49 protein-coding genes and 1 riboswitch (2 of these 50 only partly in view) are annotated in these 57,671 nt (G+C 37.0%); of the genes, 19 read left to right on the top strand and 30 right to left on the bottom strand.

What is annotated here, in order from left to right; translation table 11 throughout:
* Nucleotides 1–571, bottom strand: partial view of a FecCD family ABC transporter permease gene (locus AC4D4A_RS06495; protein ID WP_490995123.1) — the 5' portion only. It extends 434 nt beyond the left edge of the window; only the first 571 of its 1,005 coding nucleotides appear in the window; it begins with the start codon at nt 569–571; the stop codon falls past the left edge of the window.
* Entirely contained in the window at nt 568–1,596 is a 1,029-nt protein-coding gene (locus tag AC4D4A_RS06500; protein ID WP_490995124.1) for a FecCD family ABC transporter permease, read from the bottom strand. The genes AC4D4A_RS06495 and AC4D4A_RS06500 overlap by 4 nt, the downstream gene beginning before the upstream one ends.
* A 162-nt stretch (nt 1,597–1,758) precedes the next feature.
* Between AC4D4A_RS06500 and AC4D4A_RS06505 the strand changes: the two genes are divergently transcribed.
* Nucleotides 1,759–2,700, top strand: a complete 942-nt coding sequence (locus AC4D4A_RS06505) for an ABC transporter substrate-binding protein (protein ID WP_490995125.1) — start codon at nt 1,759–1,761, stop codon at nt 2,698–2,700.
* Nucleotides 2,701–2,753: 53 nt separating this feature from the next.
* Here AC4D4A_RS06505 and AC4D4A_RS06510 read toward each other — a convergent pair whose 3' ends face one another.
* The 6 genes from AC4D4A_RS06510 to AC4D4A_RS06535 all read right to left on the bottom strand — a co-directional run bounded on the left by AC4D4A_RS06510 (nt 2,754) and on the right by AC4D4A_RS06535 (nt 8,727).
* Nucleotides 2,754–3,584, bottom strand: coding sequence for a carbon-nitrogen family hydrolase (locus AC4D4A_RS06510; RefSeq protein WP_490995208.1), 831 nt, complete (start codon nt 3,582–3,584; stop codon nt 2,754–2,756).
* 95 nt (nt 3,585–3,679) lie between these two features.
* Entirely contained in the window at nt 3,680–4,708 is a 1,029-nt protein-coding gene (gene galE / locus AC4D4A_RS06515) for a UDP-glucose 4-epimerase GalE (RefSeq protein ID WP_490995126.1), read from the bottom strand.
* Nucleotides 4,709–4,884: 176 nt separating this feature from the next.
* Nucleotides 4,885–6,093: a M20 family metallopeptidase gene (locus AC4D4A_RS06520; protein WP_490995127.1), complete on the bottom strand. Its 1,209-nt coding sequence runs from the start codon at nt 6,091–6,093 to the stop codon at nt 4,885–4,887.
* A gap of 56 nt (nt 6,094–6,149) precedes the next feature.
* A complete protein-coding gene (locus AC4D4A_RS06525) occupies nt 6,150–7,019 on the bottom strand; it encodes a MetQ/NlpA family ABC transporter substrate-binding protein (protein WP_490995128.1) in 870 nt (289 codons plus the stop codon).
* 20 nt (nt 7,020–7,039) lie between these two features.
* Nucleotides 7,040–7,690 (bottom strand): methionine ABC transporter permease, encoded by a 651-nt coding sequence (locus AC4D4A_RS06530; protein WP_490995209.1) that lies wholly within the window; start codon nt 7,688–7,690, stop codon nt 7,040–7,042.
* Between the two features lie 17 nt (nt 7,691–7,707).
* A complete protein-coding gene (locus AC4D4A_RS06535) occupies nt 7,708–8,727 on the bottom strand; it encodes a methionine ABC transporter ATP-binding protein (protein ID WP_490995129.1) in 1,020 nt (339 codons plus the stop codon).
* 122 nt (nt 8,728–8,849) lie between these two features.
* Nucleotides 8,850–8,961, bottom strand: a riboswitch (SAM riboswitch).
* Between the two features lie 229 nt (nt 8,962–9,190).
* On the opposite strand from AC4D4A_RS06535, the gene AC4D4A_RS06540 reads away from it, so the two are divergent.
* The 3 genes from AC4D4A_RS06540 (at nt 9,191) to AC4D4A_RS06550 (ending at nt 13,729) form a co-directional block, all read left to right on the top strand.
* Nucleotides 9,191–10,873 carry a YrzE family protein gene (locus AC4D4A_RS06540; protein ID WP_490995130.1) on the top strand — a complete coding sequence of 561 codons (1,683 nt, stop codon included), beginning with the start codon at nt 9,191–9,193 and terminating at the stop codon, nt 10,871–10,873.
* A 695-nt stretch (nt 10,874–11,568) separates the two neighbouring features.
* Complete coding sequence (locus AC4D4A_RS06545; protein ID WP_490995131.1) at nt 11,569–13,014, top strand: amino acid ABC transporter substrate-binding protein/permease; 1,446 nt, start codon at nt 11,569–11,571, stop codon at nt 13,012–13,014.
* On the top strand, nt 13,001–13,729 hold the full coding sequence (locus tag AC4D4A_RS06550) for an amino acid ABC transporter ATP-binding protein (RefSeq protein WP_490995132.1): 729 nt from the start codon (nt 13,001–13,003) through the stop codon (nt 13,727–13,729). The genes AC4D4A_RS06545 and AC4D4A_RS06550 overlap by 14 nt, the downstream gene beginning before the upstream one ends.
* Nucleotides 13,730–14,332: 603 nt before the next feature.
* On the opposite strand, the gene AC4D4A_RS06555 is transcribed toward AC4D4A_RS06550, so the two are convergent.
* Nucleotides 14,333–16,507: a bifunctional glycosyltransferase/CDP-glycerol:glycerophosphate glycerophosphotransferase gene (locus AC4D4A_RS06555; protein ID WP_490995133.1), complete on the bottom strand. Its 2,175-nt coding sequence runs from the start codon at nt 16,505–16,507 to the stop codon at nt 14,333–14,335.
* Between the two features lie 386 nt (nt 16,508–16,893).
* On the opposite strand from AC4D4A_RS06555, the gene AC4D4A_RS06560 reads away from it, so the two are divergent.
* The 5 genes from AC4D4A_RS06560 to AC4D4A_RS06580 all read left to right on the top strand — a co-directional run bounded on the left by AC4D4A_RS06560 (nt 16,894) and on the right by AC4D4A_RS06580 (nt 22,404).
* On the top strand, nt 16,894–17,718 hold the full coding sequence (locus AC4D4A_RS06560; RefSeq protein WP_490995134.1) for an undecaprenyl-diphosphate phosphatase: 825 nt from the start codon (nt 16,894–16,896) through the stop codon (nt 17,716–17,718).
* A 192-nt stretch (nt 17,719–17,910) separates the two neighbouring features.
* Complete coding sequence (locus tag AC4D4A_RS06565) at nt 17,911–18,603, top strand: response regulator transcription factor (protein ID WP_490995135.1); 693 nt, start codon at nt 17,911–17,913, stop codon at nt 18,601–18,603.
* Nucleotides 18,600–19,607 carry a sensor histidine kinase gene (locus AC4D4A_RS06570; protein WP_490995136.1) on the top strand — a complete coding sequence of 336 codons (1,008 nt, stop codon included), beginning with the start codon at nt 18,600–18,602 and terminating at the stop codon, nt 19,605–19,607. The genes AC4D4A_RS06565 and AC4D4A_RS06570 overlap by 4 nt, the downstream gene beginning before the upstream one ends.
* Nucleotides 19,608–19,709: 102 nt before the next feature.
* Complete coding sequence (locus AC4D4A_RS06575; protein ID WP_490995137.1) at nt 19,710–20,471, top strand: ABC transporter ATP-binding protein; 762 nt, start codon at nt 19,710–19,712, stop codon at nt 20,469–20,471.
* The gene (locus AC4D4A_RS06580) at nt 20,461–22,404 is read left to right on the top strand and encodes an ABC transporter permease (RefSeq protein ID WP_490995138.1); all 1,944 of its coding nucleotides are present in this window, start codon (nt 20,461–20,463) and stop codon (nt 22,402–22,404) included. The genes AC4D4A_RS06575 and AC4D4A_RS06580 overlap by 11 nt, the downstream gene beginning before the upstream one ends.
* 1,050 nt (nt 22,405–23,454) lie before the next feature.
* Here the strand turns inward: AC4D4A_RS06580 and AC4D4A_RS06585 are convergent.
* Nucleotides 23,455–24,468, bottom strand: coding sequence for a CdaR family transcriptional regulator (locus tag AC4D4A_RS06585; protein ID WP_490995139.1), 1,014 nt, complete (start codon nt 24,466–24,468; stop codon nt 23,455–23,457).
* Between the two features lie 202 nt (nt 24,469–24,670).
* Here AC4D4A_RS06585 and AC4D4A_RS06590 point away from each other — a divergent pair, with 202 nt between their 5' ends.
* The 3 genes from AC4D4A_RS06590 to AC4D4A_RS06600 all read left to right on the top strand — a co-directional run bounded on the left by AC4D4A_RS06590 (nt 24,671) and on the right by AC4D4A_RS06600 (nt 31,703).
* The gene (locus AC4D4A_RS06590; RefSeq protein ID WP_490995140.1) at nt 24,671–25,966 is read left to right on the top strand and encodes a GntP family permease; all 1,296 of its coding nucleotides are present in this window, start codon (nt 24,671–24,673) and stop codon (nt 25,964–25,966) included.
* A 14-nt stretch (nt 25,967–25,980) separates the two neighbouring features.
* Entirely contained in the window at nt 25,981–27,135 is a 1,155-nt protein-coding gene (locus tag AC4D4A_RS06595; protein WP_490995141.1) for a glycerate kinase, read from the top strand.
* 1,052 nt (nt 27,136–28,187) lie between these two features.
* Complete coding sequence (locus AC4D4A_RS06600) at nt 28,188–31,703, top strand: bifunctional 2',3'-cyclic-nucleotide 2'-phosphodiesterase/3'-nucleotidase (protein WP_490995142.1); 3,516 nt, start codon at nt 28,188–28,190, stop codon at nt 31,701–31,703.
* Between the two features lie 47 nt (nt 31,704–31,750).
* On the opposite strand, the gene msrA is transcribed toward AC4D4A_RS06600, so the two are convergent.
* The 3 genes from msrA to AC4D4A_RS06615 all read right to left on the bottom strand — a co-directional run bounded on the left by msrA (nt 31,751) and on the right by AC4D4A_RS06615 (nt 34,290).
* Nucleotides 31,751–32,713, bottom strand: a complete 963-nt coding sequence (gene msrA, locus AC4D4A_RS06605; RefSeq protein WP_490995143.1) for a peptide-methionine (S)-S-oxide reductase MsrA — start codon at nt 32,711–32,713, stop codon at nt 31,751–31,753.
* Between the two features lie 242 nt (nt 32,714–32,955).
* Nucleotides 32,956–33,426: a PaaI family thioesterase gene (locus tag AC4D4A_RS06610; RefSeq protein WP_490995210.1), complete on the bottom strand. Its 471-nt coding sequence runs from the start codon at nt 33,424–33,426 to the stop codon at nt 32,956–32,958.
* Nucleotides 33,427–33,555: 129 nt separating this feature from the next.
* Entirely contained in the window at nt 33,556–34,290 is a 735-nt protein-coding gene (locus AC4D4A_RS06615) for a DUF2238 domain-containing protein (protein ID WP_490995144.1), read from the bottom strand.
* Between the two features lie 204 nt (nt 34,291–34,494).
* Between AC4D4A_RS06615 and AC4D4A_RS06620 the strand changes: the two genes are divergently transcribed.
* Entirely contained in the window at nt 34,495–34,968 is a 474-nt protein-coding gene (locus AC4D4A_RS06620; protein WP_490995145.1) for a hypothetical protein, read from the top strand.
* A gap of 64 nt (nt 34,969–35,032) precedes the next feature.
* On the opposite strand, the gene AC4D4A_RS06625 is transcribed toward AC4D4A_RS06620, so the two are convergent.
* The 13 genes from AC4D4A_RS06625 to AC4D4A_RS06685 all read right to left on the bottom strand — a co-directional run bounded on the left by AC4D4A_RS06625 (nt 35,033) and on the right by AC4D4A_RS06685 (nt 47,823).
* Complete coding sequence (locus AC4D4A_RS06625) at nt 35,033–36,253, bottom strand: glutathionylspermidine synthase family protein (RefSeq protein WP_490995211.1); 1,221 nt, start codon at nt 36,251–36,253, stop codon at nt 35,033–35,035.
* Nucleotides 36,246–36,707: an RNA helicase gene (locus AC4D4A_RS06630; RefSeq protein WP_490995146.1), complete on the bottom strand. Its 462-nt coding sequence runs from the start codon at nt 36,705–36,707 to the stop codon at nt 36,246–36,248. The genes AC4D4A_RS06625 and AC4D4A_RS06630 overlap by 8 nt, the downstream gene beginning before the upstream one ends.
* A gap of 18 nt (nt 36,708–36,725) precedes the next feature.
* Nucleotides 36,726–37,124 (bottom strand): DUF350 domain-containing protein, encoded by a 399-nt coding sequence (locus tag AC4D4A_RS06635; protein WP_490995147.1) that lies wholly within the window; start codon nt 37,122–37,124, stop codon nt 36,726–36,728.
* Between the two features lie 23 nt (nt 37,125–37,147).
* Nucleotides 37,148–37,483 carry an aminotransferase yhxA gene (locus AC4D4A_RS06640; protein ID WP_490995148.1) on the bottom strand — a complete coding sequence of 112 codons (336 nt, stop codon included), beginning with the start codon at nt 37,481–37,483 and terminating at the stop codon, nt 37,148–37,150.
* A 217-nt stretch (nt 37,484–37,700) separates the two neighbouring features.
* Nucleotides 37,701–38,696 (bottom strand): hypothetical protein, encoded by a 996-nt coding sequence (locus AC4D4A_RS06645; protein ID WP_490995149.1) that lies wholly within the window; start codon nt 38,694–38,696, stop codon nt 37,701–37,703.
* A 114-nt stretch (nt 38,697–38,810) separates the two neighbouring features.
* Nucleotides 38,811–39,179, bottom strand: a complete 369-nt coding sequence (locus AC4D4A_RS06650) for a hypothetical protein (protein WP_490995150.1) — start codon at nt 39,177–39,179, stop codon at nt 38,811–38,813.
* Between the two features lie 221 nt (nt 39,180–39,400).
* Entirely contained in the window at nt 39,401–40,351 is a 951-nt protein-coding gene (locus AC4D4A_RS06655; protein WP_490995151.1) for a hypothetical protein, read from the bottom strand.
* 663 nt (nt 40,352–41,014) lie between these two features.
* Nucleotides 41,015–42,016, bottom strand: a complete 1,002-nt coding sequence (locus AC4D4A_RS06660; protein WP_490995152.1) for a hypothetical protein — start codon at nt 42,014–42,016, stop codon at nt 41,015–41,017.
* Between the two features lie 514 nt (nt 42,017–42,530).
* Nucleotides 42,531–43,340 carry a hypothetical protein gene (locus AC4D4A_RS06665; RefSeq protein ID WP_490995153.1) on the bottom strand — a complete coding sequence of 270 codons (810 nt, stop codon included), beginning with the start codon at nt 43,338–43,340 and terminating at the stop codon, nt 42,531–42,533.
* A gap of 18 nt (nt 43,341–43,358) precedes the next feature.
* A complete protein-coding gene (locus AC4D4A_RS06670; protein WP_490995154.1) occupies nt 43,359–44,996 on the bottom strand; it encodes a T7SS effector LXG polymorphic toxin in 1,638 nt (545 codons plus the stop codon).
* Nucleotides 44,997–45,014: 18 nt separating this feature from the next.
* Nucleotides 45,015–45,284 carry a DUF5344 family protein gene (locus tag AC4D4A_RS06675; protein WP_490995155.1) on the bottom strand — a complete coding sequence of 90 codons (270 nt, stop codon included), beginning with the start codon at nt 45,282–45,284 and terminating at the stop codon, nt 45,015–45,017.
* A 15-nt stretch (nt 45,285–45,299) separates the two neighbouring features.
* Nucleotides 45,300–45,686, bottom strand: a complete 387-nt coding sequence (locus tag AC4D4A_RS06680) for a YwqH-like family protein (RefSeq protein WP_490995156.1) — start codon at nt 45,684–45,686, stop codon at nt 45,300–45,302.
* Between the two features lie 388 nt (nt 45,687–46,074).
* Nucleotides 46,075–47,823 carry a solute:sodium symporter family transporter gene (locus AC4D4A_RS06685; protein WP_490995157.1) on the bottom strand — a complete coding sequence of 583 codons (1,749 nt, stop codon included), beginning with the start codon at nt 47,821–47,823 and terminating at the stop codon, nt 46,075–46,077.
* Nucleotides 47,824–48,132: 309 nt separating this feature from the next.
* Between AC4D4A_RS06685 and AC4D4A_RS06690 the strand changes: the two genes are divergently transcribed.
* From AC4D4A_RS06690 to galT, 4 genes are all read left to right on the top strand, one after another.
* Nucleotides 48,133–49,122, top strand: a complete 990-nt coding sequence (locus AC4D4A_RS06690; RefSeq protein WP_490995158.1) for a LacI family DNA-binding transcriptional regulator — start codon at nt 48,133–48,135, stop codon at nt 49,120–49,122.
* Between the two features lie 206 nt (nt 49,123–49,328).
* Nucleotides 49,329–50,519, top strand: a complete 1,191-nt coding sequence (locus tag AC4D4A_RS06695) for a galactokinase (RefSeq protein ID WP_490995159.1) — start codon at nt 49,329–49,331, stop codon at nt 50,517–50,519.
* Nucleotides 50,516–51,508 (top strand): UDP-glucose 4-epimerase GalE, encoded by a 993-nt coding sequence (gene galE / locus AC4D4A_RS06700; RefSeq protein WP_490995160.1) that lies wholly within the window; start codon nt 50,516–50,518, stop codon nt 51,506–51,508. The genes AC4D4A_RS06695 and galE (AC4D4A_RS06700) overlap by 4 nt, the downstream gene beginning before the upstream one ends.
* A gap of 27 nt (nt 51,509–51,535) precedes the next feature.
* The gene (gene galT, locus AC4D4A_RS06705; protein ID WP_490995161.1) at nt 51,536–53,023 is read left to right on the top strand and encodes a UDP-glucose--hexose-1-phosphate uridylyltransferase; all 1,488 of its coding nucleotides are present in this window, start codon (nt 51,536–51,538) and stop codon (nt 53,021–53,023) included.
* Between the two features lie 88 nt (nt 53,024–53,111).
* Here the strand turns inward: galT and AC4D4A_RS06710 are convergent, their stop codons facing one another.
* Nucleotides 53,112–53,837, bottom strand: a complete 726-nt coding sequence (locus AC4D4A_RS06710; protein ID WP_490995162.1) for a 3-ketoacyl-ACP reductase — start codon at nt 53,835–53,837, stop codon at nt 53,112–53,114.
* A 292-nt stretch (nt 53,838–54,129) separates the two neighbouring features.
* Between AC4D4A_RS06710 and AC4D4A_RS06715 the strand changes: the two genes are divergently transcribed.
* Together AC4D4A_RS06715 and gdhA are read left to right on the top strand one after the other, a co-directional pair.
* Nucleotides 54,130–54,609 (top strand): hypothetical protein, encoded by a 480-nt coding sequence (locus AC4D4A_RS06715; RefSeq protein ID WP_490995212.1) that lies wholly within the window; start codon nt 54,130–54,132, stop codon nt 54,607–54,609.
* Between the two features lie 385 nt (nt 54,610–54,994).
* Nucleotides 54,995–56,377, top strand: a complete 1,383-nt coding sequence (gdhA, locus tag AC4D4A_RS06720; RefSeq protein ID WP_490995163.1) for an NADP-specific glutamate dehydrogenase — start codon at nt 54,995–54,997, stop codon at nt 56,375–56,377.
* Here gdhA and AC4D4A_RS06725 read toward each other — a convergent pair.
* The 3 genes from AC4D4A_RS06725 to rlmH all read right to left on the bottom strand — a co-directional run.
* The gene (locus tag AC4D4A_RS06725; RefSeq protein ID WP_490995164.1) at nt 56,374–56,583 is read right to left on the bottom strand and encodes a hypothetical protein; all 210 of its coding nucleotides are present in this window, start codon (nt 56,581–56,583) and stop codon (nt 56,374–56,376) included. The genes gdhA and AC4D4A_RS06725 overlap by 4 nt on opposite strands.
* Nucleotides 56,584–56,619: 36 nt before the next feature.
* Nucleotides 56,620–57,252 (bottom strand): YczE/YyaS/YitT family protein, encoded by a 633-nt coding sequence (locus tag AC4D4A_RS06730; RefSeq protein ID WP_490995165.1) that lies wholly within the window; start codon nt 57,250–57,252, stop codon nt 56,620–56,622.
* Between the two features lie 245 nt (nt 57,253–57,497).
* On the bottom strand, nt 57,498–57,671 hold the 3' end of the coding sequence (gene rlmH, locus AC4D4A_RS06735) for a 23S rRNA (pseudouridine(1915)-N(3))-methyltransferase RlmH (RefSeq protein ID WP_490995166.1). 306 nt of this gene lie beyond the right edge of the window; 174 of the gene's 480 nt are visible here — the last part of the coding sequence; the start codon falls outside the window, past its right edge; the stop codon is at nt 57,498–57,500.

Genomic DNA, 57,671 nt, shown 5'->3' on the forward strand with positions numbered 1-57,671 from the left:
CTCCGGATAACCAGACCATCGCTTTCATGAAATCATGCGGATTCAATCTGAGCTGCATGGCGGTTAAGACAGCTGCAAATCCAGCATTAATGCCGATTCCAACTAAAAGAAGGCGAATCGTGTGCAGCCCTTTCTTCCAAGATAATGCTAATATCAATACGGCCGTAAGCATGGCTCCGGCAAATGCAAATAAAGGCATCATAAATGTGCCTATCTGGCTCTGTCTGCCAAGCGTAGATTGAAATACAGTGATATAAATTAATACAGCAAGACCAGCTCCGGCATTAATTCCTAAAATCCCGGGCTCCGCTAATTCATTCTGAGTAACTGTTTGCAATACCGCTCCCGATATAGCCATTCCTGCTCCTACCAAAATAGCCAGTAAGATAGCCGGCAACCGGATCTCAAATAAAACAAGCTCCTGCTTAGCTGTACCGTTTCCTAATAACGTTTGCCACACCTCTGCTGGTGAAATACTGACTTTTCCTACATTCAGGCTGATTAAACTGACCACAACAATTAGTATGAACAGAGCAATCCATACTTTTGGCAAAGTAGCGATCTTCTTCAAAACAATTGCCTCCCTTCACTGCGAACAAGGTACAGGAAGAAAGGAACTCCAATAAGTGCCGTCATAACACCAACAGGAGTTTCATATGGAGGATTAATCACTCTTGAAGCGACATCGGCCAACAATAACAAGGCACTTCCAAGAACAGCTGCGAGAGGCAATAACCTTCTATAATCAGTTCCAATCAGCATCCTGGTTATATGCGGAATAACAAGACCAATAAATCCAATCGTCCCAGAGACCGCAACCGAGCTGCCAGTCAGTAATAAAATAACGATAATTCCTAAATCTCGGACTAGCTTGATATTAACCCCAAGCCCCTTCGTTACATCCGTACCAAGCGATAATAACGTAAGCGAATGTGCAATACTAAGTAAAATAGGTAATCCTATTAAGCCAACTACTGCTATTATTTTCACCTCAACCCAATGACTATTCGCCAAGTCACCTGCATACCAGAAGCTAATATTTTTCGTGACATCAAAATATAAAGCCATGCTGGTTGTCAAAGAGCTTAAAAACATCCCGGTTGCCATACCCGCCAAAGCCAATTTAACCGGTGTTGCCCCTCCTCTGGATAAGGCAGATAAAGAAAATACCAATAAGACCGCCAATCCTGCTCCAATCATGGAGGCAATAATAGAACCCATTATGGATAATCCAGAGAAAACCGTTAATGATAAAACTAAGGCAAATGCAGCCCCATTGGATACTCCCAAAAGAGATGGTTCAGCAAGTGGATTTCTAGTCAATGCCTGCATAACAGCACCAGAAATAGCTAAGTATGCACCAACAAAACTTGCCATCAGTGCCCTAGGCAATCTGATTTCCCAAATAATCTGATGTGTCACATTATCAGGATTTCTATGAAACAAAGCCTCCCATACTGTTGAAAGGTCTAACATTTTTGTTCCAATTATTAATGAAGCAATAAAAATAACTAGTAGTAATAAAAGAGATAGCGGGAGGACTATTCGAATCCGTTCCCTGCGAGATGGAATATTCCTATCCTCGTTCTTCTGCACGTACGTTCAGTCCTTCAAAATTATAATATGTAGTCCAAAGGAATCCACATTTCTAGTGTTACCTTAAAATGAATAGGTATGAATTTCCTTTGACCCTTCAAATGAGAATGATTATCATTAATAGTAACGAATTTATTTTACATACTAAAGGAGGATATAGCAATGGTAATAAATAATAAATACACACGTCTTCTGGTATTAATGCTGTGTGCAGTATTATTGCTTGCGGCCTGTGGCTCAAATGACAATGATACTTCTAACAAGAAGCAGTCTGACAAGAAGGTTACAGATGCAATCGGTGAAATGAGCTTCCCAAAGGATCCTAAAAAAATACTGGCACCAAATTTAGAGGATTATTTAGTCACTTTGGGCATTAAACCTGCTGCTCAATGGTCAATTGGTACAACTGTTCATAATTATTTACAGGATGAACTTAAGGATGTTCCTTTGATTTCATGGGATATGCCGATTGAAGATGTAATCGAAGCGGAACCAGACTTAATTATGTTCGAATCTGAAGCTGCTATTCAGGAAGGCCAGTATGAGGAATATAAAAAAGTAGCTCCAACCTATGTATTTAAGGAAGAAGATGCGGCTGACTGGAGAACTTTACTGACAAAAATGGGCGAGTTGTTCGGTAAAGAAGATCAGGCAAAAGAAGCAATTCAAGACTATGAGGATAAGGCTGCGGAAGCTAAAACAGCAGTTAAAGAAAAAATCGGAGATGAGTCTGCCGCCCTGATTTGGGTAACAGGTGGTCAGTACTTTGTTTTCGAGGGTGATCGTTACGCTTCAAATGTACTCTATAATGATTTAGGAATTAAGATGCCAACTTATATTAGTAACCTTGGTGAAGCACAGGCAACATGGCAGGGTACTTCACTTGAGGCACTAGCAGATTTGGATGCAGACCACCTCTTTATTGCTGCAGCTAGCGGAGAACCAGGAATGGAAACATTGGAAAACAGCTCTATTTATAAGTCCATTCCGGCTGTCCAAAAAGGAAATGTTTATACATTTGAAGATTCCAGCAACTGGACAACCAATGCTAAAACGGCCAATGATAAAACAATCGATTTAGTGCTAGATTCCTTAACTAAATAATAAACAAAGGGGGCTCTTTTTAAGAAGCCTCCTTTTTATTGTATGTTTGATCCTTACTTTCCTCTATTATATAAATCCTCTCTTCGGTCCTCAAAAACGGAGATGCGCGTTCGTACCTGATCGACTTCCTGTATGTTTAAATCCGCATAAAGGATAGACTCTACTGTAGAACCAATTGCAATTGTTTCGCCCCATGGATTGATGACCATGGAAATCCCACCGAATGTATTATTAGGATCATTTCCGACTCGGTTGACAGCTATAATGAAAAGCTGGTTTTCTATGGCTCTTGCCTTCAAGAGCGTTACCCAATGATCTACTCTTGCTTCCGGCCATTCTGCCACTACGAATATAATCTTTGCTCCCGCCAAAGCATGTTTTCTTACCCATTCGGGAAAGCGGATATCGTAGCAAATCAAGCCCCCGCTCAAGTTTCCATCCATCTTAAATAAATTCTCTTTTTGTCCCGCTATAAGATATTGATGTTCATCCATTACGTTAAAGAGATGAACTTTATCATACTCAGATATGACCTCTCCAAAGCGGTTGAATACATACATTCTATTAAAATACCCTTTGAAGGTTTTCACAGATACAGAGCCGCCAACAATATTAACATTGTACTTTAAGGCCAGTGAGGAAAGCAGCTTAATCGTTTCCTTTCCTTCAAAATCAGCAAGTTCCCCCAGCTGTTGCAGTGCATAGCCTGTATTCCACATTTCAGGCAGCACAATACAATCCGCACCATTCTCAGCCGCCTCAGTGATAGACTCTGTTACATGCTTAAAATTTTCTATTGGCTTTCCATACTCGATATCCATTTGTACACAGGCGATTTTCAGGTGGCTTCCCCCTCTCTCTTCTATTAAATAGGTTATTTCAATACATGGCTGATAGCAACTTTGATGCTATCTGTTTACCAAATATGTAATAAAAACGGAATCGAGCTTTATCATCGACTCCATCATCCAATTCTCCACTAAGAATTTATAATTGTCTGTTCATAACCATTCGGATTTTGCCTTTGCCATTTCCATGAATCTGTGCACATATCCGTCAGACTCTTTTCTGCTTTCCAGACCAGTACCTTTGCGGCCTTTGCGACATCAGCATAACTAACAGCCACATCACCGGGCCTTCGTTCCACTAAATCGTAAGGGATTTTCCTTCCGCTAACACTTGCGAACGCATCCACCAGGTCCAGGACACTGTATCCTTTTCCTGTCCCAAGGTTAAATGCTTCTACTCCGGATCTACCCTGCAGATATTCCAATGCCTTCAAATGCCCCTTCACTAAATCAACTACATGGATATAGTCGCGGACACCGGTACCATCATGAGTTTCATAATCGCTGCCAAAAACGGATAATTTATCTCTTTTTCCAATGGCAACCTGTGTGATATACGGCATTAAATTATTGGGAATACCATTTGGATTCTCACCGATTCTTCCTGATTCATGAGCACCTATAGGGTTGAAGTACCTCAGCAAAGCGATACTCCATGCTGGATCGGAAACATGCAAATCACACAGGATTTCCTCTATCATTAATTTTGAACGGCCATATGGATTGGTTGCTGATAATGAAAAGGACTCATCAATCGGTACCCGATCCGGCATACCATATACAGTGGCAGAAGAGCTGAATACCAGCCTCTTTACCTGATGCTTCGCCATAACTTCGCATAGTCTGATGGTACCCGTCACATTATTTTCATAATATTTCAGAGGCATCGAAATAGACTCACCTACTGCTTTTAAACCGGCAAAATGGATAACTGAATCAATATCATATTTTGCAAACAATTGGTCAACAGCTTCCTTATCTACTAAATCTATATTATAGAATGGAAAGTTCTTACCAGCTAACTCTTTCACTCTTTCAATTGCTTCCACATGACTATTGAAGAAATTATCCAGCACTACAATATCATAACCCGCTTTTAAGAATTCAACTGCCGCATGGCTGCCTATATAACCGGCACCACCTGTAATGAGTATGGCCATCCATGATCCACTCCCCTGTTTCATCCGATTGGTAATCAGAAACATACATATGCTAATTTTACCTTATTTAGGATTATGTGGTATTTAATTTCTTTATGAATTAAAAATATCAAAAGAAGAACAGGGTAGTGGATACTCACAATTTATATTGTCGTGAGTCGATTTTTAGGCTTGTTTTAGAAATCACCTGTTTTAGCTTTAAGGAATTCATCCTTAATCTTTTGCAGTAAAAACTGATCTGTCAGAAGGCGATAACCTGTATTAGCCAAGGCTTTTGCACCAGTAATGACAGCTTGGTCTCCCAACTCTGATATAGCACATTCTCTAAACTCTTCTGTGTGGGCTATTAAATCATTCGGGCCAATTTTGATATAAGGATGAGCTGTCGGAACAACATGGCTTACATTTCCTGCATCTGTTGAACCGGATGCATTCCGCGTACCTTGCACAACATCCTCACCTAGAGCTGCCAGTTCTTCTCGTAGTACCTCATCAAGAGCCGTGTTCAGAACGAAATCATGAACTTCATTTTGAAATCTTTCTATTTTCACATTAGCTCCGGTTGCCAACGCCGCACCTTTAGCAATCTGACTAATCCTTTCCGATATTTCCTCACAACTTTTCCAGGTTGACGCTCTAATATAGAATCTTGCAGAGGCATAATCAGGAATGATATTAGGCGCATCTCCTCCATTTGGAATAATGCCATGAACCCTTATATCTGTCGGCAGCTGCTGTCTCAATGCGCCAATCCCATTAAATAATTGGATGACCGCATCAAGTGCATTAATCCCTTCCTCTGCTGCTGCAGCAGCATGCGCCGGTTTCCCATAAAAATGAAAATCAAGGGGATTAACAGCCAAGAAAGGCTGAGTTGTTCTCGTTTGACCAGAAGGATGAATGATAATAGCTGCATCCACACCGTCAAACAGTTGATGCTTTACATAACTGCCCTTCGCACTTCCATTTTGTCCCCCTTCTTCTGCCGGGGTACCGTAAACAAGTACCGTTCCCCCTATTTCCTCGAGTACTAAACCAAGCGAAATTCCAGCTGCTACACTGGTGATACCAATGATATTATGGCCGCACGCATGGCCAAGACCAGGAAGCGCATCATACTCGGCAAGAAAAGCTATCGTAGGTCCCGGCTTTGAGGATGACTTCCTCGCTATAAATCCAGTTTCATGGCCAGCAATATCCTGTGTTACCTCAAAGCCCGCATCAATTAATACCTTGGTCAGTGTTTCAGATGCAAAGAATTCCTCATTCCCTATTTCTGGATTTTCATGAATTTGGTGGCTTATATTTATATATTTGTTTTTCTGCTGATCTATATATTCATTGATAATATCTTTATGAAAAATGCGACCTTCGTTTTTAATCATTGCTCTGCCTCCAATCTCTCTAATAATCTTATACCTATGTTAGTATCCGAAGTAATTCATTGATCGACTGCCGGGCTGGTCCAGGCATCCTGATAATTAACCAATTCTTCTATTGAAACAAAAGCCGGAATGGTATTCCCTTTAAATGTTTTAAGGATAAAATCCTCCACTTCCTCGGAATGATAAATATCTGCCAGTTTTTTTAGCTCTGCGCGGTCTTTATCCCCCTTTTTTACAGCGATAATATTAATATATGGTTTGGCCGTTGCACTTTCATGGAACAAGGCATCCTTTAATGTCAATCCTGCTTCAACCGCAAAGTTATTGTTAATAATCGATGCATCTACATCTTCAAGAAAACGCGGTGTATTCCCGGCAGCCACCAGTTCGAGTTTAATATTTTTTGGATTGGATTTAATTTTTTCCAAAGAACCTATTCCATCAAAATTATCTGTCAGTGTAATAAAGCCAGCCTCCTGCAAAAGAAGCAGCGCCCGGCCAAGGTTTGTACCTTCATTAGGAACAGCAATTTTAGCCCCATCAGGCAATTCCTTTAACTCCTTATGCTTATTTGAATAGATCCCCATTGGCGCAATAACAGTAGAGCTGAGTGGCTCAAGATCTAACTTTCTCTCCTCCACTTGTTCTTCAAAATAAGAGATTGTTTGGAATGCATTAGCGTCCACTTCGCCATCATTTAGAGCTGTATTCGGCAAAATATAATCACTGAACTTTACAAGCTCTATATTGAGCCCCTTCTCCTTAGCAAGATCAGCAATATAATCCCATATTCTTGTGTCCCCGCTGCTCACTCCAACCTTAATGGTGGAGCTGCCCTCTTTTGCACTGCCTTTTGAATCGCTCCCACATGCTGCTGTTACGACAGTACATGCAATTATTAAAATAGTAAGAAATAGTTTTTTCATTTTGTCCATCCCCTTCTTTATCATCGTCTTCTTATTTTTCTAGCGAGCATATTGCCTATGGATTGTAAAAGCTGCACAATGATCACCAGTGCTGCAACAGTTACAATCATGGTGTTAGTGTCGAATCTCTGATAACCATAGGTGAGGGCGAGATCTCCAACCCCTCCAGCACCAACAGCCCCTGCCATTGCTGAGGCTCCAACCAGTCCAATAGTCGCTGTTGTAAAGGTTAAAACAAGAGAGCTAAGCCCCTCGGGTATTAAAAACCGAAAAATAATCTGCCATTCAGTCGCGCCCATTGACTGAGCTGCTTCAATAATTCCCTTATCAACTTCCAATAATGAATTTTCAACCAATCTGGCAATATAAGGACCTGCATAAAATACAAGCGGTACAATGGCGGCATTCGTTCCAATCGCCGAACCAACAACCAATCGTGTAAATGGAATCAAAGCCACCAATAAAATAATGAAGGGAACCGAGCGTAAAATATTAATGATTGGGTTCAATATATTAAACACCCACTTATTCTCCAGAATGTGACCCTTTCTCGTTATGACGAGTAAAATCCCTAAAGGCAATCCAATCACGGCCGCGAATAGTAAGGAGAAGAAAACCATATAGAGTGTGTCACTGAATCCAATCAGTAACTGTTCAAGTGTAATTTCCATTCCTAAAAACTGTTCATTCATGATAGCTTAACCTCCTGCAAGAGCACATCCTCACTCTCTATGTATTGGATCGCCTTCTTTATTTCTTCTGTTTCACCGATGACCTCAACGATTAAATTCCCAAAAGGGGTTTCCTGTATTTCAGAAATATTGGCAGAAAGAACACTTAAATGGACATCAAAACTTTTCGCCACTGTTGAAAGTAGATGCTTGCCAGACGAAGATCCCAAAAAATTAAGTTTCCAAACTGCTGGTTTATTCTCCTTTAAGGATTTCAAAAAGCTCTGCGGAATCTCGTCGTGAATGACTGTTCTAACAAACCGCTTGGCAACCTCAGTGGTTGGCTTGGAAAAAATATCAAGAACAGGACCCTGCTCAACAACCCTCCCATTTTCCATGACAGCGACCTTATTGCATATCTCTTTAATCACCGAGATTTCATGTGTAATAAGCAAAATTGTTATATTGTATTCTCGGTTTATTTTTTTCAATAGCTCTAAAACATCCCTTGTCGTCTGCGGATCCAATGCCGATGTAGCTTCGTCACATAGCAGGATAGATGGATTCGTGGCCAGAGCTCTCGCAATTCCAACCCTCTGCTTCTGTCCCCCTGACAATTCATCCGGGTAACTTCGACCCTTAGCTGATAACCCCACGAACTCCAGTAATTCTCGAACTCTATTTTGAATCGTTTCTTTACGAACGCCGGATAGTATCAATGGAATCGCTACATTATCAAATACCGTCTTAGATTGAAGTAAATTGAAATGTTGAAAGATCATCCCGATTTTCTTTTTCTCTGCCCTTAATTCCTTTGCTTTGAGACTGGCAAACGATTTACCATTCACAAGGACCTCCCCCTCAGTAGGCCGTTCAAGCATATTAACTAAACGCAAAAGTGTACTTTTCCCGGCCCCGCTGTATCCTACCACTCCAAAAATATCCCCTTTTTCAACCGTTAAATGAATGCCTCTCAGAGCATCTACGCTTTGACCATTTGCTTGATATGACTTTTTTATGTTTCGAAACTCAATCATGTTCTCTCCTCCAGGCCTAAAAAATTCGAAATGCAAAAAGCCCCTTCTGTCATTAGACAGAAGAGGCTTTGTATGAACATATACATAAAAAGACAAGTAGAAATATGTTCGCTTAAAGCTTCCTCTTATCTCTCAAACAGATGTTTGTTGGAATTAGCACAGTATTTTTACCATAGTAAAAATCCGCTGCCGAAGTATCATAGGGCCAAATCCCTCCACTTCTCTCGATAAGAATCGCTTGCTATTCAATTAAATTTGATGTTTCCAACTATATCCTATCTTGTTTAGCAATGTCAATAATAATTTATAATATTTAAAATATTTTTGATTTATAATAAAGAATACCCTAAATCAAGTTACAGCAACTAAAATTCATGAATATTTCCAATTCATGAATCATTGTGGTCAGTTATTCGTATAGGATATTAAGGGAAATTATGAAAAAAATAAGGAGGGGTACTTTATGGGAAATATCTTCATCTATTCCATTATCATTGGGGTTATATCGGCACTTATTCTTGTGCCATTCAAAAATAATGAAAAATTACGTATCCACATGAAGGGGAAAACTAGGCTACTTGTTTTTGTCAGTTTAGCTGCATTAATCACAATTGGAGCATTTTTATTTTATTACTTCACCCTTTTGGATCAAACTATCTCCTCTCTTTGGATTTACGTCATCATACTAACTCTATTGGGTTCAATGATTGCTACGGGTATGGAGAGAACTATTAAAGGTATTTTATTTGCAGGTAGTTTGCTTGTCGGCCTCTATTTTTTAACAGCATTTCTGTTTAATGCTGATGAAAAGTATACAATAGCCAAAATGGACGTCAAAGAAGAAATACAAACATTTGATGAAAATAAAAAGCCGGCCAGCGTGCCTCCTCAATACGCCCGCAATAAAATGAAAAAAGCATTTGGCCAGGTACCAAATACGAGCTACTACGAATTAGGAAATTTGCAAATCCAAAAAGTAAATGGTGAGTATGTTTATATTGCTCCAGTCGAATTTTCAGGATTCTTCAAATGGCTGAAAGGGAAAGAAACTCCTGGATACTTTATATTAAGTGCCACAGATTCATCAGCCAACCCTAAATTTATTGAGGCAGAAATGATCTACACTCCTTCTGCATTCTTCAATAAAGAAACAGAGCGCCGTATTCGTCTACAGTACCCATCCTACATATTCTATGGGGATTCACAGCTTGAAGTAGATGATAATGGCACACCATTTTATATTCGTTCTTATGGTGATTTTGTCTCTGCCAGAAATGGCTTCCAGGTAAAAGGTGTTGTAGTGATGGATGCCAAAACTGGGAAGTCCAACTCTTATACCCTTTCTGAAGCGCCTGAATTTATTGATGGTTCGGTTGCACCAGAGGTCGTCAGTACACAAAACAGCTACTTTGGAAATTATATTCATGGATATTGGAATAGCCTGTTTGGAAAATCAGATGTTAAACTGCCTTCTGATGAGGGTACCGAGGCGAATGTAAGTCCGATCTTTGATGAAAATGGAGATATGTATTATTTCACTGATTTCACGAGTCCTAAAGAGGGCGTCGATTCTATGCTCGGCTATGCGCTCACAAATTCCAGGACGGGTAAAGCTGTCTATTATACAGGTAATATGGAGGAATCCTACATGGATTCACAGGGCGCCCTGCAAATTATCGAGAAGAAATTTATAGAAAAGAAATGGGAAGGAAAAATGCCCATCATCTATAATTTTTACGGTGAAGCCAGTTGGTTAACAGGAGTACTGGATTCAAATGGATTCCTACAAAATTATTTCATCGTATCTGCTGCCAATCCTGAAATAACAGCATACGGGTCAACACCAAATGAAGCCTTAAAGCTATACAAAACTGCTCTTCAAAAAGGCGGCGGAACGGTTAACGGCACCTCTACAAGTGTTGAGAAGAAAATTGAAGGGAAAGTTATAAGAGCTTATAAAGAAAAATCAGGTGAATATACCGTTGTTTCGTTCCTTCTGGATAATGGTCAAAGCTACAATATGTCTTCTGAAAAGGACCCTCTGATCATTTATCTGCAGGAAAATGATCAGGTATCTGTAACGTACCTGGATACAGGGGAGAACTTTTTACCTGTAAATAGTATTACAATTAAAAATTTACAATAATATATCCTTGGCGAAAATAGATCATCCTCACTCGAGGATTGATCTATTTTTTAACAACTGGACTAATTTTATTACCCATTATTTAAATTATTGTTAAATATATAGTTAGAATCGTGTTGAATAGGGTAAATAAAATTAGTCATAAATACTCATAATAGGTAGTGTTTACATTCATTAAGAGGAGGGCTTTGGGGTTAAATTCTACAGATCAATACCCATACTGGATGTAGTTTCAAAAGAATTAGAGCGCAAATGGAAACAGGAATTTTTTATACTTTAGAATTCATTATTCAGAGCTAAAATTTTGCTTAAAATACACTTACATGGTTAAAGCATTTTCAGCTGTTTTCCATACATACTTAGTATAAATATGTGAGTCAGATTATTTTCACATAATGTTAGGAAGTACTTTCCATTTACAAATCTCTATATATTTTATTAGATTAAAGTAAGTATAATCCTGCTCTTTTTTTGTTTTCTCCACACTTTTTTACATCTTTTTCTTCACAACAAATAATTGGAAATCTTATAGTAATCTAATATTATTTGGTAAGTATTGATTGCCAAAAAACCGTATCTTTATATATACTCATAGAGATACATACATTCTGTTATAAGATTAAAACATCCCTTTTAAGCCGCCCCCATTGGACATAGAGGGTTTTTAAACGTTACTTATATGAAGGAGGTTCACAATGAAGAAATTTTCAAAATTCACATTTCTAATAGCAATGGCTATTGTCATGATTGCTTCATTTATATTCCCGGCTTTAAACACGAAAGCAGAAGGAAAAAAATATGAGATTGCAACAGATATTACATTTGCTCCATTTGAATTCCAGGAAACGAATGGCGAATTTGTCGGTATAGATATCGATTTACTCAATGCTATAGCTGAAAACCAAGGGTTTGAAGTAGAAATTAAGCCACTTGGATTTAATGCAGCTGTACAAGCTCTAGAGTCCAATCAAGTAGACGGCGTTATTGCCGGAATGAGTATAACTGATGAAAGAAAACTAAAATTTGATTTCTCCGATCCCTACTTCGAATCTGGTGTCGTAATGGCGGTTGCCGAGGGAAATGAAGAGATTAAATCCTATGAAGATTTAAAAGGAAAAAAGGTAGCCATTAAAACCGGTACAGAAGGTGCCAGCTTTGCAGAAAGCATAAAAGATAAATATGGTTTTAAAACAGTAACCTTTGATGATTCAGCCAATATGTATGACGACGTTAAAACAGGTAACTCTGCAGCTGTTTTTGATGATTACCCTGTTCTAGCATATGGGATTACACAAGGCAACGGATTAGAAATCGTAACTGAAAAAGAAAAAGGCGGTTCCTATGGGTTTGCTGTCGCTAAAGGACAAAATGCGGAATTGATTGAGCAATTCAATACCGGTCTTGCCAATTTGAAAGAATCAGGCGAATATCAGGTTATCATGGATAAGTACTTGAAGGCAGAAAAAAGTACGGATACTAATAACGGTTTTTTCGGCTTATTAGAATCAAGTATGCCAAGTCTGTTAAAAGGTCTTCAAATGACCCTGATTTTGACTGTCGTATCTCTTGTTATAGCATGTATCCTCGGTATTATATTTGGTCTAATGCGCGTGTCCCATCTAAAAATCTTAAGGGCAATTGGCGTCATTTACGTAGATATTTTTAGAGGAACCCCACTGATTGTTCAAGCTTTCTTTATCTATTTTGGTATTCCTGCAGCACTTGACTTCCGAATATCTGCCGTTGCTGCCGGTATCATTACACTAAGCTTAAATGCCGGTGCCTATATGGCTGAAATTGTACGCGGTGGTATCGAATCTGTTGATAAGGGACAAATGGAAGCTGCCCGAAGTCTTGGTCTTCCGTATAAAAAGGCAATGGCAAAGGTTATTCTTCCACAGGCAATCCGTCTAATGATTCCGTCTATCATTAACCAATTTATCATTACATTGAAGGATACCTCTATCCTATCCATCATTGGTATTAATGAATTGACTCAAAGCGGAAAAATCATCATCGCCAGAAATCTGGAGTCCTTCCAAATGTGGCTGATTGTAGGGTTAATATACTTTATCATTATTATGATTTTAACTAAGGTATCAAACCGTATGGAAAGGAAGATCCAAAATGGGAAAGCTTAAAGTAAAAGGATTAAAAAAATCATACGGGAAGCTGGAAGTACTAAAAGATATCAGCCTTGAGGTCAAAGAAGGCGAAGTTGTTTGCTTAATTGGCCCTTCTGGATCCGGTAAAAGTACACTGCTACGCTGCCTCAATTTACTTGAAGAAGTAAATGAAGGTGACGTAACAGTTGATGATAAACATTTAACTGATAAAAACACGGACATTAATAAAGTTAGGGAAAATATCGGAATGGTATTCCAGCATTTCAATCTCTTCCCGCATATGACTGTACTTGATAATATTACACTGGCTCCTATTGAGCTGAATAAAGCTTCAAAAGAAGAAGCAAAAAAAATCGGCTTAAAGCTATTAAAACGTGTTGGTCTTGAAGATAAGGCCAATGCCATGCCAGCTCAATTGTCCGGCGGACAGAAACAGCGTGTTGCGATTGCACGAGCTCTTGCCATGAACCCTGACATCATGCTGTTTGATGAGCCTACGAGTGCACTTGACCCCGAAATGGTCGGTGAGGTTCTGAATGTTATTAAACAGCTTGCGCAAGAGGGTATGACGATGGTAATTGTAACTCATGAAATGGGCTTTGCTCGTGAGGTAGCTGATCAGGTCATCTTTATGGATGGCGGATATGTTGTGGAAAGAGGAACACCTGAAGAAATCTTCTCCAATCCAAAAAATGAACGGACTAAGGATTTTCTTGATAAAGTTTTATAACCCGAGTTAGGGGCTGTCTCTCTTAAGTCCCTCTCTTTAAAAGAGGCTGGGACATAAGTATTCAGTCAATGATAAATCCGAACTATTAGGTGATATTTTAATAATATTTCGCCTAATAGTTCGGATTTTTATTTGTTTTCAATAGATTGGTTACTTCTATATACCATTATTAAACTTAGTGGAATGGAGCGGAAGCCACCGACTCCTGCGGGAAGTAACGGAGGCTTAAGACCTGAGCAAGGCGCAGCCGACGAGGCTAAAGCCTTCCTCCCCGCGGAAAGCGAGTGGAGTAAGCGCGCAATGGAACGAACTTTTCTTGTAACAAAGTCGATAAATTAGATATCGTTCATCTTTTCAGGATCGTTTATAAGTTATTTCCCAGCCTCTTTTTTATTCACGTAAGCGGGCAGCCATTGGTCTATTACTTCCTATTGGACCTGTACCGCCCTAAATTATTGATAAAGATTCAGCTTTCCGCTCTAGCTCTCCCTATAAAAGCCGGATAAGCATTTAAATGTTTTTAAGACGGACATCCTCCTAAATCATCTGATACTAAACAAAGGCCTGCTTTAATGAGCAGACCATTGTATTATAATCACCTAATTATTTGAATACAGTTTCGACAACTTTACTAGAGGCAGTACCATCATCCCAGTCACAGAATTGCTCATAAAAAGCAGCATACTTTTCTTTATATTGATCCTCTACTTGATCAATATTTTGCACAGCTTCAATGATTTCATCCGTTGTTTTTAATAGCGGTCCAGGTACTTCAGATTCCATATTAATATAGAATCCCCGTAACGTATCCCGATATTTCTCCAAATCATATGTAAAGAATAAAATCGGCCTTTTGAGGTTTGCAAAATCAAAGAAAACAGAGGAATAATCTGTAATCAGAATGTCAGAAATTAAATATAGCTCAGAAATATCATCATAGTTGGAAAAATTATACACAAAACCTTCAAGACCTTCTGTTCTAATATTCTCTGCAATTAAATAATGTAATCTTAAAGCGACAATATACTCATCACCGAGTAATTCCTGCATTTTCATTAAATCAAGCCGTAGATTAAATTTATATTTACCCTTTTCATAAAATTCGTCATCTCGCCATGTAGGTGCATATAAAATCAATTTTTTATTCAATGGAATATTCAGTTTCTCCTTCAATATTGTTATATCCTGTTTAGTATTATGCGTATACAGTACATCATTTCTTGGATATCCAACATTCAACATCTCTTTATCAAATTGAAAAGCCCTTCTAAAGATTTCTGTTGAATATGCATTTGGAGATACTAGGTAATCCCATTTTTTTGCTTCCCTTGTGAAATTCCTTTTATACTTTACTGTGTTTGTGCCCGGCATTGAAACCTCGTCCATATCATTAGCAAGCTTTTTAAGCGGTGTGCCATGCCATGTTTGCAAATAGATGGTCTCTTCCCTTTTTTTCAGATGCAGCGGTAATCGAGCATTACTCACCCAATACTTTGCTGTTGCCAAATGATAATAATATGCTAAACTTAAACCTTTTACCTGTTTAGGGTTTCCCGGAATCTTCTTACCTGTTTCATTAAAAATCCAAATATACTGATAATCATCTTTATTATTCAGTAAATACTCATATATATATTTAGGACTATCTGAATAATTCTTTCCTAAAAAGCTCTCAAGAACTACCTTCCGTTCATTAACAGGCCTTTTTGTAAAGAAATATTTGTATAGATAGATTTTCATTTTCTTTTTGCTTTTATAAGCACGTTTAAGTTCCCTGGCATGATGATGAAACCAAATCGTTCTTTTAAACGATTTAAGCTTTCTATTCCTAAGGGAATATAACTCTCTTCTGACGACAACATTTAACTTGTCTATTCTTTTCTCATCTAATTGATCTGCTGCATTTGCTAAATCCTCATAATACAAGGGAATACTTTTTGAATCTGCCAATAACAAAATCATGTTTTTTCGATAAATACTTATAAATCTACCATCTAAGAACGAACAGATTCTTGGATAATTCGAATACTCCGCCTTCAGTACGCGATAGACTTTTAAGAAGTCAGTTACCTTTTCCCCTCTCGTTCTTTGCATGATAGCTGGGTTAGTGATTGGATTATTTCTCACCCTCTTAAAATAATAGGCATCTTTAATTGTTGGAATTTTATTCATATGATCCATAATTGGCGCAATAAAAACCAAGTCTGAATAGCATTCTATATCTTCTGCAAACCTTAAATTGAGCGTTTTAATCATATCTACGCTAACCAGTCGTCTGATAATAGATAAGTCTCGAAAATGGCTCTTTACTTTTCGGAATTTAATAACTCTTTTTCCTTTTTGCAAGTGACCAGCTTCTATCAATTGGGTCTCATTAATCTCAGTATTATGCTCAATAATACTGTCTTCATATTTTCGAATCGTCTTTTTCTTTCCAGCTATTATTCGTTCATCACCTATATACTTGACCAATAATTCAATTGTATTTTCTGCTATAAAATCATCACTATCTAAAAAATACACAAACTCTCCAGTGACTTTTTGTAAGCCAATATTTCTAGCATATCCAACACCTTTTCTGCTTTGGAGTTGTATACTTGCAATCCGATCATCCATATCCTGATACTCTTTAATTATTTCATTAGACTCGTCGGTTGATCCATCATTAACAAGTATAATTTCCAGTTGTTTATATGTTTGATTAACAACCGACTGAAGACATTCCCTTAAATACTCTGCCGTATTATATATGGGAATAATAATAGATACCTTTTTCACACTAATTAAACTCCTTATTTGCGTCAATATTATGGTTTTATTAATTTAATTATCAAAATATAATATATCACACAAAATGACACTTTATTTACAAAACCATACTTATTTATCCATTATAAGTTATTAACCACTTATATTCCGTTCTATTCCATTCACTCTACTATCCATATTTTCTTTTGCTATACTGTTGTTTTTTTCTTTTATTCCCACTTCATACAATCATCATAAAAATTTTATTAAAATTCTATTTATGGACAAAATAATATTTATTGTAATTTAGACTACCTACAATTTTTGAATTTTCCAGTTTCGAACCGTTCTCTCCAAATGCTATTATTATTTTAGTATAATAAAAAAAGAAAAAGCTATACAATAGGAGTGTTAGAATGGATTCAATCAGCTTTATAGAAATAATACAATTTGTTTTTTTAGGATTACTGCAAGGTCTTACTGAACCAATCCCTGTATCTTCAAGTGGCCACTTGGTCATCTTTCAGCATTTTTTCGGACTTAACATCCCGGGATTAAGCTTTGAGTTGTTTGTAAACTTTGCTTCCCTGCTGGCCGTTATCTTTATTTATCGAGCAGATTTAATGAAGTTGATTAAAAATGGATTTTCCTATTTAACAGGCTCTGATAAGTCCACCGCCATGAAAAAGGATTTTTATTTTATTCTTTACTTAATTGTTGCTACAATTCCAGCTGCATTTATCGGTCTCTTCTTTGAGGATCAAATCGCATCAATTTTTAAGGGTGTGCGTGTCATTGGCTTTACACTGATTATCACTGGTATTGCTCTGTGGCTTATCCGTAATTTAGAGGGCAGGAAAGCTGAGGGAGAACTGACATTTAAGGATGCTATTATTGTGGGATTATCTCAGGCTGTTGCTTTAATACCTGGAATTAGTCGATCCGGTGCAACGATTGTATCCTCCATGGCTATGGGAATGAATCGTGAAACTGCGTTGAAATTCTCATTTTTTCTATATATCCCCATCAGCCTTGGCGGCATGGTCTTTTCAGTATCCGATATGGTGAACGATCCGGATTTAGGAAGACTGCTCGTTCCGTATGCATTGGCATTCATAGCTTCTCTCATCGCTTCCTATTTTTCACTGCGTTGGTTTATGGATATTATGAAAAAAGGGAAATTGGGGTACTTCTCTATTTACTGTTTTATAGTGGGAATCCTCGTAATTATCTTCGGTTAACTTATTAAAAAGGAGAACAAGCATCTACGCTTGTTCTCCTTTTTGTATTTGCGAGTCGTTTTTATAGTACACTTATATTTATATAAACTATACATTTTGAGCTTTGCCGTGACAAAACATCTATTACCTGAAAATAGTTCGAGTTCCTTTCCCACTATTCGCATTCCTAATAAATAAAGAACGGTGATGGTTATGTTTAAAATTTTATTAATTGAAGATGACACCAGCCTTTTTAAAGAAATTAAAGAGAGGTTAACCCAATGGTCTTATGAAGTATATGGTGTTCAGGATTTCGGAGAGGTACTTAATGAATTTACGGATATTCAGCCTGACTTAGTCCTTATTGATATTCAATTGCCTAAATTTGACGGTTTCCATTGGTGCCGGCTGATACGGACGCACTCCAATGTACCCATTCTATTTTTATCATCCAGAGACCACCCCACTGATATGGTGATGTCTATGCAACTTGGTGCCGATGATTTTATACAGAAGCCTTTTAACTTTGATGTTTTGGTTGCAAAGATTCAAGCCATTTTACGAAGAGTTTATAATTATAATGCTGATCAAACACAGCTGAAAATCTGGTGCGGAGCGACCATTAATTACGAAAAGAATACGGTTGAAAATGAACTCGGATCAATAGAGCTTTCAAGAAATGAAATTTACATTTTAAAACAGTTGATCGATCATAAGAATAAAATTATCAGCAGAGATACTTTAATTCGCAGTTTATGGGATGATGAGCGGTTTGTCAGCGATAATACATTAACGGTCAATGTGAATCGGCTGCGAAAAAGACTGGATGAACTTGGACTTGGACATTTTATAGAAACAAAAGTAGGTCAAGGTTACATGGCTAAAGAGAAGGCCGATTCTTTATGATAAAAAGCTATTTAATTGAAAAACGAAGCTGGGTTATCTTATTCCTATCTATTCATCTATTTATTCTCTTTGTGGCTTATATTGACCAGTCTATCCCTTTTCATTCAATTGCTTATATCGTCTTTTTATCTGTCATTTTATTTACCATTTTCATTATCATGCGCTATAAAACCGAAACGCGATTTTATAGAAGTTTAAATCAACGGGATGCAGATTTAGACATCTCCACTTTGCCGGATGCAAGGAGCCCTATTGAACGAATTGTTCTAAATAGTATCCTGAATCAAACTGAGCAGCTGAAACATGCAACTGCACATAGCCAAACCTTAATTGAACAAGAAAAAGATGACTTACTTTCCTGGATTCACGAGGTTAAAACTCCACTAACAGCCATGAATTTAATTATTGATCGCCTAGAGGATGAACGAACAAAATCTGAGCTAACCTATGAATGGATGAGAATTCAACATCTGCTTGATTCTCAACTTTTCCAAAAGCGACTTCAATTTATTGAAAACGACCTTTTAATAGAGAATATAGATTTACGTAAACTTGTCTATAAAGAAATAAGAGAATTGCAGAGTTGGTGTATCCAGAAAAGGATCGGCTTTGACCTTCATTTGGATATTACCGAAGTTACAAGTGATGCCAAGTGGTTAAGCTTTATTATTAGACAGTTATTAACGAATGCAGTTAAATATAGCCAGGACTCTGATATTATTCTTTCGAGCCACCCACTGCCAAATGAACATATCATTTTAACCATACAGGATTTTGGACGCGGCATTGATCCGAAAGATTTGCCACGTATCTTTGATAAAGGCTATACTTCTGCCGTGGAACATACCGATAATGCTGCGACAGGTATGGGCTTATATTTAGCTAAAAAAGCAGCACAGCCTCTTTTGATTGATATTGGAGTAGATTCAAAATTAGACAAAGGCACCCGTTTTACTCTTACCTTTCCAAAGAAAAATGATTTTGTTGAGGTCATTAGCATGTGACAAGAATGTCACATGCTTTTCTATTTTGTTCGGAGAATAGAAGGATTTGAACAGAACGTCCTCTATATAATGAAGATATCAATTAAAGGGAGACGATTCCATATGAATATATTAGAGGCACATAAAATCCATAAATCATTTGGTAGCAAAATTAATCAGCAAGAGGTTCTGAAAGGTATTGATATTACTATAAAAACAGGAGAATTTGTTGGAATAATGGGCGCCTCCGGCTCAGGAAAAACGACTTTACTTAATGTATTATCTTCGATTGATAAAGTCAGCACAGGAACCATCATGATTAATAATACAGAGATGACAGCAATGAAGGAAAAAAAGCTCGCTGAATTCCGCAAGCATCATCTTGGCTTCATCTTTCAGGAGTACAATTTATTAGATACCTTAACCGCTAAGGAAAATATTCTTTTACCATTATCTATTAGCGGCTTATCCAAAAAAGAGGCTATTAAGCGGTTTGATGAGGTAGCTAAGGACCTTAGCATCCTGGACCTGAAGGATAAATACCCAAATGAACTCTCAGGCGGCCAAAAGCAGCGGACATCTGCAGCAAGAGCGTTTATCCATGAACCAAGTATTATTTTTGCCGATGAACCTACAGGTGCTCTTGATTCTAAATCAGCATCCGATCTGTTAAATAAACTAAGTGAATTAAATCAAAAGAGGAATGCAACAATTGTTATGGTTACACATGACCCTGTAGCAGCCAGTTATTGCAATCGCGTTATTTTTATTAAGGATGGACAAATCTATACTCAGCTAACTAAGGGCCAAGAAGATCGTGAATCCTTTTTCAAAGGCATTATCAAAACACAAGGAATCTTGGGTGGTGTTAAGGATGAGCGTTAAAACACTCATATGGAGAAACCTCAAAAAAAATATAAATAACTATTATCTCTATGTATTTGCCTTAGTTTTCAGCGTTGCCCTTTACTTTTCATTTGTTACTCTACAATATGACCCCGCAATGGATGCTGCTAAAGGTTCAATAAAAGGAGGGGCTGCACTTCAAGTAGGATCTCTTTTGCTCATTAGCATCGTACTTGTATTCCTGCTCTTTGCCAATAGTATTTTTATTAAAAGACGGGGCAAAGAAATTGGTCTATTCCAGTTAATCGGTATGACGAAATCGAAAATATTTCGTATTTTAAATATGGAGAATGCGATTCTCTACTTTGGTTCATTGGTGGCAGGTATTTTTATTGGATTCTCCATTTCAAAGCTTATTATGCTTATACTAATTAAATTAACTGGTGTCGAGGATATAGCTGCTCTGCGTTTTTCAGGAGAAGCGCTAATCCAAACCATTATTGTGTTCAGTGTGATTTATCTACTAATCATGTTATCAAATTATCTCTTCATTAAAAGACAAACTATATTATCATTATTTAGAGTATCTTCTTCCACTGAAGTAAAAGTCAAAAGAATATCTAAATTTGAAATCACAATCGGTATACTTGGTCTTTTTTTAGTAGGATCTGGATACTATATTTCAACTAAACTTTTCGGTGAGGATTTATCTACTAGTGATGAGTTAATAGCAGCAATGTTATATATTCTTGGGGCTGTGATAGTTGGAACCTATTTGTTTTATAAAGGCTCTGTAACCTTTATTTTAAATAGTATTCGTAAAAAGAAAGATGGTTATTTAAATGTGTATGAGGTTCTCTCTCTCTCATCTATCATGTTTCGCTTGAGGTCGAATGCTATGTTATTAACAATCATCACAACTGTTTCAGCACTTGCCATCGGTTTACTCTCACTAAGCTATATTTCCTTCTATTCAGTCGAGAAAACAGCGAAGAATAGTGTTCCAGCTAACTTCTCCTTTATGAATGAAAAAGATGCTGATCATTTTACAGGTGTCCTTCGTGAAAATGGCATTGCTTTTAAGGAGAAGAAAATTGACGTTATTCAATCGAGAGTTAATATTGAGCAAATTATAGAAACCAGCCTTAATGTACTGGATCTTCGACTGAATTATATGCCAATGCCTGTTATCAGTGAAAAGGCAATTGACAATGTTGAGTTAACTGCCCATGAGGCTTATTTCACCGGTTATAGCGACATGCTTAAAAGTATGTTGGATTTTAAAGATACAGGTGACATCCAAATAATAGGTAACAACATAACGATTGACCAAAAATATAAAGGCCTAAATAGGGATTATGTGATTTCCTGGAACTTTACAATCGACGGTATACCTGCTGTAGTTGTGGATGAATCTACGTTTCAAAGATTAAAGGATGATATAGCCCCAGCTATCCAGGATGCTGACTTACTCTATATTGGGATTGATATCACAGATAATAAACAGCTTCCAGAAGCAAATAGTCTATTCAATCAATTAGCTACTCAGGATGATACACATGAATCCCGTATTAACATGAGCCAAGATAACAAAAAAAGAATGGGATTAACGATGTTTATTGTCGGATTTCTAGGTTTAACATTCCTTATTACATCTGGCTGCATTCTTTACTTTAAACAAATGGATGAAAGTGAGGAAGAAAAGTTAAACTTCTCTATCTTAAGAAAACTTGGATTTACCCAACAGGATCTTTTGAAGGGTGTTAAGCTAAAACAATTATTTAATTTTGGAATACCACTCATATTAGGTCTTTGTCATAGCTATTTTGCAGTTAAGTCAGGTTGGTTCCTATTCGGAATAGAAATTTGGGCACCGATGTTACTAGTAATGGTGTTGTATACAGTATTCTATTCTATATTTGGAGTATTATCTGTTTCATATTATAAGAAAATCATAAAAGAATCGTTATAAAATTATTTATGGAGCTCTTGCTTTAATAGCGGGAGCCTTCTTTTCATTTTGAAGAAAATAATTCGAGGGAAATTCTATAGATAGTGTGTTTTAGTGATGGGAATTTAAATTTATGGTGCATACTCTAAGCGCCTTTGTCTATTCATTTTAGATAAAGGCATTTAATGAAGTATACACCATTCCTAAAGTAGCAACTTTAGAGATAAATGTTATAACAATTACTTTCATATTAGATCCTCCCTTGTTTTTCAATATCAGTTAGTCAAATACCGCAATGGCTAATTACATTATACAAATAACATAATAGCCATTGTTACAAATTTAAATCCAAATACAACTCCTAATGCTTTCATTCATCCTTCCTCCTATCTTTTTAAAATTCTTGCAGTCTTATATTAAGTTTTGCATTGCTAAATAAAAGCAAATGCTTCTACGTACATTATTAATTACATTACATAAATAACATCAAAGCCATTGTTGCAGCTTTAAATCCAAATACAATTGCTAATGGTTTCATTCTTTCTCCTCCTATTTTTTAATTACAGATTGTCCTATTACATAAAAATTTGCATTGCTGTATAAACTAACAATAATGATCCCGCTTTAAGCGCAAAAGTTGATACCACACTTTTCAATTTCACAATCTCCTTTTCAAAAATAAATAATCTTTCAAGTTGATTTCTCAACCTTACAGATACAGTATAGTCCAAAATGACTATAACAGTCCAGTGAAATTTTCAAAAAAAGTTTGTGAAATAGTTCACTTATATTTTGTTAAGCACACCGTTTAATCTATTGGTATACATAGTTGTATACAAGTATTCATAGAGAAATATGATTGTGAAAGCAATGAAAACACTTCCAAAATCATGTGATATTTTTCACAAACTGTATTACTCTATAAAAATATAGACTATAACAGTTTTGTTATCTGGATAAATTTTTTCTAGGATTTATTCACAAACTTTTGTCTGTCTGCATCCAATTAATTCAACCTTCGATCTCCAATAAAAAACCTAACCGAATGTTAGGTTTAAATGAATGGGGATTTTAATCCTTTAACATAATAAAAATCAACTCAAACAACTCAAATATTTGTTTAGGATCTTTACTTGTTATCTCCTTAATTTTATCCAAACGATATTGCAGCGTATTTCTATGAATATGTAACTCTTTTGACGTTAATGTCATATTGCCATTGTTGTTAATATAGATCTGCAAGGTCTCCAGCAATTCTGGCGAAGAGATAAGAGAACCTTTAATATAGGAGTAATTAATAAACGAATCTATATCTATCTCGCTGATTTTGGATAAAAAGCATACATCTATATAATGTATAATTCTCTTTTGAAGATTTAATTTTCCACTAATTTGCATAGCACTGATTGCTTGATGAAAGCTCTCAGAAATAGTGTCTACATGACTCCCAACACTGATCTTTATAGTCGGATTTTCACTAGTTAACAGCTCAGCCAAGGATTTGATTCCACTATTGTCCTGTAGCAGGATAATGGAATACTCATCTTCTTCAAAAACAGGATAATTGATTCTTTTAGGACTTGGCTTTGGTTTTGCAATCAGGACAGACGTTTTTCTTGTCAGATCAAGCTGGTAATTCAGAGCTTCCCTTTTTATTTCATCTGAGTATTGGTACTTCGTTTCTACTAATAACTTAAGAAACGCGGACTTCTTTTTACTAATCTCCTCCATACTCTTCAACGCAATTTCTTGTTCAATTAACAGAGAGACTGTGGTTTTGACTAGTTTGCAAAAAGGGATTACCTCACCCGGCTCGCCACTAATCCCAATAACACCTACCATCTTTTGATTAATGACAATCGGTTCATTTGTACCCTTTTTTTCATACTTATTATCCTCTGTTATTGTAATCATCCTGCCTAAACGTAAGGCTTCGACCGCTCCAGTATGGAAGGTTCCGATTCTTTCCTTACTCCCGCTGCCGATAATGATGCCCTTTTCGTTCATAATATTGATATTATACGGAATATCCGCCATCATTTTATCGACAATATGTTGTGCCTGTTTATTTGTTAACTGATACATGGTGAACAAAACCTTTCTTCATTTCTGTACCCTACTTATCTAATAATTCATAAATCGTCTCCTATATTTCCATTATAAACTAACAAACCTCTCCTCCCTTTCTTTGTGCATTTGCACAAAGAAAATCATCTATCCATCAATAGAATTGTAAACGCTACCAAACTATAATAAACGTATTCAACACTACTCAGGAGGTTACAGGATGGACGGGATTATGATTAGTTGGATTGGGGCTTTAGCTGGTCTGGCAATAGCCATTATCTTAATCTTAAAAAAGCTGAACCCGTTGTATGCTTTATTTTTAGGAGCCATACTCGGATGTTTAATAGGTGGAGCTAACCTTGAGGAAACCATCAATATACTTGTTGGCGGCACTCAAAGTGTTATGGGGACTGTTATTCGTGTTCTTGCCGCTGGAGTTTTAGCTGGTGTCATGATGGAGTCCGGGGCTGCAGAAACAATCGCTCAATCTATTGTTTCTAAATTAGGGGAAAAGAAGGCTCTTATTGCATTAGCTCTTGCGACCATGATTATTACAGCGGTTGGGGTATTTATCCCTGTAGCTGTCCTGATTGTAGCACCTATCGCTTTATCAATTGGTAATAAAATGGGCATTTCAAAAATTGCTCTATTATTAGCACTATCCGGAGGAGGAAAAGCGGGTAACATCATCTCGCCAAACCCGAATACAATTGCAGCAGCCCGAGGCTTTGATTTAGAACTTAGCGATGTAATGATTGCGGGTCTTATTCCAGCAATTTTCGGCTTAATTGCCACTGTCCTCATCGCCACTTTAATCAAAAATAAAGGCGAAAAAGTTTCAGATAATGAGGTTGTGGATCTTGATCATGGTTCAGCTAACTATCCTCCACTGAAAAAAGCAATCGTAGCTCCATTAGTAGCCATTATCTTATTAATGATTAATCCAATCGGTTCAATTTTAAATATAGAGGCTTTATCCAGCTTTAAAGTAGATGCTATGTACATTCTCCCCCTTGCAGGCATCATTGGAACAATAGCTATGGGGAAATCAAAAAATTTATTGAAATATACAGCATCAGGCTTGGATAGAATGACAGTAACTGTGTTAATTCTAATTGGCGCAGGTGCCATCGGCGGATTAATTTCACAATCCAATCTATCCGCACAGGTTGTTTCATTAATCGAGGCCACCGGTATCTCTGGTACATTCCTGGCGCCTATAGCAGGTATTTTAATGGCAGCAGCCACTGCTTCTACATCTACTGGCGTTATTATTGCCACAGGATCATTCAGCGAAGCTATTTTAGATATGGGAGTTGCACCACTTGCTGCTTCAGTTATGGTTCACTCAGGAGCAACAGTAATTGATTCATTACCGCACGGAAACTATTTTCATGTTACAGCGCAAAGTATGAACATGTCCATTAAGCAAAGGATGTCCGTAGTCGGCTACGAAGCAATTGTCGGTGCAACCATGACGATTGTAGCCACCATTTTATTCGGATTTATTTTATAACAGGAGGGGTTACAATGAGTAAAACGTTTGTACTTGCACCGGATTCTTTTAAGGAAAGTATGACAGCGAAAGAGGTATGCATCGCAATGGAAGCAGGGATTAAAAAGGTTTATCCAGATGCAGACTTTATCCATGTCCCGATGGCAGATGGCGGAGAAGGCACCGTCCAGTCACTCATTGATGCAACAGGCGGCACCCTCTATTCATTAGATGTTACGGGTCCACTTGGCAATCCCGTAACGGCTCGATATGGAATTATGGGTGATCAGGAAACCGCAGTTATTGAAATGGCAGAAGCCAGCGGTATTCACTATGTCACCCAAGAAACAAAAAATCCACTCATCACCACTACATATGGTACAGGTGAATTAATTCGCGCCTGTTTAGATAAAGGGATTAAGAAAATCATCATTGGAATTGGCGGCAGTGCTACTAATGACGGAGGAACAGGTATGGCCGAGGCGCTGGGTGTTCAATTTCTTGATAAAGAGGGAAACTCTATCCCTAGAGGTGGCGGCTACTTAAATCAATTGCATACAATTGATACATCTAAAATCGATTCACGTCTAGCTGATGTAACCATGATCGTTGCCTGTGATGTGACGAACCCTTTATGCGGCGAAACTGGAGCATCTCATGTTTTCGGGCCGCAAAAAGGCGCCACACCTGAAATGGTCAAACAGCTGGATCAGAATCTAGCGCATTATGCTGACATCGTAGAACAGCAGTTAGGACAAGCGGTTCGGAACACTCCAGGCGCTGGAGCTGCTGGTGGACTGGGTGCTGGCTTACTCCTGTTCACAAATGCCACTCTTCAAAAAGGAATCGACATTGTAATCGAATTCAGTGGGTTACGAGAAAAACTCAAGAACGCTGACTACGTGTTCACAGGTGAAGGCGGCATTGACTTTCAAACTCAATTTGGCAAAACACCTTATGGGGTCGCACAAGCTGCAAAAGAGCTGGACAAAAAAGTAATAGCAGTTGCCGGATACATCGGAGAAGGTATTGAAGAGCTTTACGACAAAGGAATCGATGCCATCTTCGGAATCATCCCAGAACTCGCACCCCTAGACCAAACCCTAAAAAACGGCCCAAAAAACATAGAAAGAACCTGCGAGAATATTGCAAGAGTGCTGAAGGGCCTTGATCAGGAGCGAAAAGCATAAGACGAATACTCGAAGGGAGGGTTCTTCTCCCGTAGAGTATTTGCTTATGACTCGAGCTCCTAGGCCCTGAAGCCGGACTATATAGAGTGCTGAAGAAGGGCCTTATTTAAAGGAACGAAGACTAAAAACGCCACGTCCTGTGGCAACGTCTTCATGACCTACATCCTGTAGGCCCGCGAGGAGCATAAGACAGGAGCTCGGAGGGGATGAATTAAGGAGCAAAGACTAAATGCACCACGTCCTGTGGTAACGTCTTTGTGACCAACATCCTGTTGCCCTCCGCAGAGGTCATGCTTATGTCCCGAACTCCTAGGCCCTGAAGCCGGACTACTTTGAGTGCTGAAGGGCCTTGTTTAAAGGAACCAAGACTAAAAACACCACAGTTTACAGACCTTCAAAAGACCTTTATAACTCTTATCTCGGAGGCTTCTGACACGCATTTGTATGCGATTAGGAACCTATGTAAGATCTGATAAGCTTTAGTCTAGTTCTACTATTAGCAAACAATAAAAGAGGCTGAGTCATAAGTATTTCAGTTAATGATAAACCCGAACTATTAGGCGATATTTTATGGATATTCGCCGGCTAGTTTGGGTTTTATTTGTTTTCATCATGCTGCATACCATTATTCATATCTAGTGGAATGAAGCGGACTTTTTTCTCCAACTTCACTCTATAACAAGCAACATAGTCTAGTAGAATTACTTTAGATATCATCCGACTTCCAGCATTGTTTATAAGTTAGTGTCCCATCCTCTTTTAGTGATTATAATCCCCTTCTCCCTACTGATAGTCTCTACCTATTCTTTTTTATGATATCTCAAACTAATTCCTCATATATATATCCCTAGTAACTAATTACCACAGCATCCATAATACCTATGATTTGTTTTACACTGAGTAATGATAACTAGTTTTTTAACCTGAATAAATATAATTAATGGTAGTATTTAACTGTTATCCTAGATACCTATCCATATACTACTTTAAATTTGATATATTTGTAAGCGGAGCCTAAAACTCTCAAAAAATACAAAGGATAGGTGCCTCGTATGAAACTATGGAGTAGTATCAAAGGTCGAATCTTTTTAACAAGTACAATGGCAATCAGTTTGGCAGCAACCTCTTTTATGACAAGTGAAGCAGAAGCTACCAAGCACAAGCATCACAAGCCTAAGGGACAATCACAAGTAGAACTTCGTATTATGGAAACGACAGATATTCATACTAATCTTTTAAGCTATGATTATTATAAAGATAGCTCCGCCCCTAACATAGGATTAGCTAAAACAGCTACTCTCGTAAAAAAGGCACGTTCAGAAGTAAAAAATTCCGTATTAGTTGATAATGGCGATTTAATTCAAGGGACACCTCTTGGCACTTATAAAGCTAAAATCGATCCGTTAGAAAGAAGAGAAACACATCCAGCCATAAAGGCTATGAATATCATGGATTATGATATAGCGACTCTTGGAAACCACGAATTTAACTATGGGTTGAAATATCTGAACGAAGTATATAATGACGCTGATTTTCCCGTCATTAATGCAAACGTATACATTGATGATCAGGATAACAATCCACGGAATGATGTTCATAAATTCCAACCTTATAAAATCGTCAATAAAAAAGTTAAAGACCAATCTGGAAAAACCAAAATCATTAAGATCGGCTATATCGGATTTGTACCACCACAAATCAACGAATGGGACAAGGCTCATCTTGATGGCAAGGTCATTACAAAGGATGTTGTAGCAACTGCTAAAAAATACATTCCTGTCCTAGAGAAAAAAGGTGCGGATGTGATTGTTGCTATGGCTCACTCCGGTTTTAATGGGAATCTCGATAATACGGAGGATACCGTATATGCCTTAAGTAAAGTACCTGGTATTGATGCTCTCACTTTTTCACACACACATAAAGTATTCCCAGCTAAAACCGTTACTGAATTAGATGCTTTATTCAAAGATTCTGCAGGAAATCCTCTTCCTGGTGTTGATAATACTAAAGGAACCATTAATGGCGTGCCTGCTGTTCAGGCAGGGTATGGTGGCGCTGCACTTGGAATTATTGATTTGACATTAAAGCAAGTAAAAGGTGAATGGGAAGTATCTAAATCTCATTCCTCCACAAGGAGTGTTGACGAGTCCGTACAACCTGATAAATCGATCGTTCGTGCTGTTCAAAAGGATCACGAAGGTACGTTGAAATATATTGATACTCCTATCGGTACTACAACTGATGATATTTACAGCTACTTCGCACTGGTTCAGGACGATCCATCTGTTCAGGTCGTTACGAATGCACAAAAATGGTATGCAGAAAAGTACATTGAATTAAATAAACCGGAATTAAAGGATCTGCCTATTTTGTCTGTTGGTGCTCCATTTAAAGCAGGCCGAAACGGTGTTGATGAGTTTACTGATATTAAAAAAGGCGATTTAACCATTCGAAGCGCCGGTGATTTATATCTCTACGACAATACATTGAAGGCAGTTAAGATCAAAGGCTCCGTAGTAAAAGAATGGATTGAAATGTCGGCAGGTAAGTTCAATACGATAGACCCTGCCAAAGAAAGTGAACAAGAACTATTGAACCCTTCCTTTGCGGTTTATAATTTTGATGTCATCGATGGTGTCAATTATCAAATTGATGTGACGAAGGCTCCAAAATATGCAGCAAACGGTACTCTTATAAACCCAGAATCAAGCCGCGTAATTAATCTGGAGTACAACGGAAGTCCAATTGATCCAGATCAGGAATTTATCGTTGTGACAAACAACTATCGTGCCGGTGGCGGAGGTAACTTCCCTGGATTAAAAGGCAGTGAACTGGTCATTGATTCAGCAGATGAAAACCGCCAAGTTCTAATGGATTACATTTCTGAAGTAAAAGAAATTACACCAACTGCTGACCGCAACTGGTCTATTGCTCCAATATCCGGCGATGTGAATGTCACATTTACAACTTCACCAAAGGCAGAAGAGTATATTACAGATGAAACACCATTCACGTACACTGGAAAAACAGACTCCAAAGGCTTCGGCATCTTCACTATTGATCTAAATCGTGGAGTCAATGTTCAGTTACTGGGATTAAACGATTTACACGGACAGTTAGATACTGTCACTACAGTTGGAGATTTACCAACAGGACCTATTTCATATACAGCGGCAGCATTAAAGAAAGAAGAAGCTACAAATCCTAATACATTTCTAGTGCATGCCGGGGATATGATTGGAGGAAGCCCGTTAGTCTCCGCTTTATTTCAGGACGAGCCTACCGTTGAAATCTTAGAAGCAATCGGATTTGATGTCGGAACATTTGGCAACCACGAATTTGATGAGGGCATTGATGAACTAAAGCGTATGATGAATGGCGGCGACCATCCTAAAGGCAACGCTGACTATGACGGAATGAACTTTCCATTAGTTGCAGCCAATGCTTTTGACACTAGAGATGGGAATTTAATCACCCAGCCCTATACAGTTTTAGAAGCTGAGGGCGAAAAAATTGGTGTTATTGGTGTTGTAACTCAGGAAACGCCTACTATGATCGTAACAAAAGGAAATGAATCATTAAAAATCACAGATGAAGTAGCTGCCATCAACAAATATACAGATGAACTTAAGAAACAAGGAATTGAGGCTATTATCGTACTTGCCCATAATCCCGCAACTCAAACTGGCTATACTGATTCCTTCGATGCAAGCCGGATTGCAGAGCAGATTAATGATGAAGTCGATGTGATTTTTGCGGCTCATAACCACGTAAACGTGAACCGTGTTGTTGATGAAAAATTAATTGTTCAAGCTTACTCCTATGGAAATGCTTTCTCTGATGTAGATATCACCATTGATCCACTAACAGGCGATATCGTCAGCAAAACAGGGGAAATTAACACTGTTTATCAAAAGGATTATGCTCCAGATTCTGAAGTCTCATCTATTCTAAAAAAATACTCTGATCGAGTAGAGCCCATTAAGGCGCAAATAATAGGCAAAAATACGGCTTCTCTTGAAAAAAGCTACCCAACTACAGCAAGAGAATTCAGTGATATTGCCCTCGGTAATTTAATTGCAGATGGTATGAAGGCAGCCATGGATTCAGATTTCGCCTTAATGAATGGTGGCGGTGTACGCTCTCCATTAGACGCAGGCGAGGTGACATTTGGAGATTTATTCGCCATCCAACCCTTTGGTAACGTATTAAACAAGGTAAAGCTTAGCGGAGCTGATTTAGAAGTTATTTTAAATGAACAAATCACCGCAAGAGGTTTAGATTACCACGTGTCCGGTTTTAAATATACGTACACATATGACGACCAAGCGAAAACTGGTAAAGTAGTCGATATCCTTTTACCGGATGGCAGTAAAGTCGATCTGAATAAAGAATACACGGTCGTGATCAATAACTACATGTATGGAAATATCAGTACGAGCTTTGGTAAGCTATCAACAGATATGGAAGTTGGACCAGCTGATATAGATGCAACTGTTGAGTTTGTAAAAACCTTGCCTTCCCCATTTGAGTATAAGGCAGAGGGTAGAATTCAAAAAATAGATTAACAAATGATTAAAGGACTGCCAATTTCATAATAGGCAGTCCTTTCTTATCATTCATTTTCAAATAAACTCAAATATTGACCATATCCCTTTTCCTCTAACTGATCTACAGGGATAAATCGGAGGGCAGCGGAATTAATACAATAACGTGCCTGGTCCGGTCCAGGCCCATCATCAAAAACATGCCCCAGATGAGAGTCTGATGTTTTGGATCTTACTTCAATTCTTCGCATCCCATATGAAGTATCAAGCTTTTCTTCCATTTCATGTCGCTGTATTGGTTTCGTAAAACTCGGCCAGCCACAGCCCGCATCATATTGGTCAAGTGAACTAAATAAAGGTTCACCCGAAATGATATCTACATAGATTCCCTCTTCCTTATTGTCCCAATATTCATTTTGAAATGGCGGCTCGGTTGCATTATTCCTTGTCACCTCGTATTGGAGCGGTGTTAATTCTGCTCGAAGCTGCTCATCACTTTTTGTATTCTTCCAGTTATCTCTTATAAATCGAGCACGGCCCGATCCCTCTTTATAGAGATTATAGTGAAAAGGATTCTTCTTATAATAATGCTGGTGCTTCTCTTCCGCTCTGTAAAACGGACCTGCCGGGAGTATCTTCGTTACAATTTCCTTCTGAAATCGTCCACTGTTGGCCAGTTCCTTTTTAGAATCCTCGGCTAAGCGATGCTGCTCTTCATTATGATAAAAAATGGCTGTTCGATAAGAATCGCCTCGATCATTAAATTGCCCTCCAGCATCTGTCGGGTCAATTTGCTGCCAATATTGTTTAAGCAGTGTTTCATATGACATTTTTTCAGGGTCATATGTAATTTGAACAGCCTCATAATGGCCTGTTGTATCGCTGCAAACCTCTTCATATGTTGGATTCTCCGTATGGCCACCCGTATAACCGGATACGACTTTTATAATTCCCGGCTGCTCGTCAAATGGTGATACCATACACCAAAAACAGCCGCCCGCAAATGTTGCCAATTCCAACTGATGATCCATTCAGTATACACCCCACTATCATTATTTTGGGTAATCAACCCTACTATCTTTTCCAACCCTACTTCAATCGTATTCAAACTCATATGCGTATTTATACAAACAGATAATAAATGATTTCTATTATGTATCTTATCTCTCAATTAAAAAGGCTGCTCTAAATGATTTTATATTAGAGCAACAATAAAGGCAGTGCAAACAAAAGGTCTCAAAACCCTTTGTTTAACACTGCCTCTTTAATTCATTCATTTTTTAAATGTACCAGGCATAACGACTGCTTCGACGACTCCCCTGGCACAAAGTATGTCTTCGGCGTAAACCTCTGTTTTCACTTTCCACTTTTTCGGATGGATTTCAGTTAAAGTACCGATTGCAATTAATGGGACTCCCTCAGGTGTAGGCTTCATAAAATCAACATGTAATGAAGCAGTTACAAATCGAGGTGGTATTGCACCATCTCCCACATCAAATCCGTTCTTCCGATGGAGGGCCAGAGAGGCAGAGCCAGTCCCATGGCAATCAATTAAGGATGCAATGACTCCGCCATAGACAAACCCTGGTATTGCCATGTGATCAGATTTTGGCTCATATACGGTTCTTGTCTTATCACCATCCCAGCCAGTCCGAAAATGATGTCCATCTTTATTCAGTCGTCCACAGCCATAGCACCAAGCAAAATCGTCCGGATAAATATCCTGGATTGCTTTTTCAATCATCTTTATCACCTAATCACTCCTTAATAAAATGAGTAGCTAAAGATTTTTTCAGTTCAATCTACATATAGATCTGAGCATATTAACCTTTGTTTGGTTAATGGCTGCAGGTGCAACTTCTTTTTGTCATAATTATGAACCAGTCTTTTCAGATTTACTCCATATCTGCTGTTCTTCATCCTCTACGATTCTACTTTTTTGTTGCTTTTTTAAATTAATATAGCCAATTGCTGTGACAGTGAATGCACCGAGAGCATCTACAATAATATCTCCCATCGTATCCATTACAGCGTCTCTTCCAATCAAGACAACTCCCTCTCCGGTAATGAATTTTTGCATATTTGTTCCTAAGACACCATCAGCAAGAAACTCATAAATTTCCCAAACGGTTCCACAGGTTATTGCAAAACAAAAGGCGAATAAAGCCACAAAAAAGGGACTTAAATCAATTGTTTTCTTGGTGTTGTTAAGGAAATTGACAATAATGAATCCTAACGCTCCCAGCATAGCTGCACTAAAGCAATGTAGAATTAAATCCCAGTAAGGAACCTTATAATAAAAATTCCGAACCTCACCAAGGTAGATCGCACAAAATAAAAAGATAAAATACATAATTTCCATGATATCCGGTATATCTATGCGGAAGCGATGTTCAAGTTGGGATGGCAGGAAAATAACTATACATCCTGTTAAACATTGCAAAATCATTAATACATAGTCACTTTTCACACGTTCATATTCATTTTGGGCAACGCCTGATGGGGCATTAATTAACATGTAAATAGCATAAATGACTGATATCGCGAGTAATAGCAGAACTACTCTAAAGGTCCAGTTTTTCCTTTTTTCATATTTTATGTATTCCACTTTAACCCCTCCTCTCTCTTATTTTACCTTTATTGCCCTACATATTGGTATGGCAAATGGATACATTGCTATAAAAAGAGATTTATAATAGGATTCCATGCAATATTTAGTCGCTAAAAAGCTATCGGCTAAACTAATTGTATGTTAGACTCTCTTTAATTGGTCAATAATACCAAAATGTAAGATATCTATGGTGGTGAACAGATGAGGCTTCCTAATGGGGTAACTGGATTCTCCGATTCAGCAGATAATCAACTGACACCAATGGTTGAAAAGCAGTTCAAGCAGCTCTGTTATTCTATTGTTAATTACAATGGCGGAACGCTTAATAAATGGAGAGATCCTGCATATCCAACGAGTTTTTATCATGCACACATATCATTTAATAATGAGGAATTACATATTTTACTGAATAAGCAGTATCCCTTGCTTGCCTTTGCCTCAAGTGTTGAGTATGAATCCATTGAATTCATTGATCTCCCCCATCTTGTCGAGACATTTTCCTCGCTTTATAAAGTACTGCATACAAGTGAGCTGAACCAGCCTGTCATTATTAAAAATCATTTAAAGCATGATTTTTTGCAAAACGATCATGATTTAACTTTCGCTGAATTAGAAATCATTAAGTATTGGAAACCTAATATAGTTGGAGAGATTATTTTTAACTATTGGGATTAAGAAACCAAGGGACCCTTATATAGGGCCTTCCTTGGATAATAGTAAAGACGAAACAAGCAATCTATCAATCACCTATGCCAACAGGCAAGTAATAGGAAAGATTATTGGTAATCATTCCGCCAACCCTGTAGCCGAAGGCAGATGATTTTCCATTAAGCAGGAAGCTTCCCAAGAGCAACCGGCCTTCCTGAAGACCCTTTTCACTTTGGTATTGTACAGTCGGCTGTTCCATATAAAGTTGATAAACTGAGGTGTACTCAGAATATGACTTTTGGCTATCTGCGTACATTAATCGGCCATCTTCACTAAAGATTTCAACTGTGTCGCCCTCACGCCCAAAGGCTGGTTTTTTCACATAAGGCAGTTGATTTTTCAAAAAGGGCTCAGCTTCAAGGTATGTCGGCAGAAAATAATCCTCTATCCACTTATGTTCCTCCTCCGTAAAAAAGGGATGTCCCTCTTCATGCAATCCCCAAATGACGGCCTGAACTGCTTTATTTTGCAGCAAAAATGCCGATGGTGGATTCAGGATGGATAGCTTCCCCTCTTCCACCAACTCTAGCAACCATAAGCCAATTGTATTCCCATCTTTGTCCTGATCCATAATAATATTTTCAATCGGAAAAGTTTGCCGATAAAGGATATCAATCCTGACGCCAAGCTCATCGAATAAGCCTACGCCTCTTTGGATTTGCAGCTTATGTAGAGGAGTGAATTTGGATGATGGAACAGCCTTTTTAAGATACTGAACGGTTTCTCTGTCCTCAATATGATCCTCATGAGCCGTAAACACGATATATGGAGCTTTCCCCTTACTGACTTGCTGGATACTATCCTGAACTGCCTTATACAACTGCACCTCCAAGCCATCATTTGGATTCTCTGTTCCAAACTCTTTGCAAATACGTCCATTTATATGAAATAATTCCTTAATAAATGTGGGAGTATCTGAATTAATCTCGATACACTTATAACCATCTCCGTATGGAATTAGATCCAGGCGCGCGATCACACTTTCAGCCGGGTGAACTTTAAGTCTTAAAAAAGAAATTGTCTCTTCTGGATAACCCATCTCGAGAAAAGTTTCATATGGAACTTTACGTAATAGCGAGGCCATTTTTGAGTATACCTTGCCGATTCGTTCAGTAGCCAGGCGTATATGTGCTGCTTCTTGCCTGTCTATCAGCTTCATATCATATAAGGCATATTCCTCACCATAAAGATTAGCCCAAAAGCCCTCTATATGATCATAAAATTCGCTTCTTCTTTCATGGTACTTATCCATCAACATCATCTAACTCCTTAACATAAATCACATAAACACCCCGGTCTTCATCAATCTCAGTGGACGTCACTAACATCTGCCCGGTGCCCGGTACATCTACTACATCCTTCAAGAGATAGCGGAGTACTTCATAATGACTGTCGTAAGGAGTGCAAGAAAGCAACCGATAATTTTCCCGTAATTCATGATATCGAAATTCAATATGAATCCCTAGACCGCGGTAGTTTTTTTCTTTCTCCCCCTGCAAATTCCTCCCTGTTTCCTTAACCACAAGGATTTCCTCTTCAGCGGACATTTCATTCGATATTAGCTCATATTGTGTTCCTCTCACGATAAAATACGTACAAAGCTGTCTGGCATAGCACTCATCCACCCCAACAGTGGGGAGATTGTATTGATAAAAGGGCTCAAACCGCCCATTTCCTTTATCTAAATAATACGTTAATTGCTTCACTCCACTTACCTGCCTTATTTAATAGGATAAACACTTCGCTAAAATTAACCCAACAGCCAGTGACAATGAGACTAACATGATGCCGACAGCATGATTATCTTCCTCGATTGCCTGATGAATGCTAAACCTTATCGTAAGAACCTCTGCAAGTAAGAACACAACAATTTGTGAGACAATCCCGATAACTCCCCATATCACCATATCCCTAAGTGATACGGAATATTCAATTGCTGCCCCAAGTACGATTGAGAGCCCAACGATCTTACCGCCGAGTGACATGGCTGCTGTAGAGTTCTTCTCAGAAATCAACTTGAATTCCCTCAGCTTCGGCGTACTTACGGCAAATAGAGCAATTCCTGCAGCAAGCAATAACAAGGCTACTCCTAAATATGAAAGAAAATTAAGATATAAATTCATATAAATCCTCCCTTTTCAAAGACTTAACCTCCAAAAGATTTTGTTCCGCTGCCAAATCCCGAACTAGCCTTAATCCCCCCCTTAAAAGAGGAACTATTTTTATAGGATTGGTAACCCTTATTGTTCAGAAGCATGCTTCGATTTCCAAAAAAATAACCGCCATAATAATAATGGCCATGATACCTCGAGTTGTCATCATCACACTCCCAAACACCATCATCATCATCCCATTCCCAATCTCCGCAGTCTGAATCTGTGGGTTCTGGAGGAAGATCCGCATTTGATGTCCCACATCTGACCAAACCTATGGTCAATGCAGTTACAGTCACACCAATCATGATTTTTTTGGTTTTATTCAATCATCTCACCTCAATCCCTCTTTTGTTATATTTTACTAAACACTTCCAATAAAAAGTATAATAATTGGAAGAAGTATTTATGTCTTTCCTTTAAGTTAGAGATTTTGATTATGCAGGATGCTTGTAAAAATTCCAGAAATAAAAAAGCCTCTAAAACTTGAATGTCTTAGAAGCATTTCGTGTAGTATTTAAAATAGTTATGTATTAAATTATTTAATTATCTATTTAATATCTTTAATTTGGCTTTCTCCCTTCGAAAGCACGCAAAGATTGATAGAGTTAGAATTAAAATTTCACTTTGAACGATATTGAAAATCAATGAAGCGTCACCATCATAAACCCAGCTATTTTTGTTCACAAGCAAAAGTACTACAAAAAAAGTTAGTAACATATTACTTTTTACAAAAAACAATATCCCTCTTTTAAATGAAAAGAATTTATTTTTCACCCTATTTTCTTTCAATGTGTGAAATTCAGTGAAAGTATCTATTATAAGTCTCTCAAGCTTTTGTATATATGATCTACTTCCAATAGATGCTATAGTTATTTCCTTATTCTTTACGTTTTCATTTTCCACAAACCAAATATAATCTTTCCCTGGAAGTAAAAATTCAGTGAAATCTGTAAGATTTTCATTCATGAATGTAATTTGGCTCATCTTTTGTTTATTATCTTTAAAGGCTCTTAAAAATTCTTTTGTTAGCTCTGCTTTCCCATCCTTTATTATTTCATTCAACTTCTCCTCTATAAATTGTTCTAACTCCTCCTCAGGAACAGTATGGATTAAGTCATAAAAATTGAAATCGATTTTTATAGCATTAGGAATGCTCAGATTATTTCTCTTAATGTCTATACCATAAAATTCTGCCAATATATTCTTTAAATCCGAAGCTAAGGCTTGAATGGAGAATGTATGCTTATTATCTTCAATAACTTCAACTAACAGGTTACCCTTTATATACGGGTAAAGAATAAGCTGTTTTGCATCCAACTTACATATTATCTTCTGTTTTGTACTTACTATGTATCTCAGAATATTTACTAAATCTATTGGTAAGTTAATTTCCTTACTTGAAGTACTCAGTACTTTTTTCAGTTCTTGATGCTCTAAATTTCCCTTACCAATTTCCTTAGCTTTTTTCTTATAACCCAAGCTTACCAATTCACTTATCAAATCTTGTGTGGAAATAGAAAATCCGTTCATTTCCTCCATAATGGTTCCCCCTAAACTAAACAAAGTAACCGATGAATATTAAAACTATGAATTGCTGTTTAAGCCTATCAAGATACATTTGACCTTAATTATCCATACATGAAGGAACCATCTTTAATCATAAATAGCCATAATCCATGCAAGGATCCACATTAGTGACAAAAGAAAGGCAATAGATATCACCTTTCTAATTAAGAAGGGATATGAACTAAAAGTTAGCTGAGCGTAATAATTGATACCAGATAATATGATAGCTATATATTGAAATAGATATCCTACGAATCCCTTTTTTTCTTCAAATACATTTGCCTCATATAAACCAATCACTACCCTCTGTGAAAATATGGAGGCAAAAGCAAATATAATATTACATGATAGTATTACAAAAATATAAGAACTCGGAATAGGCATAAAACCATCCAAAAAGAGTGCCAATAAAGTTAGACCTATTAATACAGCTATAAATGCACCAACTTTTTTCATATACGACACTTCCTGCTCAATGTTTTCTTACCTACCTGAATTGCTTCTCCATTATTAAATCTATATAGACAAAGCCTCTAAAACGTAAATGTCTTAGAAGCTTTCCTATAATCTTTATAATAGTTATAAATATATTCGTACTAAATATAGGAAAACGATTTATTTTATGTCTTGTTTACTCCCACACTTCCTTTATTTTGCTGACTTTGTTTAGTTGTCTGCTATTTAACACTCTTAGGACGAAAACAAGCGATGAGTGTAATAAATAAGATCAATACCTCACTAAAGATTCCAAATAGTTCATAAAAATCTCTTCCGACATATACCCAGCTGTTCCTGTTAATATTAATCGCTAACATAATTATAACGAGCACGATATTACTCTTTATAAAAAAGGGAAAGCCTCTTTTTAAAGAAAAGACTTTATCATTTAGTTTAGTCATTTCATCTTCAAAATCTATAAAAGTCTTTTTAATTAGATCCTCAATTATTTCAAAATAAGATTCTGCACCAAGGCTTTGAATAATAATTTCATCTGCTTTTACATTTGTGTGATCAATCATCCAAATGCATTTTGTACTTGGAACAAAGAATTCCATACTTACGACACGGCCTCTTTTTGTAAAAACTATGGAATTGATCTCTTGGTTATTCGTAGAGAAGTCCTCAAGAAAATTTTTTACAGATGTTTTGTCACTATTATTATGTATAAATTCCTTTAACTCTTCCTTGTTCATATCTTGAATCAAATCATAATTTATTACTTCCATGGTGATGGTTGTTTCGTATAAATCTAACTTGGAGGTATCTTCTAAGTGATAAAAGCTAATAAAGGATTTATAAAAATCTTCTCCCCAATCGATTATTGAGAAGGTATGGTGGTTATCTTCCACAACTTCTGTCAAGATTTTATCTAGCTTAATTGAATGAATGATTAATGTCTTGGAGTCATTCTCAAAATTAATAGAGTATTGGGACTCACCCAAATATTGTATAATTCTATTCTCAGCCGGACTGTAACTTTGTATATCTATTCCATTGATTTCAGGCTTACTTTTCTCATTTTGTAAGGACCTTTTTGAAATTTCCTTTGCTTTCCTCCTATTTCCTGTTTGAAAAAGTAATCGGACTAACTCTTTTGTTGATAGACTCAACTCATTTTTATCGGCCATTTTATCTCCTCGCTAACAAAATTTTCATTGCAACATAAACATCTAAATCGTATATCGCCGCAAATACAAACAATAGGAAGAAACTAAAAAAACAAAAGATAAACGCAAACAATTTATTTAATATAAATGGAGTTCGATTGAATATAAGTTGTATATGGTAATTCACCCCAGAAAAGAGCATTGCTAAATAATGAAATGTGTAATTAAGAATTCCCTTTTTTTCTTCATATACATTGATTTCATATAAACGGAGTATTATTGTTTGCATGAAGATGGATGCAAACGAAAATATTAAATTCGTAAGTAACACTATTAAAAGATAGGCACTAGGTATTGGAAAATCACTACTAAATAAGAATGCAGGAATGCTGCATACAAGTACAGCTAGGAAAAAACCAATGGATTTATTCATCTAATAATCATATCCTTATTAATGGATTATATTTAGTTTTATTACCGTTAAGAGGCATTTTGTAAAAAGTATAGATAATCAATTAAAGATTCCCGACATAAAAGTTATTATAAAAAGATAGGCACCACATAACAGACATGCGAATGATTTATTTACTATGATCGAAGTTCGATTAAATATAATTTGTACATGATAATTTATCCAGATAGAAATATAGCTATGTATTTATAGTCTAATATAACCCAGACTACCTATCTATTTACTATATTTAATTTGGATTTCTCCCTCCGAAAGCATGCAATGAATGATAAAAACAAAAATAAAATTTCACTTTGAATAATAAGAACTATAAATGACGTATTACCGTTATAACCCCAGCTACTTTTATTTATAAACAAAAGACCTAAACAAAAAATTAGCAACGCATTACTTTTCACAAAAAACGGCAATCCCCTCCTAAATACAAATAACTTGTTCCTCAACCTATTTTCTTTTGATTTGAGAAATTCAGTAAAGAAATCTTTAATTAGTTTCTCGATTTTTTGTAGATATGTTTTAATTTCGATACTTGATATTGTTAATTCCTGTTTCCTAATATCCTCGTTTGCTACAAACCATATACAATCTTTCCCCTGAACGAAAACTTCTGTGAAATTTATACGATTGTCATTCATAAATATAATTTGATTTACCTTTTGTTTATTAACTTTGAAATCTCTTAAAAATTCTTTCGTTGGCTTAGCATTCTTATCCTTTATTAAGTTGTCCACTTTTTCTTCTATGAATTGTTCTAATTCTTCTTCAGCCACAGTATGAATCAGATCAAAAAAATCATAATCAAATTTAATAGAATGAGGTTTGTCTAAATTATCTCGCTCTATGTCTATATCTATATCATAAAATTCTACCAATAATTCCGATAAATTATCATTAAAGGTGTGTATGGAAAAGGTATGCTTATTGTTATCGAACAACTCTACTAGCAGCTTCCCATTTTCATAAGAATAAAAGATAAGCTGTTTTTCACTCATTTTACATATAATCTTCTGTTTCGTATTAGCTATGTATTTCATTACTTGTCCTAAATCTTTTGGTATATTATCTCCCTTATCTAGAGTGCTCAGCATTTCTTTCAATTCTTGAGGATTTAAGTACTCTTTTCCCATTTTCTTGGCCTTTTTTCTATAACCTAATCCAATCATTCCCCTTATCAATTCTTCTGTGGAAATAGTGAAACTTCCTTTTTTCTCCATTATGGTTACCTCCTCAACTAAGCAACGAGACCCAGATTATTTAGAAATCTGTATTAATTGCTGATTAAATCCCATCAGAACTAATTTAATTTGAATTAACTAAAATACGATATCTCTCTAATCAAAGATCATCACAACCCACCCTAGAATCCACATCAATGACAGAAGAAAAACAATAGATAGAATTTTTCTGATAAAGAAGGGAAATAAACTAAATGTTAATTGAACATAATAATTAATGCCAGAAGTTATTATATATATATATTGAAAAAGATAATCAAAGAATCCCTTTTGCTCTTCAAACACATTGGCTTCATATAATCTAATTACTATGGTTTGTGTGAAAACAGAAGCAAAAGCATACATACAATTAAACGATAGTATTATAAAAATATATGAACTTGGTATAGGCATGAAACTATTTAAAAAGAGAGCTATTAAGGTAAAACCAATTATCACTACTATTAGAGCACTAACCTTTTTCATAATAAGCCACTTCCTAATCTATGTATTCCTACCTAATTGTATTTTGTTTTATATTGAAAAAATCGAATATCTGCTGATTTAATTGATTAAGATACTCATCTATTTTAACCGGAATGATAAAAACCTCTTTATTCATGATTCTATTGTAATCAAGATGCCATATAGATTGCTTGTTTGGTAACATGAAGTTAACTTGCCTTAAATCCATTTGATTTCTAATATAGTCCATCTCCATAAAAGATAAGTTATCAAATTGCTGGTTATTATCTTTAAAGTCAGCCAAGAACTCTCTCAAATCAATATCTAATTCCTTATCACTTATCATATGCTCAAGATATTGTGGATTTAAATCATGCAATTCATTGTATAAATCCTCAGACAACATCATTGTCTTAATTTCTCTTCTAAAAGAATCATTAGTATTAGTTAGTCTATAATGCTTTCTTAATGTATCTCCAAACCCTTCCTTTGTTTGTTGTTTAGTAAAATAGTGAGCTTGATTCTTAATTTCTTGGAGTAGCACATTCTCCTCATCTATACAGTGAATAAAGAGTACATGCTCGTCCTTAATGCATCTAACTTTTTTAGTAGATACCATTAACAGATGTAACAGGTCCTCTACTTCTGGAACAAGTAAGGTTGATCGCGTTTCATCCAGGTAACCTTTCCCTTTTAAGGTAGATTCAGTATATTCTATAAAACGATCCACAGTCTCTTCGTCTTTACTACTATTTTTCAAGTTGATTATTACTTCACTAGCTACATTTTCATAACCACATAAGGCTAAAGCAGCAGCCAACTCATTAGAAGATAACTTTAGAGATTTAGTTTGAATCAATTAATTTCCCTCCTAAATTTAATTGAATAATCCAGATACAAAATCTCCTGCATCGGACATTTTATCTTTCAAGGCACTACCGGTTTTATTTGCTGCTTCTTTTAAATCGTCAACTTTGTTCTTCACAGCATTACCAGCTTTATTGGCCATGTCTATTGTATCTTTATAAGTATCTTCAACCGCCTTCCCTGCTTTCTCTCCAATATCTTTTACCTTATCTTCGATTGCAAATGATGCGACTATTCCAACCGTCGCTCCTACGGCCCCTCCAATGATAGTTCCTACTCCTGGACATACGAGTGTACCTAATGCCATTCCCCCACTTGTCAATGCAGCAACACCAACATCAAGCCCTATTCCAGCAGTTGCTCTCCCTATTCTTTCCAAACTAGATTTATGTTTATTCTTATCACTTACTATTTCACCAGCATTAGTAACAAAGGAAAATAACGTACCCACAGCTGGTATCTTCTTAACTAATGCTTTAAATTGATTCACATCTGTAAATTGGCCTAACGTTGCTTTAATATCGATTGGAAAGGCTTTATATGCTCTTAGAGCTTGATCGGAATATTTAAGAATCTTTCCATTTAATAAATCTTCATACTTAACCATATTTAAATGTGGTTTTATCCCAATTAAGCTTCGTAACACTCTACTTGGGGCGTTATTGAATTTTGAAAAATAATTTTGTATAAAAGATACTGAGCTGTTACTGCCTTTCTTAAGGATTCCATGAATGATTTCGGCAAGTTTAGAATTATACTTCCCTTGACTGTTTTGTTTCCAATCCGGATGTGCGCTAATTTTAAATTTACCGTTACCACTTTTCTCTAAAGTAAGTGCCTTTGAAAGGAGTACTACAGCTGCACCAGTCGCCTTTAAAATCTCTGTACCACCCTTGAATTTCCCCATCTTATCCAGCCAATCAGCGACATCTCCTATCACTGTTGAATCGCCTTGTTCTACGGAGAGCTCTACAGCTGAATCAATCATTTCAGTGAGTGTATCATTTTTTTTGAAATAATTATTAATCTCCTTGATCGTATTTTCGTTAATAACGATTCCTTTGCTGGACCATGTTTTAATTTTTTTAATGAAAGAGGATATGTCCTTTAAATCCTCTAAAGATTTTTTTAATTCCTTTACGCTTTGCTGGTCTATTTCATTGAGTTCATCAATTGTTGACTTATTATGAATTCGTGCGGATTCTATGGAGTAATGGATAGAAGTAGTTGATAGAGGAGAAGCACTGACTAAGTCTCTAACCTCATTAAAGTCTTGATTGATATCTTCTATAAGATCTTCTGTCATTCTTTCAATTTTCTTTAAGCCTTGTTCTACATCATGATCGATAAATTCCTGTTTTATTAACCCATTCTTATCCTCGTAATTTAGTATGGAGTCTTTAATCTTTTTAAGCTGTGTTGTGTATTGATCCAGAAACTGATTGATTAGTAGGACAGCCGGAATATGCAATACCGTAAAATGTTCTCTGATTGCATCTCCCATCTTGCCATCAAGTGAATCTTTCGACGAACCGCTTATCTTATTAAGGGAATCTCTCAGGTCGAGGATTTGTTCTTTTTCTTCTTTTTTCTTTTTAATTGAAGTATCAAGCTCAGAAAGAACTTCATTAACGTTCAATACCTTCAAGGGATGGACCTCCTAACTTTATGAATTTTTACGGGCAAGTTCCCGATCTGTTTCAAGTAAATCATCTATGCTGGTCCGTGCAGTAACCTCACTATCAGCTAACAAAGCTATATAGTTTTTTAGAATCTGATAATATTCTTCTTCAATTTGTTTAACCTGATTAATTAAATCCATCTTACTATCTGCAAATTGAATATGCGGATTCGTTTTATCAAGAGATTCAATTTTACTCTTCAGATCATTTAGAATAGAATTCGCTCCACTTTTTTCAATATGGATTTCATGCATCCGTTTAACCCCTCCCTATGAATTTCTCAACTGTTCAATTCTCGACCTTTTATTTGATATCGAATTGTTTAAATTCCGATTAACAGCATTGTAATGCTCAATTTCATCTCTAATTCTATCTAGCATATTTTGGATATCCTTATTGCCAATATTCATATATAAATCTTCTATATCATCTCTTCTATCCAGAAACTTATCAGCGTGTTGGCCTCTCCATACACTGCCGGTAAGTTCCGGTTTATGGATATATCTTTTGTTATCAAAATAGTCATCCTGCTTATTCGATATATTCCTGTAAGCACGCTCCAATCGGTCTACCTTTTCATTGTTTTGACGTATCTTATTATTTAATGAAGAGATTTCACCATAAATTAAATTGATCCTATGACTATTATCTTGCATCTTTTCACCTCATTATCTAATTACATAGTCTCCCTAAATACCATATATTGTCATAGTTTATAATAATAAAAATTCAAAAAATACGATACTAAAGTGTTACAATAATTGAATAATTGAGCCTATTTTACTAGCTAAATAACAAACTTTTTACGTTAAACCATATATTTTTCCCTATAAAAACATTATGTATTAAAAATTACTAACCGTATCAATTAAACTGTATTACCTTTTGCGTGGTTTAATAAACCATAAATTTACAATAATATAAACTTAATTTCCTAGTATAGGTACTCTAAAGTAACAGACACCTAATTTGAAAGATGATGACTAAATTTATTCCATAATTAAAAATCACCTTCCTGAATCGGAAGGTGATTTTTAATTAGTATTACAATGCTTTTTTATTAATCGTACTTTTTTCTAAAGGTTCAGCTGTATTTGTTCTACTTCCGATTTTCTTGGTGACGAATAAACCGATCAGACAAATTAGAGCAGCTCCGGCAAGCCAAGCCCAAGTATGTACACCAAAGCCTGTTTCACTTGCGAGTCCGAGTTTCGAGAATACGATATAGAAAGCAGTGACACAGAAAATCATTCCCCAAGCAGCTTCCTGGCGATATCTCCATGGCTCCAGATTTACAAGATTTCTGCTAGGAAGAATATATGCCTCTTCCCTTGGTTTTATTTTACCAATTATCAACATGAGCAGGCAGCTGATAACAAATAGGATAGCCAATTGATACAAGAAGCTCATCTCTGGCTTAATTACAAGCTGAAGGATTGCATACGTTGCAATAAAGAAGGTTATGGAGATTTTAGCCGCGATAGCTGGAACTCTCTTTGTCACATAACCAATAAAGATAATCGTGAAAATCGGTACATTGAAGAACCCGTTTATGACCTGTAAGTATTGGAACAATCCGCTTGGTGCGTACATAATCAGTGGCGCGATAAACATCGAGATCAGAGCAATAAAGACCCCGAACCATTTCCCTTTCCTGACTATTTCCTCATCAGATTTATTTTTTCCAAAGGTTGGCGCATACACATTGATTGCAAATAAAGTTGACGCGCTATTTAAGATTCCATTGAAAACACTTAATACAGATCCAAACATGGCAGCTGCAAACAAGCCGATCAACGGTTTCGGCATTACTTCTGTTACAAGAGCCGAATACATTGTATCTGGGTTAGCTCCCGTATTACCGATAATCTGAAATGCCATAATTCCAGGGATAATAACAATAATCGGTGTAAAGATCTTCATTAAACCGACAAACATAATCCCCTTTTGTCCTTCTTTTAAATCCTTGGCCGCCAAGGCACGTTGAATAATAGATTGATCCGTTCCCCAATAATAGAAGTTCACTAGTAAAAGGCCCGTTAAAGCCGCTCCAAATGGGACAACATCTTGATTGGTACCAATCGCATTAAACTTTTCAGGAGTCGCTGCAACAAATTGTGAAAATCCTTGAGATATGCTGCCGTCTCCTAAAGTAAGCAACGCAAAAATCGGAACTAATAGACCGCCAATGGCCAAAGCAACTCCATTAAACGTATCTGAAATCGCAACCGCTTTCAATCCACCCAATATTGCATAGAAGAAGCCGATTATTCCGATCAACCAAACCATAATCCAAATGCCAGCCTCATAGCTGATATGAAAAGTGCTTTCAACGTCGAACATTTGGCTTAATGCTATGGCTCCCGAATAAAGGGTCGTTGGCAGCATGTTTAACACATATCCCAACAAGAATAATATCGACACAAACGATTTAACTTGACTGTCATACCGATCTTCCAGAAATTCAGGAATAGTTGTGATTCCTTGTTTTAAATAACGTGGAAGTAAATAAATAGCTACTAACGCCAAAACGAATCCGGACGTAACTTCATAAGCCATATTACTCATATTCCCCGCAAAGGATTGCCCACTCATTCCAACGAATTGTGTGGCATTTAGGTTCGTTAATAGTAGGGACATCCCAATAACGCCCCATGTTAAACTTCTCCCACCTAAGAAATAATTATCCTTAGATACTTTTCCTTTAACCTTTTCTTTCCTCAATTTTGAAAATGTATAGTAGGCAACTACACCCGTAAAGAGAATAAAAGATAGTATGATATACCACTGCACAATAATTTCCCCCTGCTGACTTATTATAAAAACGTTTTCATGGGTATCATAATAAATTTTAGTAAATTAATCAATTTATTTACTAAATATATCGAAAATAAATTAATATCTTTCAAAAAGAATCAAGGGATTATTATCATGATTAATCGGAAATAGCTATCTATATTTTAGGTATTTCATACTTCCACCCCTTACACCTTTCCTTAATAAAACGAAAATAATCTAAAGAAATTTACTAAAAAGTATAGTATACTGAAAGCGCTAAAATAATCGGGTTTTACTTTTAGAAAAGAAAGAGGGAGCTGTCCAATGGCCACGATTAAGGATATCGCAAATATGGTTGGAGTTTCGATTGCGACCGTTTCAAGAGTACTTAATTACGACGACTCTTTATCAGTCAGTGATGAGACGAAAAAAAGGATTTTTGAAGCGGCTGAAGAATTAGACTATCAAAAAAAACCTAAACGCAAACCTAGCACGTATAAAGTAGGAATCGTGAATTGGTATACTGAAAAAGAGGAATTAGACGATCTTTATTATATGGCAATCAGACTTGGCGTGGAAAAGCGCCTGGAATACCACAATATGAAGTTCACTAATTTTTCTATAGAGCATTTGCGTTCCCTCCAAAATGAAGGATTTCAAGGGATTATCGCAATTGGTAAATTCAGCGAAAACCAGGCTGAGGAACTAAAGAGTGTGTCAAGTAACCTTGTTTTTGTAGATAGTTCACCTAATGACGATCAATTCGATTCTGTTATAGTTGATTTCGAAAAAGCCACACGAAATATTCTTCAATATTTTCTGGATCAAGGACACACTAAAATTGGTTACTTAGGTGGGCGGGAAATTTATAAGGACCACACTTCCAAAATCGACGATCCTCGAAGAATTAGTTTTGAACGATTTCTATCGGACATGGGTCTCTATCAGGAAGCTTATGTGTATGAAGGCAAGTTTTCAGTTGATGATGGATACCACCTGATGAAACAAGCAATCAAGGATCATCCAGATGAGATCCCTACAGCCTTTTTTGCTGGAAATGATTCTATAGCGGTTGGAGCATTACGGGCCCTTCAAGATGCAGGTGTCCGCGTTCCGGATCAAGTTAGTATTGTTGGAGTAAATGATATTAGCATTTCAAAATATATGTCTCCCCCCTTAAGCACGGTTAAGGTCTATACCGAATTAATGGGTGAAACGGCAGTCGATTTATTGCTTGAGCAGTTATCTGGAAGACAAATTTCGAAAAAAGTAAGTATTGCTACACAACTTAAAATAAGAGGAAGCTCCAAGTAAAGCGCACAAATAAATGTGCGCTTTTTTGCATGGCAAACTGTTTAGTAAAAATTTTAGTAAAATTAATTGACTCCGTTTACCAATTTTTATTACAATAAAACTGGATACGCTTTCAAAAATAGGAAATATACTCTTGTATAAAGACAGACTGTACGATTCATTAATTATAAAAAGCTTTACCTAAAATTTAGAGGGAAGTGACCAATATGGAGCATCAAAAACTATTATCTGCATTTCACAGTGTTTTCTCAGGAAGTATGAATGATAAGATTCGTACCTTTTTTTCACCTGGCCGAATCAACCTGATCGGTGAGCATACTGATTACAATGGCGGGTATGTTTTCCCATCTGCCATCACCTATGGAACATATGGCTTAGTACGACTGCGCAAAGACCGCACCGTTCGGCTATATTCACTGAATTTCAAAGAGGTCGGGATGATTGAGTTTTCTTTAGATGATCTGGATTATGACCCATCCCATCAATGGGCGAACTACCCTAAGGGTGTACTTCGATATATAGCTGAGAATGGAAACGACCTGCCGAACGGCCTTGATATTCTCATATACGGCAATATTCCGAATGGAGCTGGCCTTTCTTCCTCTGCTTCACTTGAAGTTTTAATTGGCGTAATGGTAAATGAAGTCTTTCAATTGGAGATAAATCGCATCGAGTTAGTAAAGATTGGACAAAAGGTGGAAAACCAGTTTATTGGAGTAAACTCCGGTATTATGGACCAATTTGCGATTGGAATGGGAAAAGCAAAATCAGCTATATTGCTAGATTGTCAGACTCTAAGCTATGAATATGCCCCATTTGATATAGCAGATCATCAGATTATCATCATGAATACGAATAAACGAAGAGAACTGGCAGATTCAAAATATAACGAACGCCGAAGCGAGTGTGAAGCAGCACTTGCAAAACTGCAAACAGCAACTGATATATCTTCACTTGGAGAACTATCTATCGATCTTTTTGATCAACATAAAGATGTCATTGGTGACTCCACTCTTGAAAAACGGGCACGCCATGCAGTTTATGAAAATGAGCGTACAAAAAAAGCCTTTCAAGCTTTACAGGCAGGTGATCTAGTCCAGTTTGGCATCTATATGAACGAGTCCCATATTTCACTTAGGGATGATTACGAGGTAACTGGACCGGAGCTGGACGCATTAGTGGAAGCAGCCTGGCAGCAAGAAGGTACCGTTGGCTCCAGAATGACGGGAGCCGGTTTTGGAGGTTGCGCGATTGCACTGGTTCAATCAGCTCATATCGAACGTTTCATTCAGGAAGTCGGAGATGCGTTTAAACAAAAATTCGGATATGAGGCAGATTTTTATGTTGCCAGCATTGGTGATGGGACAAAGGAAATTATAACGGAGGCGATTGTATGAGTACTTTAGTTCTTGGTGGGGCTGGTTATATTGGTTCCCATGCCGTATACCAACTAATCGATGAAGGTTACGACACAGTAGTGGTTGATAATTTACAAACAGGCCATAAAGGGGCTATACATCCAAAGGCAAAATTTTATCAAGGAGATATCCGAGACAAGGACTTTTTACGCGAGGTGTTTACGAAGGAAAAAGTAGACGCTGTACTTCATTTTGCTGCCTATTCACTTGTTGGAGAATCTATGGAAAAACCGCTCGAGTATTTCCGTAATAATGTATATGGGACCCAGGTACTGCTTGAAGTGATGAACGAGTACAATGTTAAGCATATAGTCTTCTCCTCTACCGCAGCTACATATGGAGAGCAGAATAAAACACCGATTACGGAGGAAATGCAGACAAATCCAACCAATGCCTACGGTGAGACAAAACTGACAATGGAGAAATTGATGAAGTGGTGTGATACAGCCTATGGCATGAATTATGTGTCGCTCCGTTATTTTAACGTCGCCGGTGCCCGTTCAACCGGGGAAATTGGTGAAGACCATCATCCAGAAACACACTTAATTCCAGTAGTACTGCAAGTAGCATTGGGACAGCGAGAATCTATTTCCATTTTCGGAGATGATTATCCAACGGAGGATGGCACATGTATCCGTGATTATATTCATGTTGAGGACTTAATCGATGCTCATATTTTAGCCTTGAAGTATCTTCAAAATGGCGGAGAAAGTAATATTTTTAATCTTGGCAGCAGCAAAGGTTTTTCAGTCAAGGAGATTGTGGAAGCAGCCAGAGCAGTAACAGGCCACGAGCTGCCTGCTAAAATTGCCCCTAAAAGAGCCGGTGATCCAAGTACGCTGATTGCCTCTTCTGAAAAAGCCGAGCGCATTTTGGGCTGGAGACCGAAGCGGACGTCCATCCAAAACATTATTACGGATGCCTGGAATTGGCATCAGGCCCATCCAAACGGCTATGGAGATAAGTAGTTAAATTGATTAAAAGGGGAAGATATCATGGAGATCTATGCAGCAGTTCAACAACTTTTGGATCAGGCTAAAAGTTTACAAATGCTTGATTCAGCAGATGAAATATACGCCAGAAATCAGATATTGTCACTGATTCATTTAGATGGCTTTTCAGAACATCCAGTAAAGAACGAGCTGTCGATCCCGGATTTATTGGATATTATCGCTGATTATGCTGTTAGGACTGAGATTATTGAGGATTTAATAGTCAATAAAGATATTTTAAAGGCCAAGGTAATAAATGTATTTATGCCAAAACCTTCAGAGCTAAATCGTACATTTCATCAAAAGTATAAAGAATGTCCAGAGGAAGCAACCAAGTATTTTTATGAGTTAAGCCAGAATAGCAACTATATCCAAACTAAACAGATTGCGAAAAACATTAGTTACACGGTTGATACAGATTATGGAGCACTGGATATAACAATCAATTTATCAAAACCTGAAAAGGATCCTAAACAAATTGCATTGGAGCGCGAGCTGAAACCTGTTACATCCAATTATCCAACTTGTCTCCTTTGTATTGAGAATGAAGGATACGCAGGACGGTTAAATCATCCTGCCAGGTCCAACCATCGTATGGTCCAGATTCCACTCGGGGAGGAATCGTGGTATTTACAGTACTCACCATACGTATATTATAATGAGCACTGCATTCTGTTATCAGACCAACATCGTGATATGAAAATTAATTTCCAAACGTTCACCAATTTGCTGATGTTTGTTAAAAAGTTTCCGCATTATTTCTTGGGATCTAATGCAGATATCCCTATTGTGGGGGGATCTATTTTAACCCATGACCATTATCAAGGTGGGCGATATGAGTTTGCAATGGCCCGAGCAAAGGAAGAAGTAACTTTCTCCATTAAAGGGTTCCCTTCTATTTCTGCACATATCGTGAAATGGCCTATGTCCGTAATTCGTATAAAAGGAGCTCGTCTGGAGGAAGTTGCAGGTGCAGCTGATCGGATACTCCAAAAGTGGATTCACTTTAGTGATCCATCGGTTAATCTCGTAGCCTATTCCGGAGATACTCGTCATAACACCATAACACCGATTGCAAGAATGCGAGATGGCCAGTTCGAGCTTGATCTTGTTCTTCGCAATAATCGAACAAGTGATGAGCATCCATTAGGAATCTTTCACCCTCACCAGGATGTTCACCATATCAAAAAAGAGAATATTGGTTTAATAGAAGTTATGGGTCTTGCTGTATTGCCTGCCCGCTTACAAAAGGAGCTTATTGAGGTTGAAAAATATCTGCTCAATCAACTCAATAAAGTGGCAGACTATCACCAAGCTTGGGCTGAAGAACTAAAAGTAGTTAACGGGAAAGAAATTACTCCTGAATCCGTAAAAATGATTATCTCTCAGGCAGTCGGTTCCAAATTCCTGAGATGTTTAGAGGATGCCGGTGTATTTAAACGGACCCATGAAGGAAAACAAGCATTCAAACGATTTATCGATATACTCTAACCTTAAAAGAACTTATTAGAAGAGAAAAAAGAAGGCAGATTTACGCCTTCTTTCTTCATTCCATTCATCTATACCAGTCTATGATTCATTAAAATGGATTTGTTGCAATAAAACTCGCTGTTTTCACGTAAACACGAGGGTTTAATTTTAATTGGTCGACTATAAATTCTGCAAGATCCTCAGGCTGAATGAATTTCGAATCATTATTTTCTTTAATTAAATCGAGGTCGAGAGCCAAATCTGTAGCAACTGTACTAGGTGTCAAAGCTGATACACGAATATTATTACGGCGAACCTCCTGCGCAAGCGATTCGGTAAAGCCAATCACCGCGAATTTTGAGGCACTGTAAGCACTGGATGTAGCTGCTCCATTTAATCCACTAGTGGAAGAAACATTAATGATATCTCCGCCGTTCTTTTCGATTAATTGGGGTAGTACCGCTCGTGTTACATAATAAGTACCCATTAAGTTTATATCTATGATCCTTTTCCATTCATCGGGATCCATCTCCGAAACTGTTCCGAAAGTAGCGATACCAGCATTATTAATCAAAATATCAGCAGTGCCCAAATTAGTTGTTAACACTTCAATCGCTGCTTCTACCTGTTCCTTTGATGAAATATCAGCTGTTGCATAAGCTACTTTTACGCCTAAACTTTCTATTTCAGCAGCTGCCTTTTTAAGATTTTCCTCTGACCTTGCAAGCAAACCAACGTTTACACCCTCTTTAGCCAGTGCAACTGCTGTCGCTTTACCAATCCCTCTAGCTCCCCCAGTGATATACGCAATTTTCCCTTTTAATGTCTGTGCCATGATTAGAATCTCCTTTCAAAATCAACGTTGAAGTTCTCTTCCTCAGTATAATACGCAGCGGTTAATAAGACTAAAGGTATGCACCCGAGCTTCCTTCCTATAACGCCAATTATTTTATTAAGACAAATCTCATAGTCCAAAGTTTGAATTTCTTGCATTCACCTTTCTGGGCAATGACACATAAATTGAATAGGTAGCGTCAGGATTATTTATGATGATTTTATCAATTTATGATTAACCGTAAAGACTATAAAACTTAGTTTTTCAGGAAAGGAATAATGCCGTGAATCTTATGTCATTTCGAGGTATTGTAACCGACATGAATGATTTTATGATGGGACAAAACGGGGAATCAGAGGGCTGTTTTAAACAAATTACAGTTGAAGATGGAAATAACGGAATAGTTAATTTCATCATATCACCGACTACTTACTTCGTAGAACAGGCAATTGTGGGCCTCGGTGATAAAATTACTGGTTATTATGATGGGGATGTACCGGTACCATTGATTTATCCGCCACAATATCGGGCTCTTATCATTGTAAAGGAATATAACGATCAAAATGTTAAAGCAGATTATTTTAACAACCAACTGGTGAGCCGTGATGGTCAATTACAATTAAACCTCTCCCCTTACACTCCTATCATTTTAAGAAATGGGCAGCCATTTTCAAAAAATATCGGAAATCGGAATCTCATTGTCATCTATGGACCAACTACAAAAAGCATCCCTGCTCAAACGACTCCATATCGGATTATTGTTTGGTGCTAAAGTGGTTCCTAGCTATCTATTTCTTCATAGAAAAGGCATCCCTAATATTAGTTAATGCAAAAAACCTACATTCCAATGGATGTAGGTTTTTCTATATTTTCATATTTGTATTATATCGGAATTATTAATAGTAAATTACTAAATAACTACAATTTTATCAGTAACTTCTATTTGAACATCCGTCTTTCGCTAACCTATCTAATAAGATGCCAATATCTATTTAAATCTATTTTTCATGCATTTTAAATGACCCTCTAGTTTTACTTTTTCTTAATTAATTTTTAATATAAATTTGAAGAATCAGATAATTTAGTATATCATTTCTTTATTAGACTAAAGTACACACACTAAATTACTATTCACCTAAGGGAGGGCTTATAACAGCATGACTGTATCGACAGAGCTTAAAGACACAGAAACAATTACTGCAAAAAATTATGTTAATGAAGTATTTGAAACAGTCAAAAAGCGAAATCCTAATGAAAGAGAATTTCATCAGGTTGTTAAAGAAATCTTTGACTCACTCGTCCCTTTATTTACTAGGCATCCAGAATACATGGAGCAAAGTATCCTTGAAAGAGTTGTAGAGCCAGAAAGATTGATTACCTTTCGAGTTCCTTGGGTCGACGATCAAGGCAAGGTACAGATAAACCGTGGATTCCGTGTACAGTATAACAGTGCCATCGGCCCCTATAAAGGCGGCTTGAGATTCCACCCTACTGTTAATGCAAGTATTATTAAATTTCTCGGCTTTGAGCAGATTTTTAAAAACGCTCTTACCGGTCAGCCGATCGGAGGAGGCAAAGGTGGATCTGACTTTGATCCTAAAGGGAAATCTGATGGAGAAATCATGCGATTCACTCAAAGCTTTATGACGGAACTAAGCAGACATATCGGACCAGATATAGATGTACCAGCTGGTGATATTGGCGTTGGAGCCCGAGAAATCGGATTTCTGTTTGGACAGTACAAGAGAATACGCGGAGGCTATGAGGCGGGTATTCTGACAGGAAAAGGACTTGGTTACGGCGGAAGCTTAACTCGAACCGAAGCAACTGGATATGGCACTGTTTACTTTGTACAAGAAATGCTTAAAGAACAAGGGCTTAGCTTTAAGGGAAGTACAGTGGTAGTATCCGGTTCAGGTAATGTCTCCATTTATGCAATCGAAAAGGCTGCACAATTAGGCGCAAAAGTTGTCGCCTGCAGTGATTCTGACGGGTATATTTTCGATCCAAACGGAATTAACTTAGAAACCTTGAAACGTCTAAAGGAAGTTGAGAGGAAAAGAATCTCGGCATATGTAGAAGAACACCCACATGCACAATATACGAAAGGTTGCTACGGAATTTGGTCCATACCGTGCGATATTGCCTTGCCATGTGCCACACAAAATGAAATTAGCGAAAAATCAGCGAAACTTCTGGTTGCAAATGGACTAAAAGCCGTCGGCGAAGGCGCTAATATGCCATCTAGCTCTGAAGCTATTGATGTGTTTTTAAATAACCATATCCTCTTCGGTCCAGCGAAAGCTGCCAATGCAGGTGGTGTAGCCGTTTCTGCCTTAGAAATGGCACAAAACAGCGCTCGATTATCCTGGACGTTTGAAGAAGTCGATGCAAAATTGCAGGATATTATGACTACCATTTACAAGGAGAGCGTCAAGGCTGCTGAGGACTATGGCCACCCAGGCAATCTGGTTGTTGGCGCTAATATTGCAGGCTTTAAAAAAGTAGCCGATGCCATGATTGCACAAGGAGTTATTTAATATAACTTAATCATAATGGCTTTAATCTTAATTGTTTCATGATCGATAGGACTTTGAGTCAACAACAATACTTCGATAATCATTAAGATTAGATAAATACAAAAAAGGATGTCCTTAAAGCCAGGACATCCTTTTTGCTTGATTTGTAATTCCGTATCCATATCTTTCATTGGTATCACTTTAACAACTAGGTAATAAAATTGCAAAATTCCCCTTATGAAAAGATCCTTCTACCTATATACTCAAGTCGTTATGAATTGGTCCTTTTGATCAAGAAAATAGGCCATCAGCTTCTTACATTGAGGAATAGAAAAGCCTAAAATTGGACCCAATCCAAATGCAATGAACAAGGTTCCAATCCCAACAGGACCTCCTAACATCCAACCAATGAGAAAAACGATAACTTCAATTCCATTTCTGACCAACGGGATACTCCACCCCATTTTTTCAACAATTAATAACATAAAGCTATCTCTAGGGCCTGCTCCAAAATCAGCCGAAACGTATAATCCAATACCATATCCCATTAAAACAACACCTATGATAAAGGCAATTGTTACTCCTGCTAAATTATCAATACTAGGTAATATCCAATTAAAAAGATCAATAAATAAACCAAGCAACATCATATTCAGAAAGGACCCTATTTGGGGCCATGCTTTATTGAAAATTGAACTGATGAACAAAAGCAATAATCCACTTATGATCGACCAAGTTCCTATAGTGAATCCGAATTTAGTAAATAGTCCATAATGAAAAACATCCCATGGTCCAATCCCTAAAAACTTTCCTTTAATAGTTAGTGCTATACCAAATGCTAATACCAATAATCCAAGAATAAAAACAGACCAGCGTAACACCCATTTCCTCTTCATAACTCTGTCCCTCTAACTTATATTTTATTTTTTTACTATAACATTAAAGCAGGACAGAATACATAATTTATATTTTCTGAAATACATCTATCTAAGATAATTCAATAACAAATCACCTTTTTTCAACTCTTCTTAATTCCTTAACTGCCCAATGAATCTTCCCATACAAAAGGAAGTCACTTGGTCTTTAACTGTGACTAAGCTTCTTTTCATATACGTCTATAAACATAGTAAGATAAAACATCTTACTTATGATACGGTTCCCCCCGATTAATCCGAAACGCCCGATACACCTGCTCCACCAAAATCAACCTCATCAGCTGGTGCGGGAATGTCATTTTCGAGAAAGACAGGGTGTCATTTGCCCGTTTCATTACGTCTTTACTAAGGCCAAGTGATCCTCCTATGACAAAGGCTAT

It is taken from the genome of Pradoshia sp. Z5_111 (assembly GCF_058267535.1).

What these genes read in the sequence shown, in the direction of transcription:
- AC4D4A_RS06695 (WP_490995159.1), top strand. Translation starts at nt 49,329, where the DNA reads ATGGAGCATCAAAAACTATTATCTGCATTTCACAGTGTTTTCTCAGGA.
- AC4D4A_RS06575 (WP_490995137.1), top strand. Translation starts at nt 19,710, where the DNA reads ATGAATATATTAGAGGCACATAAAATCCATAAATCATTTGGTAGCAAA.
- AC4D4A_RS06715 (WP_490995212.1), top strand. Translation starts at nt 54,130, where the DNA reads ATGTCATTTCGAGGTATTGTAACCGACATGAATGATTTTATGATGGGA.
- AC4D4A_RS06530 (WP_490995209.1), bottom strand. Translation starts at nt 7,690, where the DNA reads ATGGAAATTACACTTGAACAGTTACTGATTGGATTCAGTGACACACTC.
- AC4D4A_RS06620 (WP_490995145.1), top strand. Translation starts at nt 34,495, where the DNA reads ATGAGGCTTCCTAATGGGGTAACTGGATTCTCCGATTCAGCAGATAAT.
- AC4D4A_RS06545 (WP_490995131.1), top strand. Translation starts at nt 11,569, where the DNA reads ATGAAGAAATTTTCAAAATTCACATTTCTAATAGCAATGGCTATTGTC.
- msrA (WP_490995143.1), bottom strand. Translation starts at nt 32,713, where the DNA reads ATGGATCATCAGTTGGAATTGGCAACATTTGCGGGCGGCTGTTTTTGG.
- gdhA (WP_490995163.1), top strand. Translation starts at nt 54,995, where the DNA reads ATGACTGTATCGACAGAGCTTAAAGACACAGAAACAATTACTGCAAAA.
- AC4D4A_RS06600 (WP_490995142.1), top strand. Translation starts at nt 28,188, where the DNA reads ATGAAACTATGGAGTAGTATCAAAGGTCGAATCTTTTTAACAAGTACA.
- AC4D4A_RS06660 (WP_490995152.1), bottom strand. Translation starts at nt 42,016, where the DNA reads ATGGAGAAAAAAGGAAGTTTCACTATTTCCACAGAAGAATTGATAAGG.
- AC4D4A_RS06540 (WP_490995130.1), top strand. Translation starts at nt 9,191, where the DNA reads ATGGGAAATATCTTCATCTATTCCATTATCATTGGGGTTATATCGGCA.
- AC4D4A_RS06635 (WP_490995147.1), bottom strand. Translation starts at nt 37,124, where the DNA reads ATGAATTTATATCTTAATTTTCTTTCATATTTAGGAGTAGCCTTGTTA.
- AC4D4A_RS06570 (WP_490995136.1), top strand. Translation starts at nt 18,600, where the DNA reads ATGATAAAAAGCTATTTAATTGAAAAACGAAGCTGGGTTATCTTATTC.
- AC4D4A_RS06680 (WP_490995156.1), bottom strand. Translation starts at nt 45,686, where the DNA reads ATGCAAGATAATAGTCATAGGATCAATTTAATTTATGGTGAAATCTCT.
- AC4D4A_RS06730 (WP_490995165.1), bottom strand. Translation starts at nt 57,252, where the DNA reads ATGAAGAGGAAATGGGTGTTACGCTGGTCTGTTTTTATTCTTGGATTA.
- galT (WP_490995161.1), top strand. Translation starts at nt 51,536, where the DNA reads ATGGAGATCTATGCAGCAGTTCAACAACTTTTGGATCAGGCTAAAAGT.
- AC4D4A_RS06525 (WP_490995128.1), bottom strand. Translation starts at nt 7,019, where the DNA reads ATGAAAAAACTATTTCTTACTATTTTAATAATTGCATGTACTGTCGTA.
- galE (WP_490995126.1), bottom strand. Translation starts at nt 4,708, where the DNA reads ATGGCCATACTCATTACAGGTGGTGCCGGTTATATAGGCAGCCATGCG.
- AC4D4A_RS06560 (WP_490995134.1), top strand. Translation starts at nt 16,894, where the DNA reads ATGGATTCAATCAGCTTTATAGAAATAATACAATTTGTTTTTTTAGGA.
- AC4D4A_RS06580 (WP_490995138.1), top strand. Translation starts at nt 20,461, where the DNA reads ATGAGCGTTAAAACACTCATATGGAGAAACCTCAAAAAAAATATAAAT.
- AC4D4A_RS06690 (WP_490995158.1), top strand. Translation starts at nt 48,133, where the DNA reads ATGGCCACGATTAAGGATATCGCAAATATGGTTGGAGTTTCGATTGCG.
- AC4D4A_RS06535 (WP_490995129.1), bottom strand. Translation starts at nt 8,727, where the DNA reads ATGATTGAGTTTCGAAACATAAAAAAGTCATATCAAGCAAATGGTCAA.
- AC4D4A_RS06550 (WP_490995132.1), top strand. Translation starts at nt 13,001, where the DNA reads ATGGGAAAGCTTAAAGTAAAAGGATTAAAAAAATCATACGGGAAGCTG.
- AC4D4A_RS06565 (WP_490995135.1), top strand. Translation starts at nt 17,911, where the DNA reads ATGTTTAAAATTTTATTAATTGAAGATGACACCAGCCTTTTTAAAGAA.
- AC4D4A_RS06585 (WP_490995139.1), bottom strand. Translation starts at nt 24,468, where the DNA reads ATGTATCAGTTAACAAATAAACAGGCACAACATATTGTCGATAAAATG.
- AC4D4A_RS06650 (WP_490995150.1), bottom strand. Translation starts at nt 39,179, where the DNA reads ATGAAAAAAGTTGGTGCATTTATAGCTGTATTAATAGGTCTAACTTTA.
- AC4D4A_RS06595 (WP_490995141.1), top strand. Translation starts at nt 25,981, where the DNA reads ATGAGTAAAACGTTTGTACTTGCACCGGATTCTTTTAAGGAAAGTATG.
- AC4D4A_RS06520 (WP_490995127.1), bottom strand. Translation starts at nt 6,093, where the DNA reads ATGATTAAAAACGAAGGTCGCATTTTTCATAAAGATATTATCAATGAA.
- AC4D4A_RS06710 (WP_490995162.1), bottom strand. Translation starts at nt 53,837, where the DNA reads ATGGCACAGACATTAAAAGGGAAAATTGCGTATATCACTGGGGGAGCT.
- galE (WP_490995160.1), top strand. Translation starts at nt 50,516, where the DNA reads ATGAGTACTTTAGTTCTTGGTGGGGCTGGTTATATTGGTTCCCATGCC.
- AC4D4A_RS06505 (WP_490995125.1), top strand. Translation starts at nt 1,759, where the DNA reads ATGGTAATAAATAATAAATACACACGTCTTCTGGTATTAATGCTGTGT.
- AC4D4A_RS06655 (WP_490995151.1), bottom strand. Translation starts at nt 40,351, where the DNA reads ATGGCCGATAAAAATGAGTTGAGTCTATCAACAAAAGAGTTAGTCCGA.
- AC4D4A_RS06610 (WP_490995210.1), bottom strand. Translation starts at nt 33,426, where the DNA reads ATGATTGAAAAAGCAATCCAGGATATTTATCCGGACGATTTTGCTTGG.
- AC4D4A_RS06625 (WP_490995211.1), bottom strand. Translation starts at nt 36,253, where the DNA reads ATGGATAAGTACCATGAAAGAAGAAGCGAATTTTATGATCATATAGAG.
- AC4D4A_RS06590 (WP_490995140.1), top strand. Translation starts at nt 24,671, where the DNA reads ATGGACGGGATTATGATTAGTTGGATTGGGGCTTTAGCTGGTCTGGCA.
- AC4D4A_RS06675 (WP_490995155.1), bottom strand. Translation starts at nt 45,284, where the DNA reads ATGCATGAAATCCATATTGAAAAAAGTGGAGCGAATTCTATTCTAAAT.
- AC4D4A_RS06645 (WP_490995149.1), bottom strand. Translation starts at nt 38,696, where the DNA reads ATGGAGGAAATGAACGGATTTTCTATTTCCACACAAGATTTGATAAGT.